Here is a 55,965-nt window from a genome sequence, read left to right on the forward strand (position 1 = left end):
CACCCACATGAACGGCGAGCCCCTCGCGCCCGAGCACGGCGCCCCGGTCCGCCTGGTCGTCCCCGGCCGGTACGCGGTCGCCGACGTGAAGTGGCTGGTGGGGGCCCGCGCCGTGGCGGAGCCGTTCGCCGGCGTCTTCCAGGCCGAGGAGTACGTCTACACCGCCTCGCGCGGCACCCCCGAAGGCCCCGTCACCACGGTCAGGGTCAAATCGCTCATCACAGAACCCGAACCGGACGAAGCCGTGCGCCGCGGCCACGCGACGCTCGTCCGCGGCCGGGCCTGGTCCGGCGACGGCGTGTCCGTACGCCGCGTCGAGGTCAGGGCCGCGTACGAGGGCGACGACGCCCGCGGCGGCGCGGTCGCCGACCTCGGCCGGCTCGGCGACCGGCACTGGAACGACGCCGTACTGGAGCCGCCACCCGGACCCTACGCCTGGACCGGATGGTCCTACCGGTGGACCCCCGAGCGCCCCGGCCCGTACCGGCTGCTGGCCCGCGCGACCGACGAGCACGGCGACACCCAGCCGCCGCGCGCGCCGTGGAACGCCCGGGGCTACGGCTGCAACCCGGTGGCCTCGGTCGAGGTGGTCGTCGTCTAGGCGGGAAACCCGATCAGGGGCCGGACGGCCGCGGCCCGGGCGGTGAGGGACATGAGCGAGATCGAGGTCATGACCACGGCGTCGCTGGGTGACACCAGCTACCTCCTCGTCAGCGGTGACGAGGCCGCCCTGGTGGACCCGCAACGCGACAGCTGGGAGCTGCTGGAGTCCTGTACGTCCAGGGGGGTGCGGATCCGGTACGTGCTGGAGACGCACGTGCACAACGACTACGTCTCCGGCGCCCTGGAGGTCCGCGCGGCGACCGGCGCCACCGTCGCCGGCCCGGCCCGTGCACCGTACGCCTTCGACCACCTCGGGCTGGCCGAGGACGACGAGATCTCCGTCGGCGACGTGACCGTGCGGGCCATGGAGACCCCCGGCCACACCGCCGAGCACACCTCCTACCTCGTCTTCGACGACACCGACCGGCCCCCGACCGCCGTCTTCACCGGGGGCAGCCTCCTCGTCGGCAACGCGGGCCGCACCGACCTCGCCGGCCCCGGGCGTACGGAGGAACTGGCGCGGGCCCAGTTCCGTACCCTCGGCCGCCTCGCACTGCTGCCCGACGCCACCCGGGTGCTCCCGACGCACGGCGCGGGCAGCTCCTGCGCGGCCGGGCCGGTGGCGGGGGAACGGACCAGCACCGTCGGCGCGGAACGGCGCACCAACCCCGTACTGGCCGCCCGCGACGAGGAGGAGTTCGTCCGGGGCAGACTGACGGGACTGCCGCCGTACCCCGCCTACTACCGCCACATGGCCCCGATCAACCGCAGGGGACCCCACGTGCTGGGCGGCCCGCCCGCGCCCCGGCCGCTCACCCCGGCCGTGGTGGAGGGGCTCGCCGGGGGCGGCGCGCAGATCGTCGACGGGCGCGGGCGCGTCGAGTTCGCCGCCGCCCACCTGCCCGGCGCGCTCTGCGACGAACTGGACGACCGCTTCGCGAGCCTGGTCGGCGAGGTCGTGCCCTTCGGCACCCGCCTGGTCCTGGTCCTGCCGGAGCCGGAGGAGGACGCGGCCCGCGAGGCGATGACCCAACTCCTGCGGATCGGCTACGAGGACGTCGCCGGATACCTGGCGGGAGGCGTCGCCGCCTGGGCGGCTGCCGGCCGCCCGCTGCGTTCCCTCCGCACCGCGGACGCCTCCGAACTGGCCGGCCGCCAGGGCGGCCGGCTGGTGCTCGACGTCCGGCCCGAGCACCCGGAGGGCGGGGTTCCCGGCACCCTCCGCGTACCGCTCGCCGAACTGCCGCACCGGCTGGGCGAGCTGCCCCGGGACGAAGAGGTCTACGTGGTGTGCGGCACCGGCCGCCGGGCGGCCGTCGCGGCGGGGCTGCTCGACCGCGCCGGGATCCCCGTGACGGCGGTGATCAGCGGCGGAGTGCGGGACCTGACGCAACACGAGAGGAGCTGACCATGAGCGGCAGCGGATACGCCCGTCCGGAGACACTGGTGGACACCGAGTGGCTGGCCGAGCACCTGGACGACCGGACGGTACGCGTCATCGACGTGGACGAGGACACCACCGCCTACGAACAGGGCCACATACCCGGCGCCGTGGGCTGGAACTGGGCCACCGACCTGCACACCGCCGTGGGCCGGGACTACCTGGACCGCGAGGCGCTCGGGCGGCTGCTCGCCGACGCCGGGGTCGGCTACGACACGACGGTGATCCTCTACGGCGGCAACAACAACTGGTTCGCCGCGTACGCCTACTGGATCATGCGGCTGCGCGGCTTCAACCGGGTCAGGCTGCTCGACGGCGGCCGCAAGAAGTGGGAGCTGGAGAGCCGGGAGACGACCCGGGACGTGCGGACGTACGAGCCCACCGACTTCACGGTGACCGGCCAGGAGAACCCGCAGTTCAGGGCGATGCGCACCGAGGTCCTCGACAGCGGCGGCCGCGGGGTGCAGATGGTCGACGTCCGCTCGCCGGAGGAGTACCGCGGCGAGCGGCTGGCGCCCCCGCACCTGCCGCAGGAACAGGCCCAGGTCCCCGGGCACATCCCCGGGGCCGTCAACGTCCCCTGGGCGCAGGCCGCCAACGACGACGGCACCTTCAAGTCCGCCGACGAACTGCGGATGCTCTACCTGGGCCAGGGCATCACCCCGGACCGGGAGGTCATCGCCTACTGCCGGATCGGCGAGCGCTCCTCGCACACGTGGTTCGCCCTCCACGAACTGCTCGGCTACCCGGACGTCAAGAACTACGACGGCTCCTGGACCGAGTACGGCTCGCTGGTGCAGGCACCCGTCGCCCTGGGCTGAGCCCCCGCACGCGTCCGCTTCCATCGGCAGGGCCCCGCGTCCATGGCTCGGATAGGGTGAATCGGTAGGAATCGGGCCCCCCGGGGTGAGGTTGGTGCATTGGACACGTACCAGTCGGCGAGCGAGGTGCCGGAGCAGCCGGCCGCGGCTGTCGGGTACGCGGGCGTGCTCCGCGAGCTGCTGCCCATCGCCCTGTGGCGGGAGGACGCCGACGGACGGGTCGTGGAGTGGTCGCTGGCCGCCCAGGACCTGCTCGGACACCGCCCCGAGGAGATCATCGGCCGCATCGGCTCCGAGGTGCTCGTTCCCGAGGCCAACCACGAACTCGCAGGTCAGCTGACCCGGCGCGTCCAGTCCGGCGAGACCGTCATCGGCACCCTCCCCGTGCGCCACCGCGACGGGCACCGCGTCCCGATGGAGATGTGGATCGTCCCCGCCGCCGACCCGCAAGGCCGTACGGGCGCCATGCTCGTCGCCGTGGAGACCTCCGAGGTCCACCACATGCGCGACTCGCTCGCAGCCCTCCAGAGCCTGTTCACGCAGTCGCCCATCGGCCTCGCCACCCTCGGCCCCGACCTGCGCTTCCTGCGGGTCAACGACGCCCTGGCCCGGATGAACGGCGTCCCCGCCTTCGAACACCTCGGCCGACGCCTCACCGAGGTGGCGCCCGGGGTCAACGCGACCGCGCTGGAAGCCACGATGCAGCAGGTCCTCGACCGCGGGAAGGCCGTCGTCGACGTGCGCCGCACCGGCCGGACCCCCTCCGACCCCGGGCACGACCACACCTGGTCCTGCTCCTACGCCCCGCTGCTCGACGGCTCCGGGCGGCCCCTCGGTCTGATCGCCTCCCTCATCGACATCACCGAGGGCCAGCGGGCCCAGGCCGACGCGGAACGGGCCCGGCACCGCTTCGCCCTGCTCGCCGAGGCCGGCACCCGCATCGGCACCACCCTGGACCTGCACCAGACTGCTCAGGAGATCGTGGACGTCCTCGTACCGCAGCTCGCCGACTCCGCCGACGTCCAGATGCTGGTGGCGGTCCTCGAGCCCGACGACACCACCGCGGCCGGATCCTCCCGGGGAGTCCTGCGCCGGCTCGCCGCCCACTTCCCCGACCCGGCCGCGCCCACCGCGAAACTGGCGGCCGGACAGACCTTCCAGCTCCCCGTGGACAGCGTCTACGAGCAGGTCCTCGCCGAGGGCCGACCGATGGCCCTGTACTCCTCCGACGTCCCCGCGCTGATCACCGACCCGCGCGCGGGCGCCCTGCGCGACTACCTCGCGACCCTCGGCTCGGCCCGCATGGTCCCGCTCGTCGCCCGCGGCAAGGTGCTCGGCGCCGTCGCCGTGACCCGGCTGCGCACCCGCGAACCCTTCGACGAGGAGGACTGCGTGCTCATCGACGAACTCGTCGCCCGCGCCGCCCTCAACATCGACAACGCCCGCATGTTCACCGCCCAGCGCCGCGCCGCCCTCACCCTCCAGCGCAGCCTCACCAACAGCGCGCTGCCCCAGGTCGCCGGTCTCGAACTCACCGGGCGCTACCTGCCCGCCAGCGACCACGACGTCGGCGGGGACTGGTTCGACGCCATCCGGCTCCCCGGCGGGCGCACCGGACTGGTCATCGGCGACGTCATGGGCCACGGCATCCACGCCGCCGCCGTCATGGGCCAGCTGCGCACCGCCGTACGGACCCTCGCGCGCCACGACGTGCCCCCGGACCGGCTGCTGCGCTCGCTCGACGCCGTCGTGGCCGACCTGGGCGCGGACGAGATGGCCACGTGCGTGTACGCCGTCCACGACCCGGCCACGAGCGACTGCGTGATCGCCCGCGCCGGGCACCCGCCGCCCGCCGTGGTCGCCGCGGACGGGACCATCGGCTTCCTCGACGGCCCGCCCGGCACCCCGCTGGGCACCGGCACGGGCCCGGGAGGCGGCCAGGAATTCCGCACCGAGCAGGTGCGGCTGCCCCCGGGAAGCCTGCTCGTGCTCTACACCGACGGGCTCATCGAGGCCCGCGACCGCGACCTCGACCAGGGCATGGCCCAGCTGGCGGAGGCCCTGCGCGGGGCCGGGCGCCCGCTGGAGGAGGTCTGCGACAGCATCCTCGCGCGCCTGCTGCCCGTGGCCCCGCAGGACGACGTGGCGGTGCTGCTGGCCCGCACCCTCCCGCTGTGAGCCCGCCCGCCGCGAGCCCGCCCGCCGCGAGCCCGCCCACTGCGACCCCGCCCGGCACCGAGCCGGCGACCGGCCGGGTCACCAGGCCAGGTCCTCCAGGGCGTCCAGGTCCAGCGGCGCCGCCGGCGGCTCCTCGGCCCCGGTGAGCGGCAGCTCCGCCCAGATCACCTTGCCCCGGTCGGTGTAGCGGGTGCCCCACCGCTCGGCGTACTGCGCGACGAGGAACAGCCCCCGTCCGCCCTCGTCGGTGGTGGCCGCGTACCGCAGGTGCGGTGAGGTGCTGCTGCCGTCGGACACCTCGCAGATCAGGCTCCGGTCGCGCAGCAGGCGTACGCGCACGGGCGCGCTCCCGTACCGGATCGCATTCGTGATCAACTCGCTGAGGATCAGCTCGGCGGTGAAGGAGATGTCGTCCAGGCCCCAGGCGACGAGCTGCGCCGCGCCCGCGTTGCGCACCCGGGAGACGGCCGAGGCCTCGCCCGGCACCTCCCATTCGGCGATCCGGTCCGCCTCCAGCCGCCGGGTGTCCGCGACCAGCAGGGCGATGTCGTCGCTCGGCACCGGGAAGAGCATCGCGGCCAGTACGTCGGAACAGGCCTGGTCGGGGTCGCGGCCGGGGCGGGAGAGGACCTCGGCCAGGATCCGCAGGCCGGTGTCGAAGTCCCGGTCGCGGTCCTCCACGAGCCCGTCGGTGAACAGCACGAGCCGGCTGCCCTCGGGCAGCTGCAGCGCGGCCTTCTCGAAGGGCATGCCGCCCACGCCGAGCGGGAGCCCGGTGGGCAGCTCGGGGAACTCCACCCGCCCGTCCGTGTGGACGAGCGCCGGCCCCGGATGTCCGGCGCTGGCCATCACGCAGTGGCCGGAGACCGGGTCGTAGACCGCGTACAGGCAGGTCGCGCCGGTGACCCCGGCCCGCTCGCCCATCCCCTCGCCCTCGCCGTCACCGGCGCCGTCACCGTTCTGCCCGTCGCCCCCGTTATCGGTCTGGTCGATCCGGCTGATCAGCTCGTCCAGGTGGCCGAGCAGCTCGTCGGGAGGCAGGTCCAGGGTGGAGAAGTTGTGCACGGCGGTCCGCAGACGGCCCATGGTCGCCGCCGCGTGCACCCCGTGCCCGACGACGTCGCCGACGACCAGGGCCACCCGGGCGCCGGGCAGCTGGATCACGTCGAACCAGTCCCCGCCCACCCCCGCCTGGGCCGGCAGGTAGCGGAAGGCCACGTCGACGGCGCTCTGGTCGGGCAGCACCCGGGGGAGCAGGCTGCGCTGGAGCGTCACCGCGGTCGCGTGCTCACGGGTGAAGCGGCGGGCGTTGTCGATGGAGACGGCCGCGCGGGCCCCCAGCTCCTCGGCGAAGGACAGGTCCTCCTCGTCGAAGGCCTCCGGGGTGTCGGCGGCCCGCCAGAAGTTCGCCATGCCCAGGACGACGCCGCGTGCCTGGAGCGGTACGGAGATCAACGAGTGCAGCCCGTAGTCCAAGGCCTCCCGGGTGCCGACCCGGTCACCGGCCCGCCAGCCCATGGCGGCGTGCAGATCGGGCGCCAGGACCGCGTGCCCGGCGTCCAGGGCCGCGGCCATCGGGGCCGTCGGCACGACGAACTGGATGACGTCGCCGACCGGCTGCAGCGGGGAATCGTCGCGCACCCCCGTGATCGCCGCCCGGCGCATCTCCGTGTACAGGCCCGCGGCCAGCGGCTCGTCGCCGCGCAGTACGGGTTCCAGCAGCTCCACCGTGACGAAGTCCGCGAAGCGGGGGACGGCGACCTCCGACAGCTCCTCGGCGGTGCGCACCACGTCCAGCGTCGTGCCGATCCGCACCCCGGCGTCGTACAGCAGCTGGAGCCGGCTGCGGGCCTCCTCGGCCCGCCCGGAGAGCGCGGCGAGCTCGGTGGAGTCGCGCAGGGTCGTCACGGTGCCGGTGGGCCGACCCCGGTACGGCTTCGTGGGCCGCACGTTGACCGCCAGCAGCAGGTCGCCCACCCGGTGCACCTCGTCGGTCGCGGCCCGGCCGGAGGCCAGCAGCTCGGCGGTGCGCGCGGGGAGGCCGAGGTCCCCGACGTACTGCCCCTCGGCGTCGGCGGGCAGGTCGAGGAGGCGCCGGGCCTCGTCGTTGGCCAGGTCGAGACGGTGATCGGGGCCGATGATCAGCACACCCTCGCGGACGGCGTGCAGAACGGCCTCGTGGTGTTCGTTCATCCGGGTCATCTCGGCGGCGCCCAGCCCGCGGGTCTGGCGCAGCAGCCGCCTGCTGACGAGGGCGGCGCCGCCCGTGCCGAGCAGCAGCGCGCCCGCCGCCGCGCCGAGCAGCAGGGGCAGCTGGCTCTCGACGGCGCTGGAGACGTTCCGCACCTCTATGCCGGTCCCCACCAGCCCGACGACCTTCCCGCTCGCGTCCCGCACCGGGACGACGGCCCGGACGGCGTCGCTGGGCTTGCCCCGGAAGGTCTCGGTGAAGGACTCGCCGGCGGCCGCGCGGGCGATGTCACCCTTGGCGCGCTGCCCGATCAGCTCGGGCCGCGAGTCGGTGTAGCGGACCCCGCTCGTGCTCATGACCGCGATGAAGTCCACCCCCGAGGCGATCCGCGCGGCATCGGCCAGCGGCTGGAGCAGCAGGGTCGGATCGGGCGCCCTCAGGGCGGCCGGCAGACCGGGGGCGTGCGCGAAGGCCTCGGCGGCGGCGAGGGAGCGGTCGCGGGCGTCGCGCTCGCTGTCGTACCCCGCCTGGATCACCAGGGCCGACGCGGCCGCCGCGATCAGCAGCAGCACGATCACCGCGGTGAGGGCGAAGACCTGACCGGCGACGCTGTGTCCCCACCGGGACGGGCGCGCGAACAGGCGTGAGCCCCACCCGGTCGGCTGGCGACCAAAACGTCCGGTCATGAGCCCTTTCTAACACTCTCCCGGGTGTTTGGAGCGGCTGCTGTGGCAGCGGAGGCCGCGCGGTACGCACGGGGACCCATACCGACGTACGCGCTGAAGTGCTGGCGGAAGGTCACCTCGCTGGCGAAACCGGCCCGCCGGGCCACCTCCGGCACCGGATGGTCGGTGCGCTCCAGAAGCTTGCGGGCCTCGTCCAGCCGGTGGTCCAGGAGCCAGCGGTGCGGCGTGGTGCCGGTGGCGGCGACGAAGTGGCGGGCGAAGGTACGCGGGGCCATGCCCGCCCAGCGGGCCAGGGTGGCCACGTCCAGCGGCTGGTCCAGACAGCGCAGCGCGCGCTCCCGTACGGCGGCCAGCGCCTCGGCCGTGCGGTCCGCGGCCGGGACGGGCCGGTCCAGGTACTGGGCGTGCTCCCCGGCGCGGAAGGGGCCCGTCACCATGGACCGCGCGATGGCGGCGGCCGCCTCGGCGCCGTGGGCCCGCCGCACCAGGTGCAGGCAGAGGTCGATCCCGGACGCCACCCCGGCGGAGGTCCACAGCCCGCCGTCCTCGACGTACAGCGGGGCGTCCTCCACGACCACGCCCGGGTGGCGGGCGGCGAGGTGCGGGGCCAGGGACCAGTGGGTCACCGCCCGACGGCCCTCCAGCAGGCCCGCCTCGGCCAGGACGAACGCGCCGGCGCAGAGTGCGGCGACGGGTGTTCCGCGCGCGTGCGCGGCCCGCAGTGCGGCCAGTACCGGCTCGGGGGTACGGCCGCCGGGGTCGGCCAGCGCGGGCACGACCACCAGGTCGGCGGTGACCAGCCAGTCGAGTCCCCGGTCGGGGGCGAGGCTCAGCCCACCGGGCAGCGGGATCGCCTCGGGCCCGAGTGCACACCGGCGCAGCTCGAACCGGGGCACCCCGAGACCGCTGCGGTCCGGCCCCCACACCTCGGTGATGACGGCGAGGTCGAAACTCCGGATCCCGGGCTGCACGACGACGGCGACACGCTGCATCCCCCCATCCTGCCGGCCCCCTCCGGGCGGCCCCCCGCGCCGCCGGGGCTGCCCCGGACCCCGCGCCTCAAACGCCGGCGGGGCTGCATTCGGCCGCTGCCGCCCGCCGGCCGCGGCGGGTCTGCCCGGAGGGCACGTTCAGCCCGCCGGCCCGCCCGCACCATCCAGCCTGGACCGGGCCATCTCAGCCCCGCCGGCGTTTGGGGCGCGGGGCCACCCTCCAGCCTCGCCGGCGTTTGAGGCGCGGGGTCTGGGGCGGAGCCCCAGGACGGGTCCGGGCGGAGCCCGGGGAACGGTGGAAGGGCGGGTAGGGGACCGCTCCGCGCAGCGGCACCCCCGCCCGAGCCGGCCGCAGGGTGGGCCGTCGGGGTCGGGCGCGCGCCGGGGCACCTCCTCGGGCGTCGAACCCCATGCGGCACCGGCAAGCGGAACGGGTTTCGTTCGACGCCCTGCGGGGGCGCCCCGCCGCACACCCGACTCCTAGGGGGTACGGGCAGGGCCGGCCCGCGCCGAGCAGCGGCGTTCGGCGGGGCCGGCCCGGCAAGGGTGGTGACTGCCAGGCCGGCAGGATCTCATCGTTTCGGGTCACCGGCGGCCCTGTGGCCACAGACCCGCGGCGGCCAGCATGGAGCCATGACGATCGACATCGCCCCGAACAGTGCCCTGCTGGTCATCGACGTGCAGAAGGGCTTCGACGACGCCTCCTTCTGGGGTCCCAGGAACAACCCCGCCGCCGAGGCGAACATCGCGGCCCTCATGGACGCCTGGCAGGCGACCGGCCGCCCCGTGGTGCTCGTCCGGCACGCCTCCGTACGCCCCGGATCCGTACTGGCCGCGGACCACCCCGGCTACGCGTTCAAGGACTTCGTCGAGGAGCGGCGCGGGCGGCGGCAGGAGTCCCTCCTCGTCACCAAGACCGTGAACTCCGCCTTCTACGGCACCCCGGACCTCGGCGACTGGCTCAAGGGCAACGGCATCGGCCAGGTGGTCGTGGCGGGCATCCAGACCAACATGTGCGTCGAGACCACCGCCCGCATGGCCGGGAACCTCGGCTACGAGGTGCTGGTCCCGCTGGACGCCACCCACACCTTCGACCTCGAGGGCCCGGAGGGGATGTCCCTGACCGCCGACCAGCTCGCGACGGCCACGGCGGTCAACCTCCAGGGCGGCGGCTTCGCCCGGGTGGTGACGACGGCCGAGCTCCTCGCCTGACCCCGGACACGGCAGAGGCCCGGCACCCCCGAAAAGGGGTACCGGGCCTCGGGGGCCGTCAGGCTCGGCTCAGAGAACGTCGGCGGCGATGTCGGCCGCGACCTGCTCCAGCAGGGGACCCGCGTTCGGGATGGACTTCGCCGGGTCCGGCTCCAGGGCGGTCAGCGGGTACGCCTTGCGGATACCGGCTCCCTCCAGTGCCTCCTGGCTCAGCAGCAGACGTCCGCAGACCGCCACCACCGGCTTGCCCGCGGCACGCGCGGCCGCCGCGACACCGGCCGGGGCCTTGCCGTGCAGGGTCTGCTCGTCCAGCGAACCCTCACCGGTGATGACCAGCGTGGCCCGCTCCAGCGCCGGGGCGAAGCCCAGCACCTCCAGCATCAGCTCGATGCCCGGACGGAAGCTCGCGCCCAGCAGCAGGGCGCCGTAGCCGATGCCGCCCGCGCCGCCCGCGCCCGGGGAGGCCGCGAGTTCGGTGGCCTTCGAGCCGATCGACTTCTCCAGCACCGACGCGTAGTGCGCCAGCGCCGCGTCCAGCGTCGCCACGTCCTGCGGCGTCGCGCCCTTCTGCGGGCCGTAGACGGCCGCGCAGCCCTTCGGGCCGGTCAGCGGGTTGTCCACGTCGCTGGCCAGTACGAAGTCGACCTCCGCGAAGCGCGGGTCGATCCCCGACAGGTCCGCCGAGGCCAGCTGCGCCAGCGCGCCGCCGCCCGGACCGACCGGTTCGCCGTTCGCATCCAGGAACACCGCGCCCAGCGCCGCCAGCATGCCGGCGCCGCCGTCGGTGGTGGCGCTGCCGCCCACGCCGAAGACGATCGAGCGCGCGCCCGCGTCCAGCGCGGCCTTCAGCACCTCGCCCGAGCCGTACGTCGTCGCCGTCAGCGGGGCGAAGGTGCCCGCCGGCAGCAGCTGGAGGCCGGAGGCCTCCGCCATCTCGACCACCGCGGTGCCCTCGCGCAGCGCGAAGGCAGCCGTGACCTGGTCGCCGAGGGGTCCGGTGACCCGTACCTCGCGGCGTTCGAAACCGGCCGCCACAGCGGCCGCGACCGTGCCGTCGCCGCCGTCCGCGACGGGGAGCGTCTCGATCTCCACGTCCGGTACGGCCTTGCGAAGGCCGGCCGTCACCCGCTCCGCGACCTGAACGGCCGTGAGCGAGCCCTTGAATTTGTCCGCGGCGATGAGCACGCGCGCGGCCTCAGTTACTGCTCCGTCCGTCACCTTGCTATTCCCTTGCTATCGAACAGTGCAGTCGCGCCCCCATGAGCTTATCCGGAGGATCCTCCTATGCCCATGAGTGGCCCGGGACACACACGGCGCGCCATGCCCCTAAATACGGATATACGCCTGCATAGTGTGGCCGCATGAGCGCGGAATCACTGGAAGAGGCACGTCCGTATGGACCGGACGGTGGACCGGACGGCCCCCCGGACGGCACGCCCGACCGACAGGTCGTCGTCATCGGGGTGATCGCCGTACTGGCCGTCGTCGCCTGGGCCGCCCTCGCCAAGGGCTCCTTCGACAAGGCGTCGAGCACCGCGCTCGCCTGGGTGCTGGACAACTTCGCCTGGCTGTTCGTGATCGCCGCGGACGTCTTCCTGGTGATGTGCGTGGTGCTCGCCGTCAGCCGTTTCGGGCGGATCCGCCTGGGCCGGGACGACTCCGAGCCCGAGTTCACCAACCTCGCGTGGATCGCGATGATGTTCAGCGCCGGCATGGGCATCGGCCTGATGTTCTACGGGGTGGGGGAGCCCCTCACCCACTACCTGGCCCCGCCCCCGGCCTCCGGCGCGGCCCCGGCCTCCGGCGCCTCCGCCCTCTCGGCCATGGAGTACTCCTTCTTCCACTGGACGCTCACCCCGTGGGCGATCTACGGCATCGTCGGCCTCGCCCTGGCCTACGCGACCTTCCGCAAGGGCCGCGGCAACCGGCTCAGCTCGGCCTTCGTCCCGCTGATGGGCGAGGAACGGGCGAACGGGCGGGCGGGCAAGGCCATCGACCTGCTCGCGGTCTTCGCGACCGTCTTCGGCACCGCGACCAGCCTCGGGCTCGGCGCGCTCCAGGTCTCCAAGGGCCTGAACATCACCACCGGCATCGAGGACTCGACCTCCGTCGAGCTGATCATCATCGTCGCCCTCTCGGCGGCGTTCGTGCTCTCCGCCTTCTCCGGCCTCCACAAGGGGGTGAAGTGGCTGAGCACGATCAACATCGTGCTCGCCGCCACCCTCATGCTCTTCGTCTTCGTCCTCGGCCCCACCGTCTACGTCCTCGACGTGATCCCCGCCAGTGTCGGCGGCTACCTGCACGAACTGGTGCCCATGGCCACCCGCACCGGGGCCTTCACCGACTCCGCGTGGCTCGGCGCGTGGACGATCTTCTACTGGGCCTGGTGGCTCTCCTGGGCCCCCTTCGTCGGCACCTTCATCGCCCGCATCTCGCGCGGCCGCACCATCCGCGAGTTCCTGATCGGTGTCCTGCTCGTCCCCAGCGGGGCCACCGTCATCTGGTTCTGCGTGATGGGCGGCACCGCCATCCGCCTCGACTCCACCGGCGCCGTGCACTTCGCCGCCGTCATGAAGGAAGGCACGGAGGCCTCGCTCTTCGCGATGCTGGACGCGCTCCCGCTCGGCACCCTCACCTCGTGGGTCGCCATGCTCCTCGTCATGACCTACTTCGTCACCAGCGCCGACTCGGCCTCCCTGGTGATGGGTTCGCTGACCAGCCGGGGCTCGCTGCACCCGCCCACCTGGCTGGTCGTCACCTGGGGCGTGCTGATGGCCGCCGTCGCCGCCGTACTGCTCGTCGCGGGCGGCCTGAAGTCCCTGCAGACCGCCACCATCCTGGTCGCGCTGCCCTTCGTCGTCGTCATGATGCTGCTGTGCTGGGCCCTGCTGAAGGAACTCCGCCAGGACCCCGGAGCTGGCCCCGCCCGCCACCACGCCCTGCACGGCATGCGGGACGCCGTCCGCGCCCTGGTCGGCGACGCCATCACCGAGCAGAACGCCACCCGCCACGCGAGGCTGCGGCGCGTCGCGGAGTCCAGGACGCGGGACGACGGGGGGACCGGCAGTCCGGGAGTTTGACGACAGGCCCTAGGGTTGCCGCGTGACCACCACGGATGACTACGCCACGTACATCGCGAGCCTGCCCCGGGTGCTGGCCGGAGCGGCCGCCCTCTACCGGGACGCCGAGGGGCGGGTGCTGCTCGTCGAGCCCAACTACCGCGAGGGCTGGGCCCTGCCCGGCGGCACCATCGAGTCCGACCGGGGAGAGTCCCCGCGCACGGCCGCCCGGCGCGAGAGCGCCGAGGAGATCGGCATCGACGTACCGCTCGGCCGCCTGCTCGCCGTCGACTGGTCGCTCGACGCGGGCCGCCCGCCACTCGTCGCGTACCTCTACGACGGCGGGGTGCTGACCGCCGACCAACTGGCCTCCATCAGGCTCCAGGAGGAGGAGCTCCTCTCCTGGAAGCTCGTCGAGCCTGCCGAACTCGGCGCCCACCTCCTCGGGGCGCTCGGACGGCGCGCCCAAGAGGCCTGCCGCGTCCTGGAGTCGGGCGAGGGCACGGTGGAGCTGGAGAACGGCCGCCGCCCGTCCGCGTCATAACACGGCGTTTACCCAAACCAGGACAGAATCAGCTGATGATCACGATGTACGCCTGGCCCGGCACCGCCGACGGACCCGACGCCCTGCCCATGGTCCACTTCACCACCGACCAGCAGGAGGGCGGGGAGGTCACCCCCGACGGAACGCCGGTCTGGATGTTCGACACCGCGATACGCGACGGCGGCTGGGCCCTGTTCACCGACTTCGACGGATGGTCCGTGCCGGCCGCCGGGTGGGAGGCCCTCTACCGCCGCGAGGACGACTTCTTCGCGGTCAGCGGCCCCGGCGCCTGCGAGGGCTGGTACCAGGGCAGTCTCGGCGCCGACGCCGACTGGGTGGCGGCCGCCGCCGCACAGCAGAGCGTGGTGCTGCTCGCCGCCCCCGTCCAGCACCCGTCCCTGTACGGATACGCGGTGGAGGCCGGCGCCGCGTTCGCCCTGCTCGTGCCGCTGATGGTGGTCTGACGGACCGTTCGTCCCAGAATGTGGGTCATGAGCGAGAGCGACCCCGGGGCGGACCGGGACCGGATGGACCTGCTGCACCGCCGGCTGGACCGGATCGAGGAGCTGCTCGCACCCGACACCCCGCAGGCTGAGGAGAGACCGGCCTGGCGCCGGCCGACCGACGGCGAGGAGCGCTGGGCGGTCACCGCCGCCATCCTCGTCGCGGTCGGCCTGCAACTCGCCCTGCCGACCCGGCTGACCATCGACCCGCGCTGGCTGCTGCCGGCCCTGGAGATCGGCCTGCTGGTGGCTTTGGCCGCGCTCCGTCCGCACGAGCGGTTCGACCGCGGCTCGCGCCTGCTGCGCGTGCTCGACCTGGCCCTGGTGGCCGCCGTCAGCCTGGCCAACGCGGCCTCCGCCGTGAAGCTCGTACGCGAACTGCTCCACGCGACGGGCCCCGGCGGAGCGCTCGGCCTGCTCGCCACGGCCGGAGCGGTGTGGGTGACCAACGTGATCGCCTTCGCGCTCTGGTACTGGGAACTGGACCGGGGCGGCCCGGACGCCAGGGCCCGGGGCGTCAAGGACTTCCCCGATTTCCTCTTCCCGCAGATGACTCAGCGGGGGATCGCCCCGCCCGACTGGGAACCGTACTTCGGCGACTACCTGTACGTGGCCTTCACCAACGCCACCGCCTTCAGCCCGACCGACACCATGCCCCTGACGATGTGGTCGAAGTTCCTGATGATGACCCAGACGTCGGTCTCGATGATCACCGTGCTGCTGGTGGTGGCGCGGGCGGTGAACATCCTTCAGTGAGCGGGGGACGATCAGCTACGCGCTCCTGCCGGATTCGAAGTCCAGCAGCCGCACCTTGCGGTCCACCCCGCCGCCGTAGCCGGTCATGCCGCCCGAGGCGCCGATCACCCGGTGGCACGGGACGATGATCCCGACCGGGTTCTTGCCGTTCGCCAGGCCCACCGCGCGCGAGGCGCCGGGCTTGCCCAGCCTGGCGGCGAGCTCCCCGTACGACCACGTCTCGCCGTAGGGGATCCGTACGAGCTGGTCCCAGACGCTGCGCTGGAACTCGGTGCCCTCCAGCCGCAGCGGCAGGTCGAAGGAGGTGCGCTCCCCGGCGAAGTACGCGGTGAGCTGCCGCACCACTTCGGGGAAGGGCTCCTCGGAGGCGGCGACCCGCTCACCGAAGGACTCCTCGGCCGGCCGGTGGCGCTGCCCGGTCATGTAGAGCCCGCTGAGGACGCCCTGCGTGGCGACCAGGGTGAGCGGGCCGTAGGGGCTGTCGACGACGGTGTGCTGCTTGGCGGTCATGACGGGTGCTCCTCAGACGGGCAGGTGGTTGATGGGGTGGGAGTCGGTGGCCCACAAGTACTGGACGGCGTACGCCCGCCAGGGCCGCCAGCCGGCCGCCCTCGCGGTCAGCGCGGCCGGGGTGGACGGCAGGCCGAGCCCCTGCGCGGCACGCCGCACGCCCAGATCGGACGGGAGGAAGGCGTCGGGGTCGCCGAGCGCCCGCATGGCGATGACCTCGGTGGTCCACGGGCCGAAACCGGGCAGCGCGTTCAGCTGTACGCGGGCCGCCTCCCAGTCGCTGTCGATGCCGAGCGGCAGCGACCCGTCGGCGAGGGCCGACACCAGGGTGGTGAGGGTGGTGCGGCGGCTGCGCGGCAGGGCCGGCGACTCCGGATCCAGCTCGGCGAGCGCCTGCGGGGAGGGGAACAGGTGGGTCAGCCCCCCCAGCGGGTCCTCGACCCGCTCCCCGTGCGCGGTGACCAGCCGTGCGGCGTGCGTGCGCGCCGCCGCGGTGGACACCTGCTGGCCGAGGACGGCCCGTACGGCGAACTCGGCCGCGTCGACGGTGCGGGGCACCCGCCGTCCGGGTGCCTTGTCCACGAGCGGGGCGAGCAGCGGGTCGGTGCGCAGCTGCTCGTCGACGGCCTCGGGATCGGCGTCCAGGTCGAGCATCCAGCGGCAGCGGCTGATGGCGATGGTCAGGTCGCGCAGGTCGGTGAGGGCCAGGCGGCAGCCGATGTGGTCCGGCGCGGGCGTGAGGGCGACGACCCCGGTGCCGTACGGCAGCCGCAGCGTCCGCCGGTAGGCCCCGTCCCGCCATTCCTCCACGCCGGGGACGGCGGTCGCGGCGAGGTGCCCGAAGAGGTTGTCGGGGTTGAGGGGGGCCCGGTAGGGGAGCCGCAGGCTGATGGTGCCGGGGATCCGGGGCTGCCGGTTGCGGTGGGCCTTCTCGGAGCGCAGCCGCAGCTCGCTGGGGGAGAGGGCGAACACCTCGCGGACGGTGTCGTTGAAGGTGCGGATCGAGGAGAAGCCGGCCGCGAAGGCGACGTCGCCCATCGGGAGCTCGGAGGTCTCGATGAGCAGCCGGGCGGTCTGGGCGCGCTGGGCCCGGGCGAGGGCGAGCGGTCCGGCGCCGAGCTCGGCGCGCAGCTGCCGCTCCACCTGGCGGGTGGAGTACCCGAGGCGGGTGGCCAGCCCGGGGACGCCCTCGCGGTCCACCACCCCGTCCTGGATCAGGCGCATCGCGCGGGCGACGGCGTCGGCGCGGGCGTTCCACTCGGGCGAACCGGGGCTGGTGTCGGGCCGGCACCGCTTGCAGGCCCGGAACCCGGCCTGCTGGCAGGCGGCGGCGCTGGGCAGGAAGGTCATGTTCTCGACCTTGGGGGGCACGGCGGGGCAGCTGGGTCGGCAGTAGATCCGGGTGGTCAGGACGGCCGTGAAGAACCAGCCGTCGAATCGGGCGTCCTTCGACTGCACCGCCCTTACGCAACGCTCGGTGTCGGTGTGCATGTCCTCAAGCATCCGGGCTCGGCACCCGGCCGGCTGGCGATTTTCCGACATCAAGGCTACCGGGCCCGGCCCCCGGCTGGGCTGGAGACGCCGCTGCGCGGCACCCGGGGCGGAGTCCGGGAGCGGTGCCGCACATGCGCAGGGACGCGCGAAGGCCCCGGGGGCCAATGGCACCCGGGGCCTTCGTAGACCTGGCACAACTCAGCGCAGCGTCGCCGCTCGCGCCTCCCGCCGGTTGTGGCGGAACGTGTTCGCCCGACGGGTCGTGGCGAACAGCGGAATCGTCGCCGCCAGAGCGATCTGCAGCGCGCAGCCCGTCTGGAGGAGCAGCTGGCCGCCCGGCGCGTCGAACGCCCACGCCGCCAGCAGACCCATCGCGCCGACGATCCAACTCAGCATCGCCACCGCGAGGACACCCCGCGGCTTGGGGTACTCGACCCGGCTCACCATCAGCCAGGCCACCCCGATGATCGCCAGCAGCGTCGGGACGAACGGAAGCTCCAGCAGCACGATCGAGACGACCGTCAGCGCGCCGAAGGGGCTCGGCATGCCCTGGAACATGCCGTCCTTCATGGTCACGCAGCTGAATCTCGCCAGACGCAGCACCACCGCCAGCAGGACGACGATCGCCGCGAGCGCCGACATCTTCTGGTGCGCGTCGTCGGCGACCATGCCGTAGACCAGCACGAAGTACGCCGGCGCGAGGCCGAAGCTGATCAGGTCGGACAGGTTGTCCAGCTCCGCGCCCATCGGCGAGCTGCGCAGCTTGCGGGCCACGATGCCGTCGAAGAGGTCGAAGACCGCCGCGAGCAGCATCAGTATCACCGCGGTCGCCGCGCTGTGCCGGGCCATGCCCGACTCGCCGCTGCCGGTGAGGTGCGGGATGAGGATTCCGGTGGTGGTGAAGTACACCGCCATGAATCCGCAGGTCGCGTTGCCGAGGGTGAGGGTGTCCGCTATCGACAGCCGCAGCGAGAGCGGCATGTCGTCTTCGGTGGACTCCTCCTCGGCGGCGGACTCCGGAACCCAGCCCGCGGCCGGAGTCTCAGGGTCAGTCACGGTCAATTCGGGTCACCCCCGCGGTGGTGGCCTGACCGACCTCGACCGCGACCTCGACACCCTCGGGAAGGTAGATGTCGACGCGGGAGCCGAAGCGGATCAGACCGATGCGTTCGCCCTGCTCCACCTTGGTACCGGCCGGCAGGTACGGGACGATGCGTCGCGCGACGGCGCCGGCGATCTGCACCATCTCGATGTCACCGAGTTCGGTGTCGAAGTGCCAGACGACGCGCTCGTTGTTCTCGCTCTCCTTGTTGAACGCCGGGACGAATCCGCCCGGGATGTGCTCCACGGACGTCACCGTGCCCGCGAGGGGCGCGCGGTTGACGTGGACGTTCAGCGGGCTCATGAAGATCGCGACCCGGGTGCGTCCGTCCTTCCACGGCATGATGCTCTGCACCACACCGTCGGCGGGGGAGATGACCCGGCCCTGGGCGATCTCACGCTCGGGGTCGCGGAAGAACCACAGCATGCCCGCGGCGAGCGCGGTGGCGGGCACGGCCGCCGCGGCCCAGCGTCCGGACTTGCGGGCCCGGGAGAGGCTGAGTGCCGCGGTGGCGACGGTCGGCAGAAGCCACGGCGATGCTCCGCGCGCGAGGCGTACGCCAAGGAGGCTGTCGCGAGGTGCAGAGGTTTGGCTGTGGGGCATGGATGACCTTCGTAGCGGGTGATTGCCGCGCCGCAAACAGGGGGACGGGACGGCGGCTTTACTGGAATGCTATCGGTTGCGCGCAACAACTGGGCAAGCCAGAAGCCGAGTCGATGGCCGTCAGCCAGCCACTGGAAGTGGTCCTTATGCGGCGAATCGCTGGACGATTCGCCGCAAAAGGGACTTTCAGCCCTGGAGGCGGTACTCCTCGAGCAGGCGTCGCCCGATGATCATTTTCTGGATCTCGGCAGTACCTTCACCGATCAGCAGCATCGGAGCCTCCCGGTAGAGACGCTCGATCTCGTACTCCTTCGAGAACCCGTAGCCGCCATGGATACGGAAGGCGTCCTCCACTACCTCCTTGCAGTACTCGGAGGCGAGGTACTTCGCCATCCCCGCTTCGAGGTCGTTTCGTTCCCCAGAGTCCTTTTTGCGTGCTGCGTTCACCATCATCGCATGGGCGGCTTCGACCTTGGTAGCCATCTCGGCCAGCTTGAACTGGATCGCCTGGTGTTCGGCGATGGCCTTGCCGAAAGTGTGACGTTGCTGGGCATACGAGACACCCAGCTCGAACGCACGCTGAGCGACGCCGCAGCCACGCGCCGCCACGTTGACGCGGCCGACCTCGACCCCGTCCATCATTTGGTAAAACCCTCGACCGGTCTGGCCGCCGAGGACCCGATTGGCCGGAATGCGCAGTCCGTCCATGATGAGTTCGGTCGTGTCGACGCCCTTGTAACCCATCTTGTCGATCTTGCCCGGGATGGTCAGGCCCGGGCGGACCTCACCGAAGCCGGGCTCCTTCTCGACGAGGAAGGTCGTCATCGACTTGTGGGGGGCCGTGCCCTCGGGGTGTCCTTCGTCACTTCGCACGAGGACCGCCACCAGCGTGGAGCTGCCGCCGTTCGTCAGCCACATCTTCTGGCCGTTCAGGACGTACTCGTCGCCGTCCTTCACCGCCTTCGAGGTGATGGCCGACACATCGGAGCCCAGGGCCGGCTCGGACATCGAGAACGCGCCGCGCACCTCGCCCAGCGCCATGCGCGGGAGGAAGTGGTCCTTCTGCTCCTGCGTGCCGTGCTGCTTGAGCATGTACGCCACGATGAAGTGCGTGTTGATGATGCCCGAGACGGACATCCAGCCGCGCGCTATCTCCTCCACGCACAGCGCGTAGGTGAGGAGCGACTCGCCGAGGCCGCCGTACTCCTCGGGGATCATGAGGCCGAAGAGGCCGAGCTCCTTGAGCCCGTCGACGATGTCCTGCGGGTACTCGTCGCGGTGCTCCAGCTCGGTCGCGACCGGGATGATCTCCTTGTCGACGAACTCGCGGACGGTCTTGAGGATCTCCCGCTGGACGTCGGTCAGCCCGGCGGTCTGGGCGAGTCGGGCCATGGCTACTTCCCCTGTTCCTTCAGCTGCGGGCGGCCGGGCTGCTCGCCGCCGCGCTCCTTGATGTACGTCTCGGTCGGGACCATCACCTTGCGCCGGAAGACGCAGACGAGGGTGCCGTCCTGCTTGTAGCCCTTGGTCTCGACGTAGACGATGCCGCGGTCGTTCTTGGACTTCGACGGGGTCTTGTCGAGGACCGTGGTCTCGCCGTAGATCGTGTCGCCGTGGAAGGTCGGCGCCACGTGCCGCAGGGACTCGATCTCCAGGTTGGCGATGGCCTTCCCGGAGACGTCCGGGACGGACATGCCCAGCAGCAGCGAGTAGATGTAGTTGCCCACGACGACGTTCTTGCCGAAGTCGGTCGTGTTCTCCGCGTAATTGCTGTCCATGTGGAGCGGGTGGTGGTTCATGGTCAGCAGACAGAAGAGGTGGTCGTCGTACTCGGTGACCGTCTTTCCGGGCCAGTGCCGGTAGACGTCTCCGACGGTGAACTCTTCGTAGGTGCGGCCAAACTGCATGGTGCCCCCTCCGGGGTGCTCGTCCGGGCCGTGCGGGGCCCGGGACTGGGGATGGGTGCGCCCGACACTGCGGGATCGCCTCAGGCGGTGGGGACCTCGAACTTCGACGTCCTCTGCATGCCGGCGGCGCGGCCCTTGCCCGCGATGACCAGGGCCATCTTGCGGCTGGCCTCGTCGATCATCTCGTCGCCGAGCATCGCGGAGCCCTTCTTGCCGCCCGCCTCCGAGGTGCACCAGTCGTACGCGTCGAGGATCAGCTCGGCGTGGTCGTAGTCCTCCTGGGAGGGGGAGAAGACCTCGTTGGCCGCGTCGACCTGGCCCGGGTGCAGCACCCACTTGCCGTCGAAGCCCAGCGCCGCCGCCCGGCCGGCCACCTCGCGGTAGGCGTCCACGTCGCGGATCTGGAGGAAGGGGCCGTCGATCGCCTGGAGGTTGTGCGTGCGGGCCGCCATCAGGATCCGCATCAGGATGTAGTGGTAGGCGTCCGCGCCGTAGCCGGGCGGCTGCATGCCCACGACCAGGGACTTCATGTTGATGGAGGCCATGAAGTCGGCCGGGCCGAAGATGATGGTCTCCAGGCGCGGCGAGGCGGCGGCGATCTCGTCGACGTTCACCAGGCCCTTGGCGTTCTCGATCTGCGCCTCGATGCCGATCTTGCCGACCTCGAAGCCCATGGTCTTCTCGATCTGGGTCAGGAGCAGGTCCAGGGCGACGACCTGCTGGGCGTCCTGCACCTTCGGCAGCATGATGCAGTCGAGGTTCTGGCCGGCGCCCTCGACGACCGTGATGACGTCGCGGTAGGTCCAGTGGGTGGTCCAGTCGTTGACGCGCACGACGCGGGTCTTGCCCGTCCAGTCGCCGTTGTTCAGCGCGTCCACGATGGTGTGGCGGGCGCCTTCCTTGGCGAGCGGCGCGCAGGCGTCCTCCAGGTCGAGGAAGACCTGGTCGGCCGGGAGGCCCTGGGCCTTCTCGAGGAACCGCGGGTTCGAGCCGGGCACCGCGAGGCAGGAGCGACGCGGGCGAAGACGGTTCACCGGGTGGACTGGCGTGGTCATGCGGGGACCTCCGTGCTTGCAACGATTTCGAGAGGGTGGAGCTTGTTGGCCTTGCGGATCTCGTCGACGATACGGCCGATGATCTCCGTGATGCCGAAGTCCTTCGGCGTGAAGACCGCGGCGACTCCCGCCGCCTTGAGCGCCACGGCGTCGGCGTTCGGAATGATGCCTCCGACGATGACGGGGATGTCACCCGCCCCCGCCAGGCGGAGGCGTTCGAGGACATCCGGGACGAGCGCGCTGTGCGAGCCGGACAGGATGGACAGTCCCACGCAGTGCACGTCCTCGGCCAGTGCCGCCGAGGAGATCTCCTCGGGTGTCAGTCGGATGCCCTGGTAGACCACCTCGAAGCCCGCGTCGCGGGCCCGCACGGCGATCTGCTCGGCGCCGTTGGAGTGCCCGTCCAGGCCCGGCTTGCCGACCAGCAGGCGCAGCCGGCCCGTGCCGAGCTCGTCGGCGGTGCGGGACACCTTCTCGCGGACCTCGTGCATCGGCGTGCCCGGCTCGGCGGTGACGGCCACCGGGGCCGAGGAGACCCCGGTCGGGGCGCGGAACTCGCCGAACACCTCGCGCAGCGCCGTCGCCCATTCGCCGGTGGTGACACCGGCGCGGGCGCACTCGAGGGTGGCCTCCATCAGGTTCTCGGTGCCGGCCGCGGCCTCCTTGAGGCGCTCCAGAGCCTGTCGGGTGGTGGGGAAGACGAACGGGTCGCCGTTCCCCTGCCGGTCCGAGGACTCCTCGCGCTCGGCGCGCCAGCGGCCGATGCGCTCGACCGTGAGCGCCTCCACGGCGGCGTCCACCGTCATGATGGCGCCGTCGAGGTCGGCGGTGAGCGGGTTCTCCTCGGTCTGCTCGAAGCAGTTGACGCCGACGATCTTGTCCTCGCCGGCCTCGATCCGGGCGCGGCGCTCGGCGTGCGAGGAGACCAGCTGGGACTTCAGGTACCCGGACTCGACGGCCGCCATGGCGCCGCCCATCTCCTGGATCCGGTCGATCTCGGCCAGGCAGTCGGCGACCAGGGAGTCGACTTTGGCCTCGATGACGTGGGACCCGGCGAAGATGTCCTCGTACTCCAGCAGGTCGCTCTCGTGTGCGAGGACCTGCTGGATGCGCAGCGACCACTGCTGGTCCCAGGGCCGGGGCAGGCCCAGCGCCTCGTTCCATGCGGGCAGCTGCACGGCGCGGGCGCGGGCGTCCTTGGAGAGGGTGACGGCCAGCATCTCCAGCACGATGCGCTGGACGTTGTTCTCCGGCTGTGCCTCGGTCAGCCCCAGGGAGTTGACCTGGACGCCGTAGCGGAAGCGGCGCTGCTTCGCGTTCTCGATGCCGTAGCGCTCCTTGGTGACCTGGTCCCAGATGCGGCCGAAGGCACGCATCTTGCACATCTCCTCGATGAAGCGGACGCCCGCGTTCACGAAGAAGGAGATCCGGGCGACGACCTCGCCGAAGCGCTCCTCGGGCACCTGGCCCGAGTCGCGCACCGAGTCCAGGACGGCGATGGCGGTGGACATCGCGTACGAGATCTCCTGGACCGGCGTGGCCCCGGCCTCCTGCAGGTGGTAGCTGCAGATGTTGATCGGGTTCCACTTCGGGATGTGGTTGACCGTGTACGCGATCATGTCCGTCGTCAGGCGGAGCGAGGGCCCGGGCGGGAAGACGTGCGTCCCGCGCGAGAGGTACTCCTTGACGATGTCGTTCTGCGTCGTGCCCTGGAGCTGCGAGATGTCCGCACCCTGCTCCTCGGCGGCCACCTGGTAGAGCGCCAGCAGCCACATGGCGGTGGCGTTGATCGTCATCGAGGTGTTCATCTGCTCCAGGGGTATGTCCTGGAACAGCCGCCGCATGTCGCCCAGATGGGAGACCGGGACCCCGACCCGGCCGACCTCGCCGCGGGCGAGGACGTGGTCGGGGTCGTAGCCGGTCTGCGTCGGGAGGTCGAACGCGACCGACAGGCCGGTCTGGCCCTTGGCGAGGTTGCGGCGGTACAGCTCGTTGGACGCCTCGGCCGTGGAGTGGCCGGCGTACGTCCGCATGAGCCACGGACGGTCCTTCTGGCGCTCTGTCATCTCAGGCGATCCTTATGGCCTTTGAGTGGCTCGGACTCAGATGTTGCGGAAGCGGTTGATCGCGTCGAGGTGCTGCGCGCGCATCTCGTGGTCGCGGACGCCGAGACCCTCCTCGGGGGCCAGCGCGAGGACGCCGACCTTGCCCTGGTGGAGGTTGCGGTGGACGTCGTAGGCGGCCTGGCCGGTCTCCTCCAGGGAGTAGACCTTCGACAGGGTCGGGTGGATCTTGCCCTTGGCGATCAGGCGGTTGGCCTCCCACGCCTCGCGGTAGTTCGCGAAGTGCGAGCCGACGATGCGCTTGAGCGACATCCACAGGTAGCGGTTGTCGTACTGGTGCATGTAGCCCGAGGTCGAGGCGCAGGTGGTGATGGTGCCGCCCTTGCGGGTGACGTAGACGCTGGCGCCGAAGGTCTCGCGGCCCGGGTGCTCGAAGACGATGTCGATGTCCTCGCCGCCGGTCAGTTCGCGGATCTTCGAGCCGAAGCGCTTCCACTCGCGCGGGTCCTGCGTGTTCTCGTCCTTCCAGAACTTGTAACCCTCGGCGTTGCGGTCGATGACCGCCGTGGCGCCCATCGCGCGGCAGATGTCCGCCTTCTCGGGGGAGGAGACCACGCAGATCGGGTTGGCGCCGCCGGCCAGCGCGAACTGGGTGGCGTAGGAGCCGAGACCGCCGCTGGCGCCCCAGATCAGGACGTTGTCGCCCTGCTTCATGCCGGCGCCGTTGTTGGAGACCAGCTGGCGGTAGGCGGTGGAGTTGACCAGACCGGGGGAGGCGGCCTCCTCCCAGCTGAGGTGGGCCGGCTTCGGCATCAGCTGGTTCGACTTGACCAGGGCGATCTCCGCCAGGCCGCCGAAGTTGGTCTCGAAGCCCCAGATGCGCTGCTCGGGGTCGAGCATCGTGTCGTTGTGGCCGTCGGAGGACTCCAGCTCGACCGAGAGGCAGTGCGCGACGACCTCGTCACCCGGGTTCCAGGCGTTGACGCCGGGGCCGGTGCGCAGGACGACGCCCGCGAGGTCGGAGCCGATGATGTGGTACGGCAGGTCGTGGCGCTTGGTGAGCTCCGACAGGCGCCCGTAGCGCTCCAGGAAGCTGAAGGTGGACACCGGCTCGAAGATCGAGGTCCACACCGAGTTGTAGTTGACCGAGGAGGCCATGACGGCCACCAGGGCCTCGCCCGGGCCGAGCTCCGGCACCGGGACCTGGTCCAGGTGGAGGGACTTGCGCGGGTCCTTCTCGCGAGTCGTCAGCCCCGCGAACATCTCGACCTCGTCCTTGTGCACGGTGATCGCGCGGTACGAGTCGGGCAGCGGCAGGGCTGCGAAGTCTGCGGCGGTGGCGGACTGCGACTGAATCGCGTCCAGGATGTCCTTCACGGTAGAGCCTCCGGCTAGCGCTGATGAGGGTGCGCTGAGGTGAGCGGGGGGTGCGTAAAGCGAGTGGGTGTGCCGTCGGTCCGGCTGGTGCGGTGGTGCGGCGACGCCCGTGGTGGGGCGTGCGGTGGCCTGGTGACGCAGGCATCCGGGGCGCGGTTCGTGCCGAGTGGGCGTGGACCGCGGGGACGTCCGGACGAGATTCAACGTATGGCACCCCGTGTCACTCAGCAAGGCACCGCGTGCCAAAACTTTCTCTCATTTGCCGATTGACCTGCACCGATGAGCGATGATCGATCAGAGTTACCCGTGAGTAGGGGCAAGTCGGACAAAGCAAAAGGCCGCCCCCGGTTGCGGGGGCGGCCTGTGTGACGAGGGTCGCGCGAGGTGCGTTTCGATTACTTGTTGCGCAGGGCTTCTTCGATGGTCCGCATGACCTCGTCCAGAGGTGCGTCGGTACGGGCCACCGCCACCAGGACCTCGCCCTGGGTCCGCACCTCCGCCGGGGCGGGCGGCGCGGTGGCCAGGGTGCGGCCGGCGCCGATGCCGGTGCCGAAGGTTTTGCGCACGATCGAGAAGGCGTGGTCCAGCTCCGCCTCCACGTCTCCCTGCCCGCCCGCCCGCAGCCAGCGCCGCAGCACGTGGTTGTGGGCGGTCACCACCGCGGAGGCGGCCACCTCGGCCAGCAGTGGATCGTCGTTGCCGTCGTGGTGATCGGTCTCGTCGAAATGGGCCAGCAGATAGCGCGTGAACAGCCGCTCGTACCGGGCCACCGAGGCGATCTCCCGCTCCCGCAGCGCCGGCACCTCACGGGTCAGCCGGTAGCGCTCCACCGACACCGCCGGCGAGGCGGCGTACATCTTCATGACCTCCTTGATCCCGCGGCACACCGTGTCGAGCGGGTGCTCGTGTGCCGGGGCCACGTCGAGGACGGCCTCGGCGCGGGTCAGGGTGTCGTCGTGATCGGGGAAGATTGCCTCTTCCTTGGAGCGGAAGTGGCGGAAGAAGGTCCGGCGGGCCACCCCGGCGGTCGCGGCGATCTCGTCGACCGTCGTCGCCTCGTACCCCTTGGTCGCGAACAGCTCCATGGCCGCCGCGGCGAGCTCGCGGCGCATTTTGAGCCGCTGCGCGGCCGCCTTGGTGCCGGCCGCGCTCTCCGGCGCGTCGGATGCCGTGGCGGCACGGGGTGAGGTCTTGGCGGGCTGGGACATAGAGCGAAAGTACTTCATTCGCGCGGGTGAGCGCGCCTGAGGGGGGTGGGACGGGGATGGATGCGGGGGAGAGCCCGCACTGGGCTCGGGAGGGTATGTCCGCCGTGAGGGTCCGGCGGACCCGAGCAGCCCTCCCCACGCATCCTGCTCTTGGCCCGGCCGGGGGTTACCGGCGGGCGTACTCACGGAAACCGCGGCCGGTCTTCCTGCCCAGGCAACCTGCCGCCACCAGGTGCTCCAGCAGCGGGGACGGGGCCAGGCCCGGGTCGCGGAACTCCTTGTGGAGGACCTTCTCGATGGCCAGCGACACATCGAGGCCGACCACGTCGAGGAGCTCGAAGGGCCCCATCGGGTAGCCGCCGCCCAGCTTCATCGCCGCGTCGATCTGGTCGAGGCTCGCGTAGTGCTGCTCGACCATCTTGATCGCGTTGTTGAGGTACGGGAACAGCAGCGCGTTCACGATGAAGCCGGCCCGGTCCCCGCAGTCCACCGGGTGCTTGCGCACCTTCGTGCAGACCTCGCGGACCGTGGCGTGGACGTCGTCCGCGGTCAGGACGGTCCGGACCACCTCGACCAGCTTCATGGCCGGCGCCGGGTTGAAGAAGTGCATGCCGATCACGTCCTGCGGGCGCGAGGTCACGCGGGCGACCGCGATCACCGGCAGCGAGGAGGTGGTGGTGGCCAGCACCGCACCCGGCTTGCAGACCTTGTCCAGGGCCGCGAACAGCTCCTGCTTGACCGCCAGGTCCTCGGCGACGGCCTCCACGGCCAGGTCCACCTCGGCGAAGGCGTCCAGCGAACCGGCCGGAGTGATCAGCTCCAGGGTGCGGGCCGCGCCCTCCTCCGTCAGCCGCCCCTTGGCCACCGCACGGCCCAGGGACTTGCCGATGGCGGCCTTCGCCGCGTCCGCCTTCTCCTGGCTGCGGGCCGCCAGCACGACCTGGAAACCGGCCTGCGCGAAGACCTGCGCGATGCCGCTCGCCATGGTGCCGGATCCGGCCACGCCGACCGAGGTGACCGGACGGCCCTCGCCCAGGCGGGCCCCGTCCGCCGGGGTCTGCGCGTCCGCGACCACCGCGGAGCTGCCGGGGGCCTCGTACGTGTAGAAGCCGCGGCCGGCCTTCTGCCCGGTCAGGCCCGCCTCGGCGAGCTGCCCCAGGATCGGGGCCGGGGCGTGCAGCCGGTCGCCGGAGGAGGCGTACATGGCGTCCAGGACCGTACGGGCGGTGTCCACGCCGATCAGGTCGAGCAGCGCGAGCGGGCCCATGGGCAGGCCGCAGCCGAGCCGCATCGCCGCGTCGATGTCCTCGCGGGAGGCGTACTTCGCCTCGTACATGGCAGCGGCCTGGTTGAGGTAGCCGAAGAGCAGGCCGTCGGCGACGAAACCGGGCCGGTCGCCGACGGCGACGGGCTCCTTGCCGAGCTCGCGGGCCAGCTCGGTGACCGCCTCGACGGCCGGCGGCGCGGTCAGCACGCAGGAGACGACCTCGACCAGCTTCATGGCCGGCGCCGGGTTGAAGAAGTGCATGCCCAGCACGCGCTCGGGCCGCTGCGACTCGGCGGCCATGCGGGTCACCGACAGGGCGTTCGTGCCGGTGGCCAGGATCGTGTCGGGCCGGACGACCGCGTCGAGCTCGCGGAACACCTGCTGCTTGAGCTCGTAGTTCTCCGGGACCACCTCGATCACGAGATCGGCGTCGGCGGCGGCGCCCAGGTCGGAGTAGGTGCGGAAGCGGGCCAGCACGTCCGACCGCTCCTGCTCGGTGAGCCGCTCCTTCGTGACGGAGCGCGCGGTGGACGCGGCGAGGGAGTCCGCGGCACGGCGGGCGGCGGTCTCGCTGATGTCGATGCCGATGACCTCGCGGCCGGCGCGGACGAGGACCTCGGCGATGCCGGTGCCCATCGTGCCGAGGCCGACGACGGCGATGGTCTGGAGGGTGGGCTGACTGGACGGACGGTCCATCGAGGGACTCCAGTGGAAGAGGGTGACGACTGAGGGACGCGCGCGGCGCACGGTGCGCGCGGATGCCGTGTCCCCGCGGGTGCGGGCGGGGAGGGCGATGAGGTGCGGTGCGACTCGGGTCCGGGGGCTCCGGTGAGGGCCGGGAGGTCCCGGTGGGGTCCGGGAGGGATCCCGGTGGTGTTCGGGGCGTCCCGGTGCGATCCGGGGGAACCCCGGCGCGGCACGCGCGGGAGGTCCCGGACGGGAGCGGCGCGGACCCTGTCCCGGGGTCGCGCCGTGAGGGCGTAACGGACCGACTGACACGGGGCGGCTGCGTCACCAGGCCGCCTTCGTGCGTATGCAAGGACAGTAACCCGGAGGTAACTGCCGCGCCAGAGCGCGGAGATGTGACCTGTACCGCCCAAATGTACCGATCATCGATCATCGATCAGCGGGGCCTCCGAGGAGGTCTCCGCGAACCCGGGGTGGCGGGCGCCGCGGGCCCCTAGGGTGGCCGGGTGAACGACGTACTGGAGCGCCTGCGGGCGGAGTCCGGGCAGTCGCCCGAGTACGAGGTGCTGCGCACGGCCGGCGCCGACGACCTGGCCGCCTCCCTGACCTCGGCCGGACTGCCCCTCTGGGCCCGGGAGCTGGCCGCCTACCGCCTCGGTCTCGCCGGGGACCGCCGCGCCTTCGAATCCCTCGTCCTGCTGCTCAACCACCGCGACCCGCCCCGCTGCGCCGCCGCGGCCGAGGCGCTGGCCGTGCTCGGCGACCCGCGCACCGCGCGCGCGGCCGCCGCCCTCGCCACCAACGACCTGCGCACGGCCTACGCCCTCCAGCCCGTACGGCTCCTCACCGCGCTGCGGGCCCCGGAGTCGGCCCCCGCCCTGAGGGCGACCCTGGGCCGGCTGCTGTCACCGAACGACCCGTACTGGCGGGTGGCCCTCGCCTGCGTGGAGGGTCTCGGGGCCCTGGCCGACCCCGACGCCCGTGAACTCCTCACCCGCGCCCAGTCCCACCCCCGCCTGGCCCTGGCGGCGACGAAGGCGCTGCGCGAACTCGGCTGACATGATCCCCGCATGAGCGAACACGGTGGAAGCCACCTCACCCGCGTATCCGCCCCCGAGGGCGTCAGTCCCGGTACGGGCTACAACCACGTCGTCTGGGGCACCGGACGGTTCGTCGCCGTCTCCGGCCAGTGCGCCTTCGACGAGAAGGGCGAGGTCGTCGGCGAGGGCGACCCGGCCGCGCAGGCCCGCCAGGTGTTCGAGAACCTGCGCCGGTGCCTGGCCGCCGCGGGGGCCGGCTTCGACGACGTGGTGAAGCTGACCTACTTCGTCACGGACGTCGCCCACCTCCCGGCGGTCCGGGAGGCGCGCGACGCCGTCATCCCCGCGGACCGGCTGCCGGCCTCCTCGGCCGTCCAGGTCGCCGCCCTGTTCCGGCCCGAACTGCTCCTGGAGATCGAGGCGTTCGCGGTACTGCCCGGCTGAACGAGTTCAAATCCATTGGGCTGAACAGGTTCACATGGAGTTCCGGCGGGGGAGGGGGCCCCGGGACGGACCGACTTCAGGGGCGCCGATGATGTTCGGGTATTCGGACGACTGGTGGACGGTGCTGTTCGTGCCGGCCCTGCTCTGGTTTCCGTTCGGACCCATCGCGATGGGCGCCACGGGGTGGTGGTGCGCCCACAGCCCCGGCCTCCGGCCGCGCCTGTGGTCCTGGCTCCTGCCGGCCTTGCCGGTCGGGGCGATGGCGGCGAACCTGGTGCTGCCCTGGGAGCGCGTGAGCCGGAACGAGTGGCTTGACGACTTCCTCGGTTTCCTCTGGGTGTACATCGGCGCCATCACGGTGCTGCCCTGGCTCCTCGGCGACGGCATCACCCGGCCGGCGCGTGCCCTGCGCGCCCGGCGCGCAGGGCACGGGAGCGTCTAACCCCGGTAGCCCAGCAGGCCGTGGAGGGCCGCGCCGCCCGCCGACGAGGGGACGGCGCGGGTCGCCGCGGCCGGGGTGGGGGCGGGCTGGGCCGGGCAGGTGGCGTCCGTGGCCGCGCCCGACTTCAGGTACGCCGACACCTTCTCGTCCAGGCACTTGTTGCCGGCCAGCGAGATGCCGTGGTTGCCGCCGCCCTCCTCGACCACCAGGGCCGAGCCCTTCAGCTTGTCCCGCATGCTCAGCACCCCGCCGAAGGGGGTCGCGGCGTCCTCCGTCGCCTGGAGGAGGAGGGCCGGCGGGAGGTCCGCGTTCGTCACGTCCGGGGCCTGGAGCGGAGCCTCCGGCCAGAAGGCGCACGGGGCGTTGTACCAGGCGTTGTTCCAGGTCATGAACGGCGCCTTGGCATGGGTGCGCCACATGTCCGAGCGCCACACGTTCCAGTCCTTCGGCCACGCCGAGTCCCGGCACTGCACCGCCGTGTACACGCTGTACGCGTTGCCCGCGGAGGGCTCCACCGCGCCGAACCGTTCGTACGCCGCCACCAGCGGCTTGGGGTCCTTGTCCACCGCGTACGCCTTGAAGGCCGCGGCGAGGTTCGGCCAGTAGCCGTTGTAGTAGCCGCCCGGCATGAAGGTGTCCTCCAGCTCGGACGGGCCCACCTTGCCGCCCGCCGGTGCCTTGCGCAGCGCGTCCCGCATCTCGTACCAGCGCCGCTCGACCACCGTGCGGTCGGTGCCGAGCCGGTAGGTGGCGTCGTACTTGGCGACCCAGGCCAGGAAGGCCTTGTGGCGGGCGTCGAAGGCCTGGTCCTGGGCGAGGTTATCCTCGTACCAGACCCCGCCCGGGTCGACCACGGAGTCCAGGACGAGCCGGTGCACGCGGGTGGGGTGGAGCTTGGCGTACACGGCGCCCAGGTAGGTGCCGTAGGAGTAGCCGAAGTAGCTGATCCGCTCGGCGCCGAGCGCCCCGCGCAGCAGCTCGATGTCGCGGGCGGCCGCGACCGTGCCGATGTACGGGAGCACGTCCGCGTGCTTGGTCCGGCAGGACTCGGCGAAGGAGCGCACCCGGTCCAGGTTGGCCCGCTCGGTGGCCGCGTCGCGCGGCACCGAGTCCGGGCGGACCGCGGCGAAGTGGCCGGCCCCGCAGTCGAGCGCCGGTTCGCTCTTGCCGACGCCCCGGGGGTCGAAGCCGATCACGTCGTACTGGGCGGCCACCTCCTTGGGCAGGGCGGAGGCGATGAACCCGGCCAGGCCGCGGCCGCTGCCGCCGGGGCCGCCGGGGTTGACCAGCAGGGGCCCCTGGGAGGTGGCGGCGGTGTGCGGGACGCGGGTCAGGGCGAGGGAGATCTGCCGCCCCTCGGGCCGGTCGTGGTCGAGCGGGACCTTGAGGGAGGCGCACTGCAGCGTCGGGTAGCGCGAGGTCGCGCAGCCGGTCCAGGTCAGCGCGGCGACGGCCTGCGCGGGCGCGTCCGCGGCGGGCGCGCCGGACGCGGCGGGCGCCGCCGTGACCGGGCTCGCGAGGGCGGCCGCGACCACGGCGGTGGAGATCGACATCAGCACGGCGGCGCGCTTCTTCAAGGGGTGGAGCATGGGGCCTCCCAGCCAGGGGTTCTGGGCGGAATCGTCCCGGAAACCGGGCCCGGAAGGCGGGATTGGAGTGCTGATTGGCCCGATGTGATGAGGGTTCAGGGGCCGTACGAGTTCACAGGAGCGTCAGCTGGGTCGCCCCGGTGGGCGCGGGCTCTACGGGCCGCTCCGGTGTGAGGACGGGGCGGGACGCACCGCGCCGGGCCGGCCCGATGCCGAATTCGGCCGCCAGTTCGTGCACTTGGCGGGTGATCTGCCGCTGGTACCAGGTCGGTGCGTACGACCCGCCCGCGTACATCCGCTCGTAGCGGGGGACCAGGTGCGGGTGGTGCGCCCCGAGCCAGGACGTGAACCACTCGCGCGCCCCGGGCCGCAGATGGAGTACCAGGGGTGTCACGGAGACCGCGCCGGACTCGGCGACCGCCCGGACCGTCTCCCGCAGCTGCTCCGGCGAGTCCCCGAGGAAGGGGATCACGGGGGCCATCAGCACCCCGCACTCGATCCCGGCGTCGGTCAGGGTCCGCACCGCGTTCAGCCGGCCGGCCGGGGAGGGGGTGCCGGGCTCGACCGTCCGCCACAGGGCGGTGTCGGTGAAGCCGACGGAGACGGAGATCCCGACCTCGGTGACCTCGGCGGCCGCCCGCAGGAGCGGGAGGTCGCGCAGGATCAGCGTCCCCTTGGTCAGGATCGAGAAGGGGTTGGCGTGGTCGCGCAGCGCCTCGATGATCCCCGGCATCAGTCGGTATCGCCCCTCGGCGCGCTGGTAGCAGTCCACGTTGGTGCCCATGGCGATGTGCGCGCCGGTCCAGCGGCGCGAGCCCAGCTCGCGGCGCAGCAGTTCGGGGGCGTTGGTCTTGACGACGATCTGGGAGTCGAAGCCGACGCCGGTGTCGAGATCGAGATAGCCGTGCGTGTTGCGGGCGAAACAGTACACGCAGGCGTGACCGCACCCCCTGTAGGGATTGACGGTCCATTCGAACGGCATCCGCGAGGCGCCCGGCACCCGGTTGACGATCGAGCGGGCCCGCACCTCGTGAAAGGTCATCCCCCGGAACTCGGGGGTGTCGAAGGTGCGGGTGACGACGGCGTCGGCCCCGAAGAGTGCGGCCGGCCCCTTCGGGCCCTCGGTCAGGTTGTCCCAGCGCATGGTGCGCCTCCCTCGGTCTGGCTGCCGCAGAGAATAGAACAAACGTTCCCATGATCGTGCGGGTCGCGGCTCGGGGCCGTGGGGCCCGCGATCTCCCGGGCCCCGGATTTGGGCCCCCGCGCCGGAGGTGGTTGGCTTCGCGGTGACGAGCGGACACAACTGCTGGAGGAACAGCTATGGCGCAGGTCGAGGCCACCACGGAGCGGATCATCGCGGCCGACGCGGAGACCGTGTTCGACGCGCTGGCGGACTACACCGGGACCCGCGGGAAGCTGCTGCCCGAGCACTTCAGCGAGTACGAGGTGCGCGAGGGCGGCGACGGCGAGGGCACCCTGGTGCACTGGAAGCTCCAGGCCACCAGCAAGCGCGTGCGCGACTGCCTGCTGGAGGTCACCGAGCCCACCGACGGGCAGCTGGTCGAGAAGGACCGCAACTCCTCCATGGTCACCACCTGGGTGGTCACCCCGGCCGGCGAGGGCAAGTCCAAGGCCGTGGTCTCCACCGTGTGGAACGGCGCCGGCGGCATCGGCGGCTTCTTCGAGCGCACCTTCGCCCCCAAGGGCCTCGGCCGGATCTACGACACGCTGCTGGCGAACCTGGCCGCCGAGGTCGAGGCCTGAGCGGACCCCTTGCCGGGGGCTCACCGGATCGGGTGGTTTGCGTCCCGCGCCGTCGGGGTCGGCTGCGCGGGGTGCCCCCGCCGGGCGTCGACCGCCCGTGCTCCGCAGAGCCCCCACTCGGCACTCCCGTGCCGTCGGGGTCGGGTGTGCGGTGGGGTGCCCCCGCAGGGCGTCGAACGGAACCCGTTCCGTTTGCCGGTGCCGCATGGGGTTCGACGCCCGAGGAGGTGCCCCGGCGCGCGCCCGGCCCCGACGGCCCCCCTGCGGCCGGCTCGGGCGGGGGTGCCGCTGCGCGGGGCTGGTCCCCTACCCGCCCTTCCACCGTTCCCCGGGGCTCCGCCCCGGACCCCGCGCCTCAAACGCCGGCGGGGCTGAAATGCCCCCGCGCCTCAAACGCCGGCGGGGCTGAAATGCCCCCGCGCCTCGAGCGCCGGCGGGGCTGAAATGCCGCCCGGGGCCCCGCGCCTCAAACGCCGGCGAGGCTGAAATGCCCCGTGCCTCAAACGCCGGCGAGGCTGGATCGCGCCGGCGAGGCCGGAGGGTGCCGGCGAAGCTGGACGGTGCCGGCGGGGCTGAAGGATCGGGGCTCCGCCCCAGACCCCGGGCGGGGAGCGATGGGCGGGGTGGGAGCCGCGGCTCTGCTCGGCCTTGCCCGCCGGACGGGCTGACGCGTGCGGCGAGGCGCGGCGCGGGGTGGGCGGGATTCGGGGAGTACGGCCTAGGCTGGGCCCTGCGCGTGCCGCCCGCGGTCCGTGCGACCGCGCTACCGACCGCCCGGGGGCCCGATGAAAATCCTCATCTCCGCCGACATGGAAGGCGCCACCGGCGTCACCTGGCCCGCCGACGTGCTGCCCGGTACGCCCCAGTGGGAGCGCTGCCGGGGCATGTTCACCTCCGACGTGAACGCGGCCGTCCTCGGCTTCTACGACGGCGGCGCCGAGCAGGTCGTCGTCAACGAGGCGCACTGGACCATGCGCAACCTGCTGCTGGAACGCCTCGACGCCCGCGCCGAGATGCTCACCGGCCGCCACAAGTCCCTCTCCATGGTCGAAGGCGTCCAGCACGGCGACGTCGACGCCATCGCCTTTGTCGGCTACCACACCGGTGCCGGCTCCGAGGGCGTCCTCGCCCACACCTACCTCGCCAACTCCATCACCGGCGTCTGGCTGAACGGCACCCGCGCGAGCGAAGGGCTGCTGAACGCGCACGTCGTCGCGGAGTTCGGAGTCCCCGTCATCCTCGTCACCGGCGACGACCTGACCTGCAAGGACGCCGCCGGCTACGCCCCCGACGCGCTGACCGTCGCCGTCAAGGACCACGTCTCGCGCTACGCCGCGGTCTGCCGGACCCCCGCCCGCACCGCCGCCGACATCCGCGCCGCCGCCAAGGAGGCCACCGCCCTGGCCGGCCGCCGCGAACCCGCGCCCGGCGGGCCGTACACCGTGGAGCTGGAGTTCGACGCCGAGCACCTGTCCCTGGCCGCCACCGTGGTTCCGGGCGTCGAGCGGTCCGGGGAGCGCAGGGTCGCCTACACCAGCGGGACCATGTACGAGGGGATCCGCACCTTCAAGGCGGTCACGACGGTCGTCTCCGCGGCGGTGGAGGAGCAGTATGGCTGACATGCACGCACTCAACAGCGAGGACACCTCCGTCGACCGGGTGGCCCTCGACGAGGCCGTCGAATTCACCTCCGGCCTCATCCGCATCGACACCACCAACCGGGGCGGCGGCGACTGCCGGGAGCGCCCCGCCGCCGAGTACGTCGCCGAGCGGCTCGCCGACGCCGGGCTGGAGCCCGTACTGCTGGAGCGCACCGCGGGCCGGACCAACGTCGTCGCGCGGATCGAGGGCTCCGACCCCTCCGCCGAGGCCCTCCTGGTCCACGGCCACCTCGACGTGGTCCCGGCCGAGGCCGCCGACTGGAGCGTGGACCCCTTCTCCGGCGAGGTCCGTGACGGTGTGGTGTGGGGGCGCGGCGCCGTCGACATGAAGAACATGGACGCGATGGTCCTCGCGGTCGTCCGGGCCTGGGCGCGCGCGGGAGTGAAGCCGCGCCGGGACATCGTGATCGCCTACACCGCCGACGAGGAGGACAGCGCCGTCGACGGCTCGGGCTTCCTCGCCGACGAGCACCCGCACCTCTTCGAGGGCTGTACGGAGGGCATCAGTGAATCCGGCGCCTTCACCGTGCACCCGACCCCCGGCCGGGCCATCTATCCCATCGCGGCCGGTGAACGGGGCACGGCCTGGCTCAAGTTGACCGCGACCGGCACCGCCGGGCACGGCTCCAAGCCCAACCGGGCCAATGCCGTGAGCCGCCTCGCGGCCGCCGTCGCGCGGATCGGCGAGTACGAGTGGCCGGTCCGGCTCACCGACACCGTCACCGCCTGCATCACCGAACTCGCCGCCCTCCAGGGCCTGTCCGTCGACCCGCGCCGGCCCGGCTTCGACCTCGACGAGGTCCTCGGCAAGCTGGGCCAGGCCGCCCTCCTGGTCGACGCGACCGTCCGCAACAGCGCCAACCCGACCATGCTCAGCGCCGGTTACAAGCTCAACGTGATCCCCGGCGAGGCCACCGCCTACGTGGACGGCCGGATGGTGCCCGGCGGCGAGGCCGAGTTCATCGCCACCCTCGACGAGCTCACCGGCCCCGACGTGCACTGGGCGTTCCACCACCGCGAGGTCGCCCTCCAAGCCCCGGTGGACGGGCGGACGTTCGCGATCCTGCGCGAGTCGGTCGAGCGGTTCGACCCGGACGGGCGCGTGGTGCCCTTCTGCATGGCGGGCGGCACCGACGCCAAGCAGTTCTCCCGGCTCGGCATCACCGGCTACGGCTTCTCCCCGCTGAAGCTGCCGCCGGGCTTCGACTACTGGGCCCTCTTCCACGGAGTGGACGAGCGAGTCCCCGTCGACGCCCTGCACTTCGGCGTCCGCGTCCTCGACCGCGCACTGCGCGCCCTGTGAACCGGGCCCGGTGATGGCCGTGCCGACCCTGCCCTACGGCAGCTGGCCCTCACCCATCGACGCCGCCCTCGCCGCCTCCCTCGACGGGCGGCCCGAGTACGTCGGCACGGTCGGCCCCGAGGTGTGGTGGACCGAGCCCCGGCCGCGGGAGGCCGGCCGCCGGACCCTCGTGCGCCGCCGCACCGTCGACGGGCGCCCCGAGACCACCGAGCTGCCCGCCCCGTGGAACGTGCGCAGCAGGTTCACCGAGTACGGCGGGCTGCCCTGGGCCGGAGCCGAACGGGAGTCGGGCGGGCCCCTGCTGGTCTTCGTCCACTTCGCCGACCAGCGGCTGTACGCCTACGAGCCGGACGCGCCCGGCGGCCCCCGGGCCCGGCCGCTCACCCCCGTCTCGCACGTGGGCGGCGGGCTGCGCTGGGCCGACCCGGTGCTGCGCGGCGGGGAAGTCTGGTGCGTGCTGGAGGAGTTCACCGGGCCCGCCCCCACCGACGTGCGCCGTGTCCTGGCCGCCGTGCCGCTCGACGGATCGGCGGCCGAGGAGCGTTCCGCCGTACGGGAACTGACGGACGACCGGCACCGGTTCACCACCGGGCCCCGGCTCTCCCCCGACCGCCGGCACGCGGCCTGGCTGGTGTGGGACCACCCCCGGATGCCCTGGGACGGCACGGAGCTGAAGCTGGCCGAGGTCACCGGGGACGGCAGCCTGACCGGGGCGCGGACGGTGCTCGGCGGCCCGGAGGAAGCCGTCGCGCAGGCCGACTGGACGGCCGGCGGAAGCCTCCTCGCGGTGAGCGACCGCGGCGGCTGGTGGAACCCGTACCGGATCGACCGGGAGACCGGCGAGGCGGTCAACCTGTGCCCCAGGGAAGAGGAGTTCGGCGGGGCGCTGTGGAAGCCAGGGCTGCGCTGGATCGCCCCGCTGGAGGACGGCCTCGTCGCCGTCCTGCACGGGCAGGGCTCCTCGGTGCTCGGTGTCCTGGACCCGGACAGCGGCGACCTCGTCGACGCGTCCGGACCGTGGACGGCCTGGCAGCCGACGCTCGCCGTGAGCGGCACCCGGGTCTACGGGGTCGCCGCCAGCCCGCGCAGCGCGTACGAGGTCGTCGAGCTGGACACCGCCACCGGCCACGCGAGGGTGGTGGGGGCCCGGGCCGAGGACCCGGTGGACCCGGCCCACTACCCGGAACCGCAGAGCCGCACCTTCCCCGGCCCCGACAACCGGGAGATCCACGCCCACGTCTACCCGCCGCACCACCCCGCCTGCCGGGCCCCCGCCGACGAACTGCCCCCGTACGTGGTGTGGGCGCACGGCGGGCCCACCGACCACGTGCCACCCGTACTCGACCTGCACATCGCCTACTTCACCTCGCGCGGCATCGGCGTCGTCGAGGTGAACTACGGCGGCTCCACCGGCTACGGCCGGGCCTACCGGGAGCGGCTGCGCGGGCAGTGGGGCGTCGTCGACGTGGAGGACTGCGCGGCGGTGGCCCGGGCGCTGGCCGCCGAGGGCACCGCCGACCCCGCGCGGCTCGCGATCCGCGGCGGCAGCGCGGGCGGCTGGACCGCGGCCGCCTCGCTGGCCGCCACCGACGTGTACGCCTGCGCCGCGATCATCTACCCCGTGCTGGACCTGCTCGGCTTCGCGGAGGAGACCCACGACCTGGAATCCCGCTACGTCGACGGCCTCGCGGGCCCCCCGCGGACGCTGCCCGTGCTGTGCCGCGAACGCTCCCCGGTGGCCCGCGCCGACCGGATCACCGCCCCGTTCGTGCTGCTCCAGGGGCTGGACGACCAGGTCTGCCCGCCCAGCCAGGCCGAGCGACTGCTCGCCGCCCTGCGCGGCCGGTCGGTGCCGCACGCCTACGTGGCCTTCGAAGGGGAGGGGCACGGCTTCCGGCGGGCGGAGACGATGGTCCGGGCGCTGGAGGCGGAACTGTCCCTGTACGCGCAGGTGTTCGGAATCGACCGTGCGGGCGTCCCCCGTCTGGCCCTGCACGACTGAGCCCGGGGGCCGCCACGGGCGGACCATGGGTCCATGACCCACACCTCCGGGCACGGCTCCGGCCACCGCGGGCGGCTCTCCCGCAACCGCACCCGCATCGCCCTGTACGCGGCGCTCGTGGTGGTCACCCTGGTGTTCGTCTTCGAGAACACCACGCCGACGAAGATCCGGCTGTGGATCCCGCAGGTGACGCTGCCCCTGTACGTCGCCCTGCTGATCGCGGTCGTGCTGGGCTTCCTGTGCGGGCTCTACTTCTCCCGGCGGCGCAGGTAGCGGGTCCGTCAGGCCGTCCGCAGCCAGACCCGCAGCGGGCCGATCGGGGTGAAGCCGTGCCGGACGGCGGTGGCGAGGTCGTCGCCCGACTCGTAGCCGACCACGTCGTGCCCGGGCCAGCGGGCGGCGGCCGCGCTGAGGGCGCCCGTCCAGGCGGCGTCGGTGTCGGCCTCGTCGTGGGCGAACAGGTTGGACACGCCGACGACCCCCGCGGCCAGGTTCACGACGGCCCCGGCGACGATGCGACCGTCACGGCGGCCCGCCAGGAAGGCGATCTCCTCGCCGAGCAGGACGGGCCGGAACAGCCCGGTGCTCTCCTCGCCGTCCCAGGCGGCCTCCCAGACCGCCAGCTCGTCGTCGCCCTCGACCTCGCTCCACTCCAGGCCGCCGGAGTGCGCGCCGCCCGCCGCGGGAGCACCCGCCGGGCGGTGTATCCACTGGGCGTCGAACAGGACCTCGAAGCCGTCGCCCTCCAGATCCAGATCGGCGAAGCTGTCCTTCACCGAGCAGCCGGGGCTGTCCGTGTCCACCCACTTCAGCAGGCTCTCCGCCGGCGTCCCCGGTGCCAAGGTCACGGCGTCCGGGTACAGCGGCGGGGTGCGGCTGGTGCTGAGCCACAGGTTCCAGCGGTCGAAGTTGGCCGGCAGGCCGTGCGCAAGGCAGACCGCATCGCAGAACAGGGCGTTGTTCAGCGCCGCGGCACGGAGCACCAGGTCGAGATCATTCTTGGTCACGCGGGTGATGGTGACACACCTCTAGCCTGGACCCATGACCATTTTCCCCTACCTCCGCGAGGGCGCCCACGTGGGCCTGCGGCCCTACCGGACGGCCGACGGACCCGAGTTCACCGCACGGGCGCACGAGAGCCGCGAGCTCCACCGCCCGTGGCTGTTCCCGCCCGACACGATCGAGGCGTACGAGCCCTACGCGGCCCGGCTGACCGAGGGCGGGAGCCGCGCCGGGTTCCTCGTGTGCGAGCGGGAGACGGGGGCCATCGCCGGCTTCGTCAACGTCAACAACATCGTCCGCGGGGCCTTCCGGTGCGGGGCCCTCGGCTACGGGGCGTTCGCGCACGCCGCCGGGCGCGGGCTCATGCGCGAGGCCCTCGGCCTGGTCCTCGCACACGCCTTCGCCCCGCAGAGCACGAAGAGCGGGAACACCGCGAACGGCCTCGGGCTGCACCGCCTGGAGGCCAACGTCCAGCCCGGCAACGCCGCCTCGATCGCCCTGGTCCGCGGCGCCGGCTTCCGGTTGGAGGGGCTCTCCCCGGACTTCCTCTACGTGGACGGCGCCTGGCGCGACCACGAACGCTGGGCCATCACCGCCGAGGCCTTTGCGTAATCCTGACCGGTGGTGATCCGCGGAACCCCTGTGCACCGGCCGCCCTGGCGTGTTCCATTTCCCCATGGCCACCACCGTCCGCCGTGCCGTACTGACCCTTCCCGCCGCCCCGTTGGGCCCGGACGACCCCCTGCCCCCGCTGCGCACCGCCGACGAGGTGCACGCGCTGGAGGAGGGGCCGCGCGCCGGAATGCCCCGTGACATGGCGCGCCAGCTCGGGTACGAGCCGCTGCGCTCACTGCTCCCCGCCCGGATCCGGGACGGCTACGGACGCGACCGGACCGAGACGGAGTTCGAGTCGATCGTCATCGAGAACGAACACCTGCGGGTGACCGTCCTCCCCGGGCTCGGCGGCCGCGTCCACTCGCTGGTCCACCTGCCCACCGGGCGTGAACTGCTCTACCGCAACCCGGTGTTCCAACCCGCGAACTTCGCCCTCAACGGCGCCTGGTTCTCCGGCGGCATCGAGTGGAACATCGGGGCCACCGGCCACACCACCCTGTCCTGCGAACCGCTGCACGCCGCCCTCGTCCCCGCCCCGGACGGGGGAGTGATGGTCAGGCTGTGGGAATGGGAGCGGCTGCGCGACCTGCCGTTCCAGGTGGACCTGTGGTTGCCCGGGGAATCGGAGTTCCTGTACGTGGGCGTCCGCGTGCGCAACCCGCACGAGCGGCCCGCGCCGGTCTACTGGTGGTCCAACATCGCCGTCCCCGAGGACGAGGGCACCCGGGTCCTCGCCCCCGCCGACGAGGCCTGGCACTTCGGCTACGAGCGCGCGCTGCGGCGGATCCCCGTACCGCTGTGGGAGGACGCGGACCGCACGTACCCGCTGCGCAGCGAGTACCCGGCCGACTTCTTCTACGAGGTCGAGGAAGGGGCCCGGCCCTGGATCGCCTCGCTCGACGCGGACGGGCACGGGCTGGTGCAGACCTCCACCGGCCGGCTGCGCGGGCGCAAGCTGTTCGTGTGGGGCGCGGGCGCCGGGGGCCGGCGCTGGCAGGAGTGGCTGACCGAGCCCGGCACCGGGGGGTACGCGGAGATCCAGGCGGGGTTGGCCCGGACCCAGCTGGAACACGTACGGCTGGAGGGCGGGGCGGAGTTCAGCTGGCTGGAGGCGTACGGACCGCTGTCCGCGGAGCCCACCGCCGTGCACGGGGCGGACTGGGCGGCGGCGCGCGGCGCGGCCGAGCGGGCGCTGTCCCGGGCGCTGCCGGGCGAGCGGGTGGAGGCGGCGTACAAGGCGTGGCGGGAGTGCGCGGACACCGAACCGGGGGAGCGGCTGGCGACCGGCTCGGGCTGGGGCGCCCTGGAGGTGATGTGCGGGGGCTTCAAGCTGCCGGGCACCCCGTTCGAGGAGGCGGGGCTCGGCGAGGCGCAGGCGCCTTGGGCGGAGCTGTGGCGCACGGGCGTCTTCCCCACGCCGAGGCGGGTGGTGCCGCCGGGGCCGAGCCTGGTGGGCACGCACTGGCGGGACATGCTGGAGACGGCCCCGGCGGATCCGCTGACCGAGTACCACCTGGGCGTGGCGCAGTGGCACGCGGGCGATGTGGCACAGGCGGTGCGGAGTTGGGAGCGCGGGCTGGCACTGGCGCCGTCGAGGTGGCCGCTGCTGAGGTGCCTGGCGGCGGCCGACGCCCTGACCGGGGCCACGGACCGGGCCGCCGACGGGTACGCGGCGGCCTTCGAGGACCTGGTGGCGGAGAGCCGGGGCGGCGAGGCGTGGACGGCCGCGGAATGCGCGTTGGGGCGGGAGGCGATGGCGGCGCTGCTCGCGGCGGGCCGGCTCGCGGGGGCCCGGTCGATCTGGGACCGGCTCCGGCCGGCACTGCGTGAACGGGGTCGCTTCCGGCTGCTCGGCGCGCGGCTCCTGGCGGCGGAGGGGCATGTCGCGGCGGCGCGGCGGGTCTTCGACGACGGGTTCGCGGTCGCGGACCTGAGGGAGGGCGAGGAGACCCTGTCGGAGGTCTGGTCGACGATCACCGACTGCCCGCTCCCGGCGCGCTACGACTTCCGCATGCGGCCGTAGCCCGCCGGGGGCCGCCGGCCGGGACCGCCGGCCGGGGGTCGGTGCGGCGCCGTTGTCGGGCGCTCCGCCCCGAACCCCCGCGCCGCGAACGCCGGCGGGCTGGATCCCGCCGGCGTTCGAGGCGCGGGATCCGCTACTTCTTGACCTCGTTGATGCAGAGCACGAACTGCTTGCCGGACCTGCGCCGGGATCCGGCGGTCTGCTCGTGGTAGCCGACGTCCGACTTGCCTTCGCACTTGCTGCTGTCCAGCGTGTCGGGGATCACCTCGACCACCTTGTACGTGGCCTTGGCGTCACCGCACGCCACCACCTGCAGGTCGGGGTTGATCTGGGTCCCGTTGTTCTTGAGGCAGTCCCCGGCCTTCGCGTGGTCGGCGTCGTCCTGGCTCAGGAAGTAGCCGACCGCGACGACGATGACGGCGATCACGATGCCGACGATCTTCAGCTTCTTCAGGATGCCCATGCCACCGCTCCGGGCGGGCGGCGCCGGCGGAGCGCCCCACTGCTGCTGCGGCGGGTACATCTGCTGCTGCGGTGCGCCGCCGTACGGAGGCTGACCCTGCTGGGGGAATCCCTGCCCGGGCTGGGGAGGGTATCCCTGCGGGGGCTGCTGCCCGTAGGGGCCCGGCTGGCCCGGGTACGGGCCGGGGCCCTGCTGCGGCGGGTGGGTCATGTGGGAGTCCCCCAGTGGCGTGCTCGCGATTTCTTGACGTGCGCACGCTATATCAATCGATCAGCACCCCTCGCACCGTGTCCGCCGGTGCGGGGTCAGGCCCGGCACAGGACCTCGCCGTTCGGGACCATGAACCACGCGTCGGGGTCCGCGCCCCAGGCGTGCCAGGCGTCGGCGATCCCGGCCAGCTCGGCGGCCGTGGCGTGGCCGCCCCCGGTGGCGATCCTCGCGTACGACGAGGCCGTCGTGCGGTCCGCCCACAGGGAGGACCACCAGGCCGTCTCCTCCGGGGTCGAGTAGACCCAGTTCGTCGCGCCGGAGGTCACCTCCGTGAAGCCCGCCGCCCGCGCCCACGCCCGCAGCCTGCGCCCCGCGTCCGGTTCGCCGCCGTTGGCCCGGGCCACCCGCTGGTACAGGTCCTGCCACGCGTCCAGACCCGGCGCCTGCGGGTACCAGGTCATCGCCGCGTAGTCGGCGTCCCTGGCCGCCACGATCCCGCCCGGCCGGCACACCCGCCGCATCTCGCGCAGCGCCTGTACCGGGTCGCCCACGTGCTGCAGCACCTGGTGGGCGTGGACCACGTCGAACGAGTCGTCCGGGAAGTCCAGCGCGTGCACGTCCGCCGTGCCGAACCGCACGCCCGCGACGCCGCGCTCCCGTGCGTACGCGCGGGCCTGCTCGACGACGTCCTCGGCCGCGTCGACCGCCGTCACGCTGCCGCCCGGTGCGACCAGCTCCGCCAGGTCGGCGGTGATGGTGCCCGGCCCGCAGCCCACGTCCAGTACGGACATGCCCGGCCGCAGCTCGCCGATCAGGTACGCCGCCGAGTTCTCGGCGGTGCGCCAGCGGTGCGAGCGCAGGACCGACTCGTGGTGGCCGTGGGTGTAGACGGCGGTCTCGTGGGCGTTCATCGCGTACTCCTCGTCCCGAAGCGCTGCTGTTCTGCCTGCGTGTGCCCCACCGTAAAGGATCATGTCGTCATTTGAGATACGTGTTTTGACATGTGGACGCGAGTCCTGTCCCGCAAGGGGATCGGTCCGGCCGGTGGCAGGGGAATGCGGGTGCGAGGAGAGTGGGCCCCATGGCGGGAACCGCGGAAATCGCGGGGAACCCCGGTGGAAGGCGGTGAGGGGCATGCCCGAGACGCTGCTAGGGATCCACGCCCAGGCGCTCCGGCTCTTCGGCGAGCGGCTGCGCGCGGTCGGCGACGGTCAGTGGGGTGCGCCGACCCCGTGCACCGACTGGGACGTGCGGGCACTGGTCAACCACGTCGTGGGCGAGCAGCTCTGGATCCCGCCGCTCGTCGCCGAGGGTCGTACCGTCGAGGAGATCGGCGACGCCTTCTCCGGGGACGTGCTGGGCGAGGACCCCGTCGCGGCCTGGGAGACGGCCTCCGCCGCCGCGCACGCGGCCTTCGCCGCGCCCGGCGCGCTGGAGCGGACCGTGCGCCTCTCGTACGGGCCCGCGCTCGCCATGGCCTACTGCTCCGAACTGACCGCCGACTGCGTCGTGCACACCTGGGACCTCTCCCGCGGCATCGCCGCCGACGATCGGCTCCCGGACGACCTCGTCGAGTTCTCCATCAAGGAGGTCATGCCGTACGCGGACGGCCTCGCGGCCGGCGGCATGTACGCCGCGCCCCTGGAGGTCCCGGCGGGGGCGGACGCGCAGACCAGGCTGCTCGCGCTGCTCGGGCGGAAGGGCTGAGACGGCGCCGAGCCCGCAAGGGAGAAGCGCCATAACAGGCATATTCGCTTGAATAATCGTATAAAGGGCAGCGTCGGGTGAGACGGGCGGTGTCGGCGCGGAAGGCGGGAAACGGTGGCGGGGATGCAGCGCACGGCGGCGGAGGGCCGTGGCCCGGTCCGGTACGGCCCGCCCGCGCCACAGCCGGGCCTCCCCGTGCTGCCCGAGCTCCTCGCCGTACTCGCCTCGGCCGCCGGCCGCTCCGCCCCCGAGGCCCCCGGCGGCGGTCAGTCCCTGCGCGAGGCCGCCTGCCGGCACTGGGGGCGCCGCGGGCTCGCCACCGTCCCGGAGAACGTGGCCGCCGGCCCCGGCGCGCCCGCCCTGCTGCTCGCCCTGCTCGGAGCCTTCGGCGGCGACGTGATGCTGCCGAGGCCGTGTCCCGCCTGGTGGACCCCGCAGGTCCGGCTGTTGGGACGGCGGGCCTACCACGTGCCGACCCCTGCCGAGTGCGGAGGCGTACCCGACCCGTACGCGCTGCTGGAGACCGTACGACGGGTGCGCGCGGAGGGCGGAGACCCCCGGGTGCTGCTGCTCTCCGTCGCCGACGACCCGACCGCCACCGTCCCGCCGCCCGAGATGCTGCGCGAGGCCTGTGAGGCCGCCGAGACCGCGGGGCTGTTCGTCGTCAGCGACGAGAGCTGGCGCGACACCGTGCACCGGCCGTACGACACGCTGGTGCTCAGCCCCGCCGAGATGCTCCCCGAAGCGGCAGCCGTCCTCCTCGACCTGTCCGGGGCGCTGCTGCCCGCCGGCTGGCCCGCGGCCGTGCTCCGCTTCCCCGACACCGGGCGCGGCACCTGGCTGCGCGCCCGCACCCTCGACGTGCTCACCGCCACCGGCGCCCTCGTCGCGGGCCCCGTCGCCGGCGCGGCCGCGCACGCCCTCGACGAACCCGACGCCGTCGCCGGGCGGGCCTACAAGGCGGCCGCCCTGCACGGCGCGGTGGCCGCAGCCGCGCACCGCACGCTGCTGGAGGCCGGCGCCCTGGCCCGGCCGCCGGAGGCGGGGCGGCACCTGTACGCCGACCTCTCGCCGCTGCGCGCCGGACTGGCCCGCCACGGGGTCGGCGACGCGATGGAACTGGAGGACTGGCTCGGCGCCCGGCTGGGCGCGCCCACGCCGGGCGGGCAGCGCTTCGCGGACGAACTCGGCGCGCTGCGCGTGCGGTTGTCGACCGGGCCGCTGCTCGGAGCCACCCCCGAGGAACGGCTGGCCGCGCTCACCGCCCGCGACCCGCTCGCGCTGCCGTACGTACGCCGCTCCCTGGACCTCCTGGGATCGGTCCTGGCGGGGCTGGCCTGACCCGCTCTTCAGCCCGCCGACCGACCGACGCGACCCGGTGAACGGAGACTTCTCGATGAGGGACCGCACGGAAGCCCCCGCCACAGCGCCCGCCACAGCCCCCGGTCCGGGCCGGCCCCCCGCCGCCCCGCATCCGCCGGCCCCCGCCCCGAAGGCCGCCCCGCCCGCCCCGCCCGGTGTCCCGCCCACGCCGGCGGCAGCGCCCTCCGCGCCTTCGACCGCCACGCCTCCGCCCCCCGCGCCCGCGGCCCTGCCCGTGCCCCCGCATGCCCTGCCCGGGTCTCTGCCCGCCGTGCCCACGCCTCCGCCCGCCCCGCCCGAGGCCCCGCCGGAGCAGCCCGCCCCGCACCACGGCGGCCCCGCGCGGCCGAGGCCGCTCGGGGAGCACCGGCGGTGGCCCGCCTCGTTCGCCGACCGGCTGACCACCCCGCTCCCCGGCGTGCGCGCCTTCGCCCGGCTCGCCCGGGAGGGCGCCTTCCGGCCCGGCCCCGACGGGCTGCGCGGCATCCCCGACCTCCCGTTCGAACCGGCCCCGCTGCCCGCCGCGGAACCCGGCACGGTCTGCGTCACCTGGGCCGGGCACGCCAGCTGGGTGCTGCGCACCGGCGGGCTGACCGTGCTGACCGATCCCGTCTGGTCACGCCGCATCCTCGGCACGCCGTCCCGGATGACCCCCGTCGGCGTGCGCTGGGACGACCTGCCCCCGGTCGACGCCGTGGTGATCAGCCACAACCACTACGACCACCTCGACGCCCCGACCATCAAGCGGCTGCCCCGGCACACCGCCTTCTTCGTCCCGGCCGGCCTCGCCCGCTGGTTCCGCCGCCGCGGCTTCACCAGGGTCACCGAGCTCGACTGGTGGGAGTCGGCCGAACTGGGCGGCGTACGCTTCGAGTTCGTCCCGGCCCACCACTGGTCGAAGCGCTCGCTGATCGACACCTGCCGTTCCCTGTGGGGTGGCTGGATCCTCACGGAGACCGACGGCCCCGCCCCCCGGAAGGTCTACTTCGCGGGCGACACCGGCTACGGGCACTGGTTCGAGGAGATCGGCCGCCGCCACCCCGGCATCGACCTCGCCATGCTGCCGATCGGGGCCTACGCCCCGCGCTGGTGGCTCAGCGACGTGCACGCCGACCCGGAGGAGGCCGTACGGGCCTGCGTCGACCTCGGAGCCCGCCGGATGGCCCCCATGCACTGGGGCACCTTCGTCCTGTCCGCCGAACCGGTCATGGAGCCCCTGCACCGCGTCCGTACCGCCTGGGCCCGCGCCGGCCTCCCCCGCGAGCACCTCTGGGACCTCCCGATCGGGGCCTCCCGCACCCTCGGCCCGGGGGACGTCACCGGGCCGGCCCGCCGCGCACCCGCCGCCACACCGCCGGACCCGTACTGATCAGCAGGGTCAGGGCGACCGCCAACGCCACGCCCTTCCACGGCTCGGCGAACAGGGAGCCGCCCAGGATGCCGATCAGCCCGTACGTGGCCGCCCAGGCGAGGCACGCCGGGCCGTCGCCGCGGGCGAAGCGGCGCAGCGGGAACCCGGCCAGCAGGCACGCCAACATCACGGGGATACGGCCCGCCGGGACCAGCCGGGACAGCACCAGGACCAGCACCCCGTGCTCGTCGAGCCGCGTCCGCGCCTGGTCCAGCCGCTCCGGGGCGGCCCGCCCGCGCAGCCGCTCCAGCCACCGCGAGCCGCCCCGGGAACGCACCCCGCGATGCCCGAGCCAGTACAGCGCCACGTCCCCGGTGAAGGCGGCCAGCGCCGCCACCCCGATCACCAGCAACACCCCGTAGGGCAAGGACTCCTGATGGAACACCACGACCGCCGCCGAACTCACCAGCGCCCCGGTCGGGATCACCGGCACCAGCGCGCCCAGAGCCACCAGTACGAACAACGCCGGGTACCCGACCACCTGCTGGGTGCTCTCCTGCGGTATCTGCCCGGCCGCCACCGCCATCTCCCCCCAGGTCACGGCAGCCGCACCCGCTCCCCGTGGCCGGGCAGCCGCACCGTCACCTCCGGCGCGAGCCGCCCCGCCAGGCGCACGAACTCCCCGCCCGGGGCGTGGAACTCGTGCGGCCGCACCGCGTCCATCCCGATCGGCCAGTACGTCCCGTAGTGCACCGGCACCGCCGCCGCCGGGGCCAGCTCCGCCAGCGCCCGCGCCGCCCGCCCCGCGTCCAGGTGCCCCGGACCGAGGTACGGTCCCCAGCCGCCCACCGGCAGCAGGGCCACGTCCACCGGCCCGACCTCCTCGGCCATCGTGTCGAACAGCCCTGTGTCCCCGGCGAAGTACGTCCGGGCCGCGCCCTGGACCACGTACCCGAGGGCCCGCGCACGGTGCGGTCCGAACGGCAGCCGCCGCCCGTCGTGCCGCGCGCTCACGGCCCGCACCCGCACCCCGTCCCGTACGTCGACCACCTCGCCAGGGACGACCTCCGTCACCCGCAGCCCGACCCGCCCGGCCGTCCGCGCCAGCCCCGGCACCGCCCGCCGCGCCCCGCGCGGCACGACCAGCCGGGTCCCGGGCCGGAGCCGGGCCAGCGAGGGCAGGTGCAGGTGGTCGGAGTGCAGGTGCGAGACGAGCACCACGTCGGCCACCGCCGCCTCCGGCGGGGGCACCGCCCCGGCACGTCGCCGAAGATGGGCCAGGCGCCGCGCGAACAACGGATCCGTCAGGATCCGGACCCCGGAGTCCTCGACCGTGCAGGTGGCATGCCCCCACCAGGTGATCTCCACAGGCACCCGGCCTCCCTCCCTCGCCCGTCCCACGAGCCTAAGCCGTGCCCCGCGGATCCGCCCGGAACCGGAGTTCTCCGCCCCCTCCTCCCCGGCGGCGGATCGGAGTAGGGTCGGGCGACATGGATGAGCTGCGCGTGGCCGCTATCTCCAGCCTGGCCCCGCTCGAAGACCTGGACGCCGACCCCTTCGCCGTGGACACCCGCAGCCAGCAGGCCATGTGCGCCCGCTGGGCCGCGGCCCGGGGCTACGTCGTGACGAGGCAACTGCTCGTCTACGGGCTGCGCGCCGACCACTGCGGGCTGTGGTCCGACGTCGACGCCGGTCAGGTCGACCTGTTCGTCGCCGCCAACCACCGGGTGCTGGCCCGCGCACTGCGCTCCGTGGAGGAGTTCAGCGCCGAGTGCGCGCGGCGCGGTGTACGGCTGGAGACCGCCGGGCACGACGAACCGCGGTACACGCCCGCGATGAAGGCCGAGGTGCACCGCCGGCTGTCCATGCCGCCGGCGGGCTACGACGGCACCTGAACCGCGACCGCCCGCGCCCACACGACCCCGACCGCCCGCGCCCGACCGCCCGCGCCCGCCCCGCATTCCGTGTCGCCGGCCGGGTGAGCCGGCCTGTGCGAGCCTGGAGGCGGGACGGGGCTCGCGGGAGGTTGCGGCGTGATGCGAGGACGATGGCGGGCCGCGGGCGGCGCCCTGGTGCGGGTGGTCCTCGTATGGGCGGTGTCCACTCTGACCATGCTCGCCCTGGCAGGCGTCCTGCCGGACTTCAGGCTCCAGTCCGGCGACGGCGACAGCATCACGCAGATCGCCCTGACCGCCGCCTGGGGAGCGGGCGCCTTCGGCCTGCTGAGCGCCCTCGTCTGGCCCCTGCTCGTCCGAGCCCTGCTGATCCTGCCCGCGCTGGTCCTCGGACTGCTCGTCTTCTCCCTCAACGGCTCGCTGCTCCTCATGGCGCTGCGCCTGATCCCGTCCGGGCGCGGCCAGGTGGAACCCGACACCGCGGTGGTCGTGGCCGCGGTGATGTCCGCGGTCGCCTCGGCCACCTCCACCGCACTCGCCGTGCGCGACGACGAGGCGTACCGCAGACGGCTCTACCGGCTCGCCGACCGGCGCCATCGCCGACTCCGCGCCCCTGGCGGGCCGGGCGCCGACGGGGCCGGTCCCGGGCTGCTCTTCCTCCAGCTCGACGGCCTCGGGTACGAGGCGCTGCGCCGCGCGGCGGACGGCGGGTCGATGCCCACGGTCGCGGGGTGGCTGGAGCGCGGCCACCGTCTCGTCTCCTGGCGCACGGACTGGTCGAGCCAGACCGGCGCCAGCCAGCTCGGCATCCTGCACGGCTCCAACTTCGACGTGCCCGCCTTCCGCTGGTACGAGAAGGACACCGGCGAGGTGGTCGTCTGCAACCGGCCCACCAGCGCCGCCGAACTCCAGCGGCGCGCGATCGTGCGCACCGGCGACGCCGGACTCCTCACGCGCGACGGGGCGAGCCGGGGCAACCTGTTCAGCGGCGGCGCCGACCAACTGGCGCTCGTCCTGTCCGTGTCGGCCCGGCGCGGACGGGCGAACCGCTCCCGCGCGGGCTACTTCGCGTACTTCTCCGATCCGGCCAACGCCGTCCGCACCGCGGTGTCCTTCGTCGCCGAAGTGGCCCGGGAGGTCGGCCAGTCGACACGGGCCCGGCTGCGCCGGGAGACCCCGAGGGTGTCGCGCGGCGGGCTGTACCCGCTGATCCGGGCCTTCGCGACCGTGGTCGAACGGGACGTGGTCGTGGCGGCGGTGATCGGCGACATGCTGGCCGGCCGCGCCGCGATCTACGCGGACCTGGTCGCCTACGACGAGGTCGCCCACCACTCGGGCCCGCACGGCCGGGACGCCGACCGGGTCCTGGAGCGCCTGGACCGGAGCGTCGCGCTGATCGCCCGGGTCGCCGAGCACGCGCCGCGCGAGTACCGGATCGTGCTCCTCTCCGACCACGGACAGAGCCCGGGGGAGACCTTCCTGGGCCGCTACGGGCTCACGCTCAAGGACCTCGTCCGGGCCGGCTGCGGGCTGCCCGTCTCCCGCCGGGCCGGCCGCACCCGCAGCGGGGCCGAGGCCCGCGCCGCCGTCCGGACCGCCCTGCACCGGCCGGTGGAGACGGGCGAGGAGACCCTCCCCGAGCCGGGCTCCGACCCGGTGGTGCTCGCCTCCGGGAACCTCGGGCTGATCTCCTTCCCCGACGTCCCGGGCCGTGCCACGCGCCGGCTCGTCGAGCGGGCCCACCCGGCCCTGCTGTCCACCCTGGCGAACCACCCCGGGGTCGGCTTCCTGCTGGTGGACGGGGTCCTCCTGGGCCCCGGCGGAGCCGAGGCCAGGCTGGACGTCCCCGGCGAGGCGGAGGAACTGCTGGCCCCCTTCGGCCCCGGCGCGGCGGAGGCGGTCCGACGGACCGACGCCTTCCCGCACGTGCCCGACATCATGGTGAACTCGACGTACGACCCGGTCACCGGCGCGGTGCACGCCTTCGAGGAGCAGATCGGCTCCCACGGAGGCCTGGGCGGGGAGCAGGGGCACCCGTTCCTGATGTGGCCGCGGGAGCTGGCCGAGCCGCCGACCGGGCTGGTCGGGGCGGAATCGGTGCACAAGGTCCTGCGCGGCTGGCTCCGCGACGCGGAACGGGACGGTCCGCAGATCCCCCTGGGCCTGGGGGGTAGTTTGGAATGAGAGGCCGGTCAGGGGGGATTCCAGGGGGTCGCCATGTCAGCGATCAGCAACACCATCGACATCTCCCGCAGTCCGGACGAGGTCTTCGCCTACGTCACGGACCCGACCCATTTGCCGGAGTGGCAGGACAGCGCCGTCTCCGCCGTCCCGATGGGTGATCTGCCCGTCCACGTCGGTTCGCAGGTCGTCGTCACCCGCAAGGTCGGCAAGCGCCGGATCCCCACGAAGATGGAATTCACCGAGCTCGACCGGCCGCGCAGCTGGCACCTCCACGGCATCGAGGGGCCGGTGCGGCCGGAGATCCAGGGAACCATCGAACCCCTCGACGGCGGCGCGAGGTCCCGCGTCACCCTGTCCGTCGACTTCGAGGGGCACGGCCTGGGCCGGGCCCTCGTCCCCCTCGCGGTCAAGCCGATGGTCCGCAAGGAGATGCCGCGCAGCGAGGAGAAGCTGAAGCACCTCCTGGAGCACACGGCCGCCTGAGCGGTGATCGGCGGGGCGGAAAACCCGATGCTCCCGGGCGCGTGGTGCGATCACACCGGCCGCACCACGCAACCCGGCCCGACCATCCTGAGAACACCGCTTTCGTGCGGGCCGCCGTCGCCGTCACCCCCGCCCATCTTGCCGCCTTGGTTTGGCGCGCTCGCCGTCCTGGGTGGGCTCGCGGTCCCGCGCGCCCTCGGGCGCGGGAGGCACCGTGATGCCGGGTGACGGTGGTCTTCGATTGCTGCTGGAGGGGGGCCTGCCAGTGTCGGCCGCCCCAGCGTGAGGTGTAGGCCGGATCGACCGCGACCACCAAGAGGCGAAGTGGTCCGCGTTGAGATCCACGGCCAGCAGCCGCACACCCGCCGCGGCCGGCTCGGCGGGCGTGGGCGGCACGGTCCTGTCGGTGGACCAGGAAGCGTCCAGGTACCAGCGGCCACGCACCGGGTCGTGGGTGATGTCGTAGCGCACCGACTTGTTGGCTGTGGCACGGTCCAGCCACCGATCGCCGCGGTGGCTGCATGTGACGGTGCAGGCGAGGCGGTAGCGGCCACGCGGTGCGTTTGCCAGGTGCCGCAGCGGTTCGGGCAGGACGATTGTGATCTTCCCGTCGGCCGGGTCCACGCTGATCGTGTAGTTTCCGTGCGGCGCGCCGGACTCACCGTCCGCGGTCAGGAACATGCGAGCCGAGTCCCGACGCTCCCGCCAGCCGGTCTCGGTGAGACCGGCATCGGCGAGGTGGTGCCGCACCTTCGCCAGCCGACGGCCACCGACGACGATCGCCGGATGCTCGGCCTCGATCCGCCGCTCCACCTCGGCCAGGCGTGTGGTCAGCACCTGCAACCGGCACTGCTTCTGCGCACGCTCAGCCTGGCCCGTGTACCCGCGCACCCCACCCACGCGCTCTCCGCAGGGCACCGCCAGACGCTTCCCGATCTTCGCGGTGGCCCGGCGTAGGGACGCCCGCTCATCGAACAGAAACCGAATCAACAGTTGGTGACCCGCTGCGCAGCCTCGACGACGAGGAGTGGCGGTTCGTCCTGGCGCACGAGATGCTGCAGGCCGCCCTGCGCCACGGAGAGCGCCGCGGCGCCCGGGACCCCCTACCTCCACAACGTCGCCGCCGACCACGTCGTCAACGGCCGGCTGGTGGAGATGGGGATCGGCAGCATGCCGGAGGGCCTGCTGTACGACCCGCTGCTGAAGGACCTCTCGGTCGAGGAGGTCTACGACGCGGCCTGGTCCAGGGCTTCGACCTGCACGTGAACGAGGAGCGCGGGCTGCTGCCCGCCGGGCTGATCCAGGAGATCCGGGCGCCCGCGTGGTCTTCTGCGACGCGGCCCCGTACGACGCCGGCTACCTGCCGCCCACCGCGAGCACGCCTACCTGATCCCGGAGGGCGCCGCCCTGCCGTTCACCCCGAAGGGGCCGGTCTTCCGACTGACCTGAGCACCCGGAGAACGCGGACGCCCCCGCACCGCCGGAAGGCGGTGCGGGGGCGTCGTGTGCCGGGGGCCGGCTCAGTCCAGGTAGTCGCGCAGCACCTGCGAACGCGACGGGTGGCGCAGCTTCGACATGGTCTTGGACTCGATCTGGCGGATGCGCTCACGGGTGACCCCGTACACGCGACCGATCTCGTCCAGCGTCTTCGGCTGGCCGTCGTTGAGGCCGTAACGCATGGAGACCACGCCCGCCTCGCGCTCCGAGAGCGTGCCCAGGATCGACTGGAGCTGCTCCTGGAGGAAGGTGAAGGACACCGCGTCGGCCGGCACGACCGCCTCGGAGTCCTCGATGAGGTCACCGAACTCGCTGTCGCCCTCCTCACCCAGCGGGGTGTGCAGGGAGATCGGCTCGCGGCCGTACTTCTGGACCTCGATGACCTTCTCCGGGGTCATGTCGAGTTCCTTGCCCAGCTCCTCCGGGGTGGGCTCGCGGCCCAGGTCCTGGAGCATCTGGCGCTGCACGCGGGCGAGCTTGTTGATGATCTCGACCATGTGCACGGGGATGCGGATCGTGCGCGACTGGTCGGCCATGGCACGCGTGATCGCCTGCCGGATCCACCAGGTCGCGTACGTGGAGAACTTGAAGCCCTTGGTGTAGTCGAACTTCTCCACGGCGCGGATCAGGCCGACGTTGCCCTCCTGGATCAGGTCCAGGAAGAGCATGCCGCGGCCCGTGTAGCGCTTGGCCAGCGAGACCACGAGACGGAGGTTGGCCTCCAGCAGGTGGTTCTTGGCCCGGCGGCCGTCCTCGACCAGGATCTCCAGCTCGCGCTTGAAGGCGGGCTTGTGGTCCTCCTCCTCTTCGAGCTTGTACTCGGAGAACAGGCCCGCCTCGATGCGCTTGGCGAGCTCGACCTCCTGCTCGGCGTTGAGGAGCGGCACCTTGCCGATGAGCTTGAGGTAGTCCTTGACCGGGTCGGCGGTGGCACCCGCGACCATGACCGTCTGCGCCGGGGCGTCGTCCTCGTCGTCGTCGGACAGGACGAAGCCCTGGCCGCCGCCGGCCTTGGGGGCCTCCTCCTCGGGCTCGTCGACGAGGTCCTCGGCTGCCCAGTCCTCGCCCTCGACGACCGGGTTCTCACCCTCGTCGGCGTCCTTGGCACTGGTCTTCTTCGCGGCCGCGGTCTTCTTGACCGCGGTCTTCTTCGCGGCGGTCTTCTTGACCGTGCGCTTCTTCGGCTCGGCGGCGACCGTGTCGGACGTCACCTCGTCGGAGGGGGCGGCAGCGGCCGGAGTGGCGGATATCGCCGAGGCCGTGGCCGGGGTGCTGGTGGCGGCCGTCTTGCGCGCGCCGATGGGGCGCGGCGGGGCGGCGGCCTTCTTGGTCACGGTACGGGCCGGGGCGGCAGCCGCCTTGCGGGGCTTCTTGGCGGCGGCCTTCGTGGCGGGGGCGGCGCTGACGTGGAGGGCGACGCCCTCCTCGTCCAGGACCTGGTTCAGGCTGCGCAGGACCCGCTTCCACTGGTCCACCGGGATGCGGCCGGCCTCGAAGGCCTGGCGCACGTCGTCACCGTTGATGTGACCCTGCTCGCGGCCGCGCTCGACGAGCGCGACGAGGGCCTCCGATTCGGCGATCTCCGGAGGGAACGTACGGGACGGGCTGAGCGACACAAGGAGCCTCTCGTTGCGAGCAGATAAGGGATCGGCGGGACATCATCGCGCGAACTTGGGAAACAGACCCGAAGGGGTCTGTATTCCGGGCCGCGCGAGGACACCTGTCGGTTCATCGCACGCTCGACTCGATTCGTTACGCGCTGAATTGAGTGACCTGCGCCACGCTGTGGACGGGCAACCTCTCGGCCGCGTTTCCGTCCACCCCCGCCGTCAGTCCGTTTTGCGAGCTTCAATGAGGAAACGGGCGGTATGTGCGACGAACGGGCCGTCGCGCTCGATCCGTTCGTGCAGTTCGAGCAACCGGTCCCGGTACTGCCCCACCGTGAAGCCGGGCACCATCCAGATCACCTTCCTGAGGAAGTAGATCACCGCTCCGATGTCGTGGAACTCCGTACGGAGCCGTTCGGAGCGCAGGTCGACGACCTCCAGGCCGGCCTTCGTGGCGTCGGTCACGGCGTCGTCGGGATGGCGGGCCCGCCGGACCTCCTCCGGCTGGGGGCCCAGGAAGTACTCGACGAGCTCGAAGACGCTCGACGGCCCGACCTGCTGGGACAGATAGGTGCCGCCGGGGGTCAGGACCCGCGCGATCTCCTCCCACCAGATGGTCACCGGATGTCGGCTGGCGACGAGCTCGAAGGCCTCGTCGCCGAAGGGCAGCGGCGGCTCGTCGGCGTCCGCCACCACGACCGCGCCGAGCGGGTGCAGCAGCCGGGTCGCCCTGTCGATGTTGGGCGGCCAGGACTCGGTGGCCGCCGTCAGCGGGGGCAGCGGGGCGGCCCCGGCGAGAACCTCGCCCCCGCCCGTCTGGATGTCCAGGGCGGATCGGACTCCGGCCAGACGCTCCCGCAGCAGCCCCTGGTACCCCCAGGAGGGCCGCTGCTCGGTGGCCCGGCCGTCGAGCCAGGAGAAGTCCCAGCCGTCCACGGAGACCGACTCGGCTTCCGCGACAAGATGGTCGAAAGTGCGCGTCATGCCCCGATCCTCGCAGGCCGGGCGCCGGTGGACCACCGGATATGTCGACTACAGTGGTCGCGGGCCGTGACTGGCGTT

Annotated in this window: 49 protein-coding genes, 1 pseudogene and 1 riboswitch (2 of these 51 cut by a window edge); of the genes and pseudogenes, 26 read left to right on the forward strand and 24 right to left on the reverse strand. The window is 72.9% G+C overall.

Annotated features, from left to right (window positions below; all coding sequences use genetic code 11):
• The 4 genes from ACFYZL_RS07865 to ACFYZL_RS07880 form a co-directional block, all read left to right on the forward strand.
• Positions 1-601, forward strand: partial view of a sulfite oxidase gene (locus ACFYZL_RS07865; protein ID WP_388677094.1) — the 3' portion only. It extends 524 nt beyond the left edge of the window; 601 of the gene's 1,125 nt are visible here — the last part of the coding sequence; its start codon lies beyond the left edge, outside the window; its stop codon occupies positions 599-601.
• 51 nt (positions 602-652) lie between these two features.
• Positions 653-2,011, forward strand: a complete 1,359-nt coding sequence (locus tag ACFYZL_RS07870; RefSeq protein ID WP_388677097.1) for a rhodanese-like domain-containing protein — start codon at positions 653-655, stop codon at positions 2,009-2,011.
• A 2-nt stretch (positions 2,012-2,013) separates the two neighbouring features.
• Positions 2,014-2,865: a sulfurtransferase gene (locus tag ACFYZL_RS07875; RefSeq protein WP_384753336.1), complete on the forward strand. Its 852-nt coding sequence runs from the start codon at positions 2,014-2,016 to the stop codon at positions 2,863-2,865.
• A 99-nt stretch (positions 2,866-2,964) separates the two neighbouring features.
• Positions 2,965-5,043 carry a SpoIIE family protein phosphatase gene (locus tag ACFYZL_RS07880; protein ID WP_384753338.1) on the forward strand — a complete coding sequence of 693 codons (2,079 nt, stop codon included), beginning with the start codon at positions 2,965-2,967 and terminating at the stop codon, positions 5,041-5,043.
• A gap of 78 nt (positions 5,044-5,121) precedes the next feature.
• On the opposite strand, the gene ACFYZL_RS07885 is transcribed toward ACFYZL_RS07880, so the two are convergent.
• Positions 5,122-7,920 carry a SpoIIE family protein phosphatase gene (locus ACFYZL_RS07885; RefSeq protein WP_384753341.1) on the reverse strand — a complete coding sequence of 933 codons (2,799 nt, stop codon included), beginning with the start codon at positions 7,918-7,920 and terminating at the stop codon, positions 5,122-5,124.
• Complete coding sequence (locus tag ACFYZL_RS07890; RefSeq protein ID WP_384753345.1) at positions 7,917-8,912, reverse strand: GlxA family transcriptional regulator; 996 nt, start codon at positions 8,910-8,912, stop codon at positions 7,917-7,919. The genes ACFYZL_RS07885 and ACFYZL_RS07890 overlap by 4 nt, the downstream gene beginning before the upstream one ends.
• 633 nt (positions 8,913-9,545) lie before the next feature.
• On the opposite strand from ACFYZL_RS07890, the gene ACFYZL_RS07895 reads away from it, so the two are divergent.
• Positions 9,546-10,124 (forward strand): cysteine hydrolase family protein, encoded by a 579-nt coding sequence (locus tag ACFYZL_RS07895; RefSeq protein WP_384751998.1) that lies wholly within the window; start codon positions 9,546-9,548, stop codon positions 10,122-10,124.
• Positions 10,125-10,193: 69 nt separating this feature from the next.
• Here the strand turns inward: ACFYZL_RS07895 and ACFYZL_RS07900 are convergent, their stop codons facing one another.
• Positions 10,194-11,342, reverse strand: coding sequence for a glycerate kinase (locus ACFYZL_RS07900; protein ID WP_384751995.1), 1,149 nt, complete (start codon positions 11,340-11,342; stop codon positions 10,194-10,196).
• 143 nt (positions 11,343-11,485) lie between these two features.
• On the opposite strand from ACFYZL_RS07900, the gene ACFYZL_RS07905 reads away from it, so the two are divergent.
• Genes ACFYZL_RS07905 through ACFYZL_RS07920 form a run of 4 tightly spaced genes read left to right on the forward strand, consistent with a single transcriptional unit; the run spans position 11,486 to position 14,986 of the window.
• Entirely contained in the window at positions 11,486-13,204 is a 1,719-nt protein-coding gene (locus tag ACFYZL_RS07905; RefSeq protein ID WP_388677104.1) for a BCCT family transporter, read from the forward strand.
• A gap of 22 nt (positions 13,205-13,226) precedes the next feature.
• A complete protein-coding gene (locus ACFYZL_RS07910; protein WP_384751990.1) occupies positions 13,227-13,727 on the forward strand; it encodes an NUDIX domain-containing protein in 501 nt (166 codons plus the stop codon).
• A 35-nt stretch (positions 13,728-13,762) separates the two neighbouring features.
• Entirely contained in the window at positions 13,763-14,191 is a 429-nt protein-coding gene (locus ACFYZL_RS07915; protein ID WP_388677107.1) for a hypothetical protein, read from the forward strand.
• Between the two features lie 27 nt (positions 14,192-14,218).
• Positions 14,219-14,986, forward strand: coding sequence for a hypothetical protein (locus tag ACFYZL_RS07920; protein ID WP_388677110.1), 768 nt, complete (start codon positions 14,219-14,221; stop codon positions 14,984-14,986).
• A 15-nt stretch (positions 14,987-15,001) separates the two neighbouring features.
• Here the strand turns inward: ACFYZL_RS07920 and ACFYZL_RS07925 are convergent, their stop codons facing one another.
• The 11 genes from ACFYZL_RS07925 to ACFYZL_RS07975 all read right to left on the reverse strand — a co-directional run bounded on the left by ACFYZL_RS07925 (position 15,002) and on the right by ACFYZL_RS07975 (position 28,268).
• Entirely contained in the window at positions 15,002-15,496 is a 495-nt protein-coding gene (locus ACFYZL_RS07925) for a methylated-DNA--[protein]-cysteine S-methyltransferase (protein ID WP_384751981.1), read from the reverse strand.
• 12 nt (positions 15,497-15,508) lie between these two features.
• Positions 15,509-16,987, reverse strand: a complete 1,479-nt coding sequence (locus ACFYZL_RS07930) for an AlkA N-terminal domain-containing protein (RefSeq protein ID WP_384751978.1) — start codon at positions 16,985-16,987, stop codon at positions 15,509-15,511.
• A gap of 201 nt (positions 16,988-17,188) precedes the next feature.
• On the reverse strand, positions 17,189-17,971 hold the full coding sequence (gene pssA, locus ACFYZL_RS07935; protein ID WP_376657411.1) for a CDP-diacylglycerol--serine O-phosphatidyltransferase: 783 nt from the start codon (positions 17,969-17,971) through the stop codon (positions 17,189-17,191).
• Between the two features lie 67 nt (positions 17,972-18,038).
• Complete coding sequence (locus ACFYZL_RS07940) at positions 18,039-18,695, reverse strand: phosphatidylserine decarboxylase (protein WP_376657408.1); 657 nt, start codon at positions 18,693-18,695, stop codon at positions 18,039-18,041.
• A gap of 186 nt (positions 18,696-18,881) precedes the next feature.
• Entirely contained in the window at positions 18,882-20,087 is a 1,206-nt protein-coding gene (locus tag ACFYZL_RS07945; RefSeq protein WP_376657407.1) for an acyl-CoA dehydrogenase family protein, read from the reverse strand.
• 2 nt (positions 20,088-20,089) lie between these two features.
• Complete coding sequence (locus tag ACFYZL_RS07950) at positions 20,090-20,602, reverse strand: MaoC family dehydratase (RefSeq protein WP_384751974.1); 513 nt, start codon at positions 20,600-20,602, stop codon at positions 20,090-20,092.
• An 80-nt stretch (positions 20,603-20,682) separates the two neighbouring features.
• Entirely contained in the window at positions 20,683-21,657 is a 975-nt protein-coding gene (locus tag ACFYZL_RS07955) for an HpcH/HpaI aldolase/citrate lyase family protein (protein WP_382640500.1), read from the reverse strand.
• A complete protein-coding gene (locus ACFYZL_RS07960; RefSeq protein ID WP_384751971.1) occupies positions 21,654-23,723 on the reverse strand; it encodes a protein meaA in 2,070 nt (689 codons plus the stop codon). Before ACFYZL_RS07960 ends, ACFYZL_RS07955 begins: the two co-directional genes overlap by 4 nt.
• A gap of 36 nt (positions 23,724-23,759) precedes the next feature.
• Positions 23,760-25,097 carry a crotonyl-CoA carboxylase/reductase gene (gene ccrA, locus ACFYZL_RS07965; protein WP_384751968.1) on the reverse strand — a complete coding sequence of 446 codons (1,338 nt, stop codon included), beginning with the start codon at positions 25,095-25,097 and terminating at the stop codon, positions 23,760-23,762.
• 395 nt (positions 25,098-25,492) lie between these two features.
• Positions 25,493-26,305, reverse strand: a complete 813-nt coding sequence (locus ACFYZL_RS07970; RefSeq protein WP_384751965.1) for a TetR family transcriptional regulator — start codon at positions 26,303-26,305, stop codon at positions 25,493-25,495.
• A gap of 166 nt (positions 26,306-26,471) precedes the next feature.
• Positions 26,472-28,268, reverse strand: a complete 1,797-nt coding sequence (locus ACFYZL_RS07975) for a 3-hydroxyacyl-CoA dehydrogenase family protein (RefSeq protein WP_384751962.1) — start codon at positions 28,266-28,268, stop codon at positions 26,472-26,474.
• A 497-nt stretch (positions 28,269-28,765) separates the two neighbouring features.
• On the opposite strand from ACFYZL_RS07975, the gene ACFYZL_RS07980 reads away from it, so the two are divergent.
• From ACFYZL_RS07980 to ACFYZL_RS07990, 3 genes are all read left to right on the forward strand, one after another.
• Positions 28,766-29,317: an adenylosuccinate lyase gene (locus ACFYZL_RS07980; protein WP_384751960.1), complete on the forward strand. Its 552-nt coding sequence runs from the start codon at positions 28,766-28,768 to the stop codon at positions 29,315-29,317.
• A gap of 12 nt (positions 29,318-29,329) precedes the next feature.
• Positions 29,330-29,743 carry a RidA family protein gene (locus ACFYZL_RS07985; protein WP_388677119.1) on the forward strand — a complete coding sequence of 138 codons (414 nt, stop codon included), beginning with the start codon at positions 29,330-29,332 and terminating at the stop codon, positions 29,741-29,743.
• Between the two features lie 88 nt (positions 29,744-29,831).
• Entirely contained in the window at positions 29,832-30,185 is a 354-nt protein-coding gene (locus ACFYZL_RS07990) for a hypothetical protein (protein WP_388677122.1), read from the forward strand.
• Here the strand turns inward: ACFYZL_RS07990 and ACFYZL_RS07995 are convergent.
• On the reverse strand, positions 30,182-31,774 hold the full coding sequence (locus ACFYZL_RS07995) for an alpha/beta hydrolase (RefSeq protein ID WP_388677125.1): 1,593 nt from the start codon (positions 31,772-31,774) through the stop codon (positions 30,182-30,184). The genes ACFYZL_RS07990 and ACFYZL_RS07995 overlap by 4 nt on opposite strands.
• A gap of 112 nt (positions 31,775-31,886) precedes the next feature.
• On the reverse strand, positions 31,887-32,918 hold the full coding sequence (locus ACFYZL_RS08000; protein WP_388677128.1) for an Rv2578c family radical SAM protein: 1,032 nt from the start codon (positions 32,916-32,918) through the stop codon (positions 31,887-31,889).
• A gap of 176 nt (positions 32,919-33,094) precedes the next feature.
• Here ACFYZL_RS08000 and ACFYZL_RS08005 point away from each other — a divergent pair, with 176 nt between their 5' ends.
• The 5 genes from ACFYZL_RS08005 (at position 33,095) to ACFYZL_RS08025 (ending at position 38,777) form a co-directional block, all read left to right on the forward strand.
• Entirely contained in the window at positions 33,095-33,538 is a 444-nt protein-coding gene (locus tag ACFYZL_RS08005) for an SRPBCC family protein (protein WP_384751947.1), read from the forward strand.
• Between the two features lie 785 nt (positions 33,539-34,323).
• Positions 34,324-35,157 carry a M55 family metallopeptidase gene (locus tag ACFYZL_RS08010; protein WP_384757857.1) on the forward strand — a complete coding sequence of 278 codons (834 nt, stop codon included), beginning with the start codon at positions 34,324-34,326 and terminating at the stop codon, positions 35,155-35,157.
• A gap of 1 nt (position 35,158) precedes the next feature.
• On the forward strand, positions 35,159-36,502 hold the full coding sequence (locus ACFYZL_RS08015; protein ID WP_388677601.1) for a M20/M25/M40 family metallo-hydrolase: 1,344 nt from the start codon (positions 35,159-35,161) through the stop codon (positions 36,500-36,502).
• Positions 36,503-36,515: 13 nt separating this feature from the next.
• Entirely contained in the window at positions 36,516-38,504 is a 1,989-nt protein-coding gene (locus ACFYZL_RS08020; RefSeq protein ID WP_388677131.1) for a prolyl oligopeptidase family serine peptidase, read from the forward strand.
• 33 nt (positions 38,505-38,537) lie between these two features.
• Positions 38,538-38,777, forward strand: a complete 240-nt coding sequence (locus tag ACFYZL_RS08025) for a LapA family protein (RefSeq protein WP_384757862.1) — start codon at positions 38,538-38,540, stop codon at positions 38,775-38,777.
• 8 nt (positions 38,778-38,785) lie between these two features.
• Here the strand turns inward: ACFYZL_RS08025 and ACFYZL_RS08030 are convergent, their stop codons facing one another.
• Positions 38,786-39,511 carry a hypothetical protein gene (locus tag ACFYZL_RS08030; RefSeq protein WP_384757865.1) on the reverse strand — a complete coding sequence of 242 codons (726 nt, stop codon included), beginning with the start codon at positions 39,509-39,511 and terminating at the stop codon, positions 38,786-38,788.
• 34 nt (positions 39,512-39,545) lie between these two features.
• Here ACFYZL_RS08030 and ACFYZL_RS08035 point away from each other — a divergent pair, with 34 nt between their 5' ends.
• Together ACFYZL_RS08035 and ACFYZL_RS08040 are read left to right on the forward strand one after the other, a co-directional pair.
• Positions 39,546-40,118, forward strand: a complete 573-nt coding sequence (locus ACFYZL_RS08035; protein WP_384757868.1) for a GNAT family N-acetyltransferase — start codon at positions 39,546-39,548, stop codon at positions 40,116-40,118.
• A 64-nt stretch (positions 40,119-40,182) separates the two neighbouring features.
• Positions 40,183-42,144: a DUF5107 domain-containing protein gene (locus ACFYZL_RS08040; RefSeq protein WP_388677135.1), complete on the forward strand. Its 1,962-nt coding sequence runs from the start codon at positions 40,183-40,185 to the stop codon at positions 42,142-42,144.
• 133 nt (positions 42,145-42,277) lie between these two features.
• Here ACFYZL_RS08040 and ACFYZL_RS08045 read toward each other — a convergent pair whose 3' ends face one another.
• Positions 42,278-42,817 (reverse strand): hypothetical protein, encoded by a 540-nt coding sequence (locus tag ACFYZL_RS08045; protein WP_384755186.1) that lies wholly within the window; start codon positions 42,815-42,817, stop codon positions 42,278-42,280.
• 95 nt (positions 42,818-42,912) lie between these two features.
• Positions 42,913-43,728, reverse strand: coding sequence for a class I SAM-dependent methyltransferase (locus ACFYZL_RS08050; protein WP_384755189.1), 816 nt, complete (start codon positions 43,726-43,728; stop codon positions 42,913-42,915).
• 223 nt (positions 43,729-43,951) lie between these two features.
• Here ACFYZL_RS08050 and ACFYZL_RS08055 point away from each other — a divergent pair, with 223 nt between their 5' ends.
• The 3 genes from ACFYZL_RS08055 to ACFYZL_RS08065 all read left to right on the forward strand — a co-directional run bounded on the left by ACFYZL_RS08055 (position 43,952) and on the right by ACFYZL_RS08065 (position 47,255).
• Positions 43,952-44,524, forward strand: coding sequence for a TIGR03086 family metal-binding protein (locus ACFYZL_RS08055; protein ID WP_388677138.1), 573 nt, complete (start codon positions 43,952-43,954; stop codon positions 44,522-44,524).
• Between the two features lie 123 nt (positions 44,525-44,647).
• Positions 44,648-45,865, forward strand: coding sequence for an aminotransferase class I/II-fold pyridoxal phosphate-dependent enzyme (locus ACFYZL_RS08060; RefSeq protein ID WP_384755195.1), 1,218 nt, complete (start codon positions 44,648-44,650; stop codon positions 45,863-45,865).
• A gap of 55 nt (positions 45,866-45,920) precedes the next feature.
• Positions 45,921-47,255 carry an MBL fold metallo-hydrolase gene (locus ACFYZL_RS08065; RefSeq protein ID WP_384755197.1) on the forward strand — a complete coding sequence of 445 codons (1,335 nt, stop codon included), beginning with the start codon at positions 45,921-45,923 and terminating at the stop codon, positions 47,253-47,255.
• Here ACFYZL_RS08065 and ACFYZL_RS08070 read toward each other — a convergent pair.
• Both ACFYZL_RS08070 and ACFYZL_RS08075 read right to left on the reverse strand, forming a co-directional pair.
• Complete coding sequence (locus ACFYZL_RS08070) at positions 47,203-47,823, reverse strand: DedA family protein (protein ID WP_388677604.1); 621 nt, start codon at positions 47,821-47,823, stop codon at positions 47,203-47,205. The two genes, ACFYZL_RS08065 and ACFYZL_RS08070, sit on opposite strands and share 53 nt — an antisense overlap.
• A gap of 11 nt (positions 47,824-47,834) precedes the next feature.
• Positions 47,835-48,611 carry an MBL fold metallo-hydrolase gene (locus ACFYZL_RS08075; RefSeq protein WP_384755200.1) on the reverse strand — a complete coding sequence of 259 codons (777 nt, stop codon included), beginning with the start codon at positions 48,609-48,611 and terminating at the stop codon, positions 47,835-47,837.
• Between the two features lie 116 nt (positions 48,612-48,727).
• On the opposite strand from ACFYZL_RS08075, the gene ACFYZL_RS08080 reads away from it, so the two are divergent.
• The 3 genes from ACFYZL_RS08080 to ACFYZL_RS08090 all read left to right on the forward strand — a co-directional run bounded on the left by ACFYZL_RS08080 (position 48,728) and on the right by ACFYZL_RS08090 (position 51,799).
• Positions 48,728-49,132 carry a hypothetical protein gene (locus ACFYZL_RS08080; protein ID WP_388677142.1) on the forward strand — a complete coding sequence of 135 codons (405 nt, stop codon included), beginning with the start codon at positions 48,728-48,730 and terminating at the stop codon, positions 49,130-49,132.
• 141 nt (positions 49,133-49,273) lie between these two features.
• Entirely contained in the window at positions 49,274-51,316 is a 2,043-nt protein-coding gene (locus tag ACFYZL_RS08085; RefSeq protein WP_384755216.1) for a phage holin family protein, read from the forward strand.
• Between the two features lie 33 nt (positions 51,317-51,349).
• Entirely contained in the window at positions 51,350-51,799 is a 450-nt protein-coding gene (locus ACFYZL_RS08090) for an SRPBCC family protein (protein WP_384755205.1), read from the forward strand.
• Positions 51,800-51,922: 123 nt separating this feature from the next.
• Here the strand turns inward: ACFYZL_RS08090 and ACFYZL_RS08095 are convergent, their stop codons facing one another.
• Complete coding sequence (locus ACFYZL_RS08095) at positions 51,923-52,642, reverse strand: hypothetical protein (protein WP_384755208.1); 720 nt, start codon at positions 52,640-52,642, stop codon at positions 51,923-51,925.
• Positions 52,643-52,797: 155 nt separating this feature from the next.
• On the opposite strand from ACFYZL_RS08095, the pseudogene ACFYZL_RS08100 reads away from it, so the two are divergent.
• A pseudogene (locus ACFYZL_RS08100) lies at positions 52,798-53,193 on the forward strand (hypothetical protein); the annotation flags it as partial.
• Positions 53,194-53,319: 126 nt separating this feature from the next.
• On the opposite strand, the gene ACFYZL_RS08105 reads toward ACFYZL_RS08100, so the two are convergent.
• Both ACFYZL_RS08105 and ACFYZL_RS08110 read right to left on the reverse strand, forming a co-directional pair.
• Entirely contained in the window at positions 53,320-54,912 is a 1,593-nt protein-coding gene (locus ACFYZL_RS08105) for an RNA polymerase sigma factor (protein WP_384755209.1), read from the reverse strand.
• 213 nt (positions 54,913-55,125) lie between these two features.
• The gene (locus ACFYZL_RS08110; RefSeq protein WP_384755211.1) at positions 55,126-55,887 is read right to left on the reverse strand and encodes a methyltransferase domain-containing protein; all 762 of its coding nucleotides are present in this window, start codon (positions 55,885-55,887) and stop codon (positions 55,126-55,128) included.
• Between the two features lie 56 nt (positions 55,888-55,943).
• Positions 55,944-55,965, forward strand: a riboswitch (ZMP/ZTP riboswitch); it runs 72 nt beyond the window's last position.

It is taken from the genome of Streptomyces sp. NPDC001717 (genome assembly GCF_042892775.1).
Lineage (GTDB): Bacteria > Actinomycetota > Actinomycetes > Streptomycetales > Streptomycetaceae > Streptomyces.

Bases quoted from the DNA above. Each gene is read 5' to 3' on its own strand.
- ACFYZL_RS08050 (WP_384755189.1), bottom strand. From the start codon at position 43,728: ATGAACGCCCACGAGACCGCCGTCTACACCCACGGCCACCACGAGTCG.
- ACFYZL_RS08005 (WP_384751947.1), top strand. From the start codon at position 33,095: ATGGCGCAGGTCGAGGCCACCACGGAGCGGATCATCGCGGCCGACGCG.
- ACFYZL_RS08080 (WP_388677142.1), top strand. From the start codon at position 48,728: ATGGATGAGCTGCGCGTGGCCGCTATCTCCAGCCTGGCCCCGCTCGAA.
- ACFYZL_RS07870 (WP_388677097.1), top strand. From the start codon at position 653: ATGAGCGAGATCGAGGTCATGACCACGGCGTCGCTGGGTGACACCAGC.
- ACFYZL_RS08060 (WP_384755195.1), top strand. From the start codon at position 44,648: ATGCAGCGCACGGCGGCGGAGGGCCGTGGCCCGGTCCGGTACGGCCCG.
- ACFYZL_RS07970 (WP_384751965.1), bottom strand. From the start codon at position 26,305: ATGTCCCAGCCCGCCAAGACCTCACCCCGTGCCGCCACGGCATCCGAC.
- ACFYZL_RS07945 (WP_376657407.1), bottom strand. From the start codon at position 20,087: ATGGCCCGACTCGCCCAGACCGCCGGGCTGACCGACGTCCAGCGGGAG.
- ACFYZL_RS07930 (WP_384751978.1), bottom strand. From the start codon at position 16,987: ATGCACACCGACACCGAGCGTTGCGTAAGGGCGGTGCAGTCGAAGGAC.
- ACFYZL_RS08000 (WP_388677128.1), bottom strand. From the start codon at position 32,918: ATGCGCTGGGACAACCTGACCGAGGGCCCGAAGGGGCCGGCCGCACTC.
- ACFYZL_RS08025 (WP_384757862.1), top strand. From the start codon at position 38,538: ATGACCCACACCTCCGGGCACGGCTCCGGCCACCGCGGGCGGCTCTCC.
- ACFYZL_RS08040 (WP_388677135.1), top strand. From the start codon at position 40,183: ATGGCCACCACCGTCCGCCGTGCCGTACTGACCCTTCCCGCCGCCCCG.
- ACFYZL_RS07960 (WP_384751971.1), bottom strand. From the start codon at position 23,723: ATGACAGAGCGCCAGAAGGACCGTCCGTGGCTCATGCGGACGTACGCC.
- ACFYZL_RS07950 (WP_384751974.1), bottom strand. From the start codon at position 20,602: ATGCAGTTTGGCCGCACCTACGAAGAGTTCACCGTCGGAGACGTCTAC.
- ACFYZL_RS07955 (WP_382640500.1), bottom strand. From the start codon at position 21,657: ATGACCACGCCAGTCCACCCGGTGAACCGTCTTCGCCCGCGTCGCTCC.
- ACFYZL_RS07895 (WP_384751998.1), top strand. From the start codon at position 9,546: ATGACGATCGACATCGCCCCGAACAGTGCCCTGCTGGTCATCGACGTG.
- ACFYZL_RS08010 (WP_384757857.1), top strand. From the start codon at position 34,324: ATGAAAATCCTCATCTCCGCCGACATGGAAGGCGCCACCGGCGTCACC.
- ACFYZL_RS08055 (WP_388677138.1), top strand. From the start codon at position 43,952: ATGCCCGAGACGCTGCTAGGGATCCACGCCCAGGCGCTCCGGCTCTTC.
- ACFYZL_RS08090 (WP_384755205.1), top strand. From the start codon at position 51,350: ATGTCAGCGATCAGCAACACCATCGACATCTCCCGCAGTCCGGACGAG.
- ACFYZL_RS07940 (WP_376657408.1), bottom strand. From the start codon at position 18,695: ATGCCCCACAGCCAAACCTCTGCACCTCGCGACAGCCTCCTTGGCGTA.
- ACFYZL_RS07990 (WP_388677122.1), top strand. From the start codon at position 29,832: ATGATGTTCGGGTATTCGGACGACTGGTGGACGGTGCTGTTCGTGCCG.
- ACFYZL_RS08020 (WP_388677131.1), top strand. From the start codon at position 36,516: ATGGCCGTGCCGACCCTGCCCTACGGCAGCTGGCCCTCACCCATCGAC.
- ACFYZL_RS07875 (WP_384753336.1), top strand. From the start codon at position 2,014: ATGAGCGGCAGCGGATACGCCCGTCCGGAGACACTGGTGGACACCGAG.
- ACFYZL_RS08015 (WP_388677601.1), top strand. From the start codon at position 35,159: ATGCACGCACTCAACAGCGAGGACACCTCCGTCGACCGGGTGGCCCTC.
- ACFYZL_RS08110 (WP_384755211.1), bottom strand. From the start codon at position 55,887: ATGACGCGCACTTTCGACCATCTTGTCGCGGAAGCCGAGTCGGTCTCC.
- ACFYZL_RS07925 (WP_384751981.1), bottom strand. From the start codon at position 15,496: ATGACCGCCAAGCAGCACACCGTCGTCGACAGCCCCTACGGCCCGCTC.
- ACFYZL_RS08070 (WP_388677604.1), bottom strand. From the start codon at position 47,823: ATGGCGGTGGCGGCCGGGCAGATACCGCAGGAGAGCACCCAGCAGGTG.
- ACFYZL_RS07915 (WP_388677107.1), top strand. From the start codon at position 13,763: ATGATCACGATGTACGCCTGGCCCGGCACCGCCGACGGACCCGACGCC.
- ACFYZL_RS07890 (WP_384753345.1), bottom strand. From the start codon at position 8,912: ATGCAGCGTGTCGCCGTCGTCGTGCAGCCCGGGATCCGGAGTTTCGAC.
- pssA (WP_376657411.1), bottom strand. From the start codon at position 17,971: ATGCCGCTCTCGCTGCGGCTGTCGATAGCGGACACCCTCACCCTCGGC.
- ACFYZL_RS07920 (WP_388677110.1), top strand. From the start codon at position 14,219: ATGAGCGAGAGCGACCCCGGGGCGGACCGGGACCGGATGGACCTGCTG.
- ACFYZL_RS07995 (WP_388677125.1), bottom strand. From the start codon at position 31,774: ATGCTCCACCCCTTGAAGAAGCGCGCCGCCGTGCTGATGTCGATCTCC.
- ACFYZL_RS08065 (WP_384755197.1), top strand. From the start codon at position 45,921: ATGAGGGACCGCACGGAAGCCCCCGCCACAGCGCCCGCCACAGCCCCC.
- ACFYZL_RS07905 (WP_388677104.1), top strand. From the start codon at position 11,486: ATGAGCGCGGAATCACTGGAAGAGGCACGTCCGTATGGACCGGACGGT.
- ACFYZL_RS07985 (WP_388677119.1), top strand. From the start codon at position 29,330: ATGAGCGAACACGGTGGAAGCCACCTCACCCGCGTATCCGCCCCCGAG.
- ACFYZL_RS08035 (WP_384757868.1), top strand. From the start codon at position 39,546: ATGACCATTTTCCCCTACCTCCGCGAGGGCGCCCACGTGGGCCTGCGG.
- ACFYZL_RS08085 (WP_384755216.1), top strand. From the start codon at position 49,274: ATGCGAGGACGATGGCGGGCCGCGGGCGGCGCCCTGGTGCGGGTGGTC.
- ACFYZL_RS07975 (WP_384751962.1), bottom strand. From the start codon at position 28,268: ATGGACCGTCCGTCCAGTCAGCCCACCCTCCAGACCATCGCCGTCGTC.
- ACFYZL_RS08045 (WP_384755186.1), bottom strand. From the start codon at position 42,817: ATGACCCACCCGCCGCAGCAGGGCCCCGGCCCGTACCCGGGCCAGCCG.
- ACFYZL_RS07885 (WP_384753341.1), bottom strand. From the start codon at position 7,920: ATGACCGGACGTTTTGGTCGCCAGCCGACCGGGTGGGGCTCACGCCTG.